This is a genomic window from Leptospira ainazelensis (genome assembly GCF_016918785.1).
Taxonomy (GTDB): Bacteria; Spirochaetota; Leptospiria; order Leptospirales; family Leptospiraceae; genus Leptospira; species Leptospira ainazelensis.
Genome location: NZ_JAFFPT010000062.1, coordinates 57,672 through 115,342, shown reverse-complemented (window position 1 = coordinate 115,342; position 57,671 = coordinate 57,672). Strand labels below are relative to the sequence as shown.

Here is a 57,671-nt window from a genome sequence, read left to right as displayed (position 1 = left end):
AAAAGCAAAGGAGCGGAAAATAATGCCGAAGCCAGAAGTTTGAACTTAAGTTTTTTAAATTCTTTTTCGTGAGCCTTTTCGGCTTCCCCGTGGACAACGATGTCCTCGTGAACGATCGCTCTGTATCCGAGAGAATCCACTTTGTCCAATAAGACTTCCTCCGAAACCGGAGTGGAAAATTCGACCTTTGCGGTTTCCATAGCGAAGTTGACTCTCGCATCCTTAACGCCGGGAACTTTTTTTAAACCTTTCTCGATACGAAGCGCACAATTGGCGCAGGTCATTCCGATCAGATCCAGGGTAATTCCGGAATCGGAAGAATCCGTTGATACGGGCGCGGTCATTTGACGGCACCCGGGGTATAACCTTCTTCTAGGATCGCGGCCCTAACCTTGGTTAATTCCTCTTCGGTACCTTCACCTTGATAAACGACTTCCTTATTTACAAAGCTCGCTTTAGATGAAAGACCTAAGTCCTTTAACGCGGATTCGATCGTATGTTGACAGTGATTGCAGGTCATTCCCTCTACGATTAATTTGATTTCTTTCATAATTTTCTCCGGATTTATTTAAGAATGCGGTCTACTGTGGTCATAAATTCGTTTAAGATCGCGGGATCGTTATCCTTGATTCTTTCCACGACACAGGTTTCAATATGACTTTTAAGAAGAATTTTAGAAACTCCATCTAACGCAGATTTAGCGGAAGAAAGCTGGTTTAGAACGTCGTCGCAGTATTCGTCTCTTTCGATCATTCCTTGGATTCCTCGGATTTGCCCCTCTATTTTTTTGAGTCTCAAAGTTAAACCTTCTTTAACCTTTGGATCCGAATGTAGTTTGTGTTTCGGTTTCATATACCATACCCCCCTATACTATAGACGATTTTTAGAAAAAATCGGTAAAAAAATCGCATTCAATGAATTTTTTTCTAAGGTTCCCTTTTGTATTCGCGATCAGATGCGCGTGAGTGAACTGGACCGTCTCAGAATCTTAAAACGTAGGAACTCCACACCAGTGTTTGATAAAAAAGAACAATTAGAAATGCGGCAACAAACCAATGAGACGTAATCTGTGGGAACTCACACCTATTCTGGATGATAAAAGAACAATTAGGAATAACCCAAAAAATCAATGAGACGTAATTTGTGGGAACTCACACGAATAGATTAGAATTTTGTAAAACCGGATTTTTTCGTCTTTCGAGCTTTTGTAACTGATTCTTAGTACTGAACTTTTAAAAATTTAAGCCTTCGGCTTTGAAAGTTAAGTGAACAGCCGAACTGAAGAATAAGATCAGATCCACCGGAATATCGATTCCATCTCGATCTCAAAGATCCCGCTTCTCTTCCGATTCGAGCAGGAGCACACGGAATTCTTATCATTTTTTAATCCTTTCAAATGACAAAAATACTTATTTTTTGTTTACTTATTTTATAATAAGCATATTCTCAAATTCGAGAATCTCCTGTGTTAGAACCAAGAAAAATCAAACGAGGTACAGAATCAAAAATTTCCGGACGATTTGAGACGATTTCCCGGGAAAGGGATCCCGAAGATCCGAACGAATTCCCCTCACCCAAAACGATTCTTTTGGAGGAACACGCAAAGACGATCGTATCCGAAAACGATTGTCCGGATCTCGGATTTACCAGATCGATCAATCCTTATCGAGGTTGCGAACACGGATGTATTTACTGTTATGCGCGACCCAATCACGCCTATGTGGATCTTTCTCCGGGAATCGATTTTGAAACCAAGATTTTTGCAAAAAGAAACGCACCCGAACTTCTGAGAAAGTATCTCGCGAAACAAAAAGGTGAAGTTCGAACAATTCAGCTCGCGGGAGTTACGGACATCTACCAACCGATGGAAAGAAAATTGGAAATCACGCGGGAACTCCTCAAAGTGTTTTTAGAATTTCGACAACCCGTTGCGATGATTACAAAGTCCTTTCTTGTCACTCGAGACTTGGATCTTCTTGAAAAATTGGCGTCTCAGAATTTGGCGAAAGTTTACATTAGCGTAACCACTTTGGATTCCGAACTCTGGAAAAAAATGGAGCCGAGAACAGCCAGTCCGGAAAGAAGACTCGAAACAATTTGTAAACTTACCGAAGCGGGAGTTCCTACCGGAGTGATGGCCGCGCCGATGATCCCCGGATTAAACGATAACGAACTCGAAACGATTCTTCAATCCGCGAAAGAATCCGGAGCCCGATCCGCAGGAATGGTTTTTTTGAGACTCCCGTTCGAAGTCGCTCCCCTCTTTTTGGAATGGTTGGAAAAAAATTATCCGCTCAAAAAGGAAAAGATAGAAAATCAAATTCGCCGTGCACGGGGAGGCAAACTCTACGATTCCGATTATTCAAGTCGGATGGTGGGAACCGGGCCCTACGCGGAAATGCTCTGGAAACGGTTTCGCATCGCAAGAAGTCGATTACAACTCGAAGATTCCATGCCCTTAAACAAAAAAATATTTCAAATACCTGAGATCTATCGACTTCGTTTAACAAAAGGGGAAAATCTTTTTCCAGGTCTTTGAGGTATATTACAAAAACTGAATTCTCTTAAACTTTGATTTGTTAGGAACTCCCCGCGGTTTCCGATAAACGAAAGTTAAGGAATCCGGCAAAAGAGAGTCGATTCTTCACTTCGCTTAACAAAATTAAGAATCAAAAAACATTCTTTTTCCAATCCATACCCGGTCTTTTACCCCGAATTCTTTCCAAGAAGAATCTCAGAAACAAAATCCGAGTTAACTAACATCGTTCTTCTTAAAATGAGGACGTCTCAACCAAAAAAGGAGAAAACAAGAAGAATGATTTTATTCTATCCGTTATTTAAAAAAGATTCTACTTGGACTTGACTAAACTTGCGTAAGTTTTGAACAATGCTGCGGACTCCTTCCTAATTTATATATCAGGAGAATAGTGAAGAGAATGAGAATAAAAAAAAAGAAGAGCATTGGGCTGATTTTTTGTGCCCTGTTTATGGCAGGATCCCTTTCTGCTCAGACCTACACCGTGTTTGTTCATGGAAAGTCTGATAAGAATCACAACGGCACCGGCACAACCGACGTAAACAACTACTGGGGAACAAGTGTGAACTCCGTTTCCGGAGCGAAGGTATTCGTCGGTTACGACGGAACTTCCGATCCGAGAAGTTACGGAGCGTCCAGAGCGCAGACCAACTTTACGACCGTAGCAAACACATATTGCAAGGGAGCCAATTCCTGCAAAATCGTTTGCCACAGCGCGGGTTGTTATGTGACCGAATACTGGCTTGCAAACTTAGGAGCAAGCGCTTCCAGCAAAGGTTACAATTTCACAAAAGTAACCGCACTTGCCGCGGCGTCCGGTGGTTCCGAATTGGCGTCTGCATTGAACGGTGCAACTTTCGGTTTTGCCGGAAATTCGATGGATAAGGCTCTTATCGTTTCGACAGCAAGAGGCGCTTACAACCACAACAACACTGCGGGAGTAACCGTGTATCAGGTTCCCGGATATAAGGGAATGGCGGGAGCGTCTTTAATTCTCCCGGGCGAAGACGACTATGCAGTCGCTTATCATTCTTCCTGTGCTTACAACAAGGCGGGCGGGGTGAGTCAGTGTCAGTCCTCTTTGACTCAGAGCGAAGGGATCTGGCCTTTTAACTCGAATGTAACTTACACTCAGTTTCAAGGACACACCAGAGCTCCTTCGGTTGCAGCTTCAGGATTGTATCTGAATCACAGCGAACTGAAAAACGAAGGTTGGAGATAATTCTTCCGTCTTAAAAAAGAAACTCCGCTCTTTATGGGGAGCGGAGTTCGCGAGGATTCATCCTAAAGATTCACTCTTCCGTAGGATCCTTTCCAAAAAAAATCAGCCTAATATCATTCTTCGCCGATTCACCCCGCCTTTCGCATCCAGCACTTTCGACTCGACGGGCAACACACATTCCAATTGCAAAAGAAAAATTCCAGATCGACCCGAACTAAAAAACGCTCCTCCCGTTTCGAACATAAGTCACATTCCATTTTTATAAATTATATTTTTGTTATCTTTCCATACTCTCCAGTTCCTTGATTCTTCTTTGTTTCTCGTTGCTGTCCCAGATTTTGGAAGTAAATTGTTTCACGTCATAAAACTTGGTCTTAAAAAAATCCTTATATGGGAGAATGAGTTCTCGATCCGGCTCCGTCGTTTTGGCCGCCTGAATTTTTTTCAGCCCGGCCTCCCCTTGACCAAACCATTCCGGGTCGACCGCAAGATTGACTCTGTGACCTCTGATATCCGTCACGACGTAAGGACCGTCTAAACCGGAATCTCGAATCAATTTACCGTAAAATAAAAACTCGGCCTCTCCGTAACCGGAAGGAAGTTTAGAATCAAAAGTCGCCCAAGCGATATACTCCCCTGTTTCTGCGTGTTTTAGATTGGCTTCCACGTGATAATTTCCTGCGGTATAAACGTTGATTCCTACTCGAACTACGAGTGAACCGTCGCTCGTAGTATCCGAAAACGCTCCGCTCAACTCCGCCGGTTTTCCGGGCGAAGAATAGAATGAAGTATTCAATTTTCCCGTTTTTTTATAACCGGGCCCGTAACGAAAATCGACTTCGAGAATCATATCACCCCAGTCTTTTTGAGTGGGTTTCCATTGAAACGTATAGAGCAAATCTTTCGCGACATCGTCCCCGTTCACTCCGTTATCTCCGACGTCCGGACTTAGGGTTCCGAACTTCTCTCCGTCAAATTCTCTCCACATCCGAGAACCTTTGATCTCGATCGGAATTCTTTTTCCTTCGGGGTTTTTACAATCAAAGACGATTCGCATCTGATCCTGAGAACCGATCACCGCCCAAGTAAGGGGTTGCAACTGACAACTGTAACCGTTCGGCTCTTTCGAATCCGCGTTATCCGCCATCGGGATCGCGGTCGTTTGAATAAAGGACGGTCGAGTCAAGTCCTCGTTGTATTTGGAAAGTGGTCTCGAACTAGGAGGATACTGCGACCATTCTTTATAATCTTCTAATATTCTTTCGATAGGTATGGAATCGTCTATGTCTTGAAGGGATCCGCCTCCATTGTCGCCGTCAAAGGAAGAACCGGATCCACCCGGCGGGGAATTTCTCGCCATTCTTTCAGCTCGTTCTTTCTTTTCGCTGTCGGACTGAAACCAAGGCGCCCCACCTTCCTCCGGCCAGAAAACGAACGCCGTTAGAATTAGGATTGTTGACACAATCACTCCATAGATCACATACTTGTTTCCGATTTTCATGAATTCCTATTCTTATCCCTCCCTAAACGAGCACATAACGTAAAATAAGGGATTATTTTTAGTGGATCAGCGTAAATTCCCTCAAAGAGAGAGCAATCACATTTGTATTTATTTATAATTAGTGTTTTTTTAAGATATTTTTTTTATTTTCCCCGTTATTTATAAATCGCGATACTTCACTTGACTTAATACTGGAAGAGTCAAACTTTTAGAGCGGGAGAAGAATTTCTTTTCCCCTAAAGAAATGGAGAATAGTGAAAAAAGATGAGTAATTTGAAAACAAAGCTGATGATGGGACTGGCTCTTTGTGTTTTTCTTTTAGCGGGAACCCTTTCCGCTCAGACTTACACCGTGTTCGTACATGGAAAGTCTGATAAGAATCACAACGGAACCGGAACTGTGGATGTGAATAATTACTGGGGAAGCAGCGTAAATTCTGTTTCCGGAGCAAAGGTGTTTGTTGGTTACGATGGAACTTCAGATCCTAGAAATTACGGATCTGCAAGAGCGCAGACTAACTTTACGACTGTGGCAAATACATATTGCAAAGGATCTAATTCTTGCAAAATCGTTTGCCATAGCGCGGGTTGTTACGTGACCGAATACTGGCTCGCAAACTTGGGTGGAAGCGCTTCCAGCAAAGGTTACAATTTCACAAAAGTAACCGCACTCGCTGCGGCGTCCGGCGGATCCGAACTCGCTTCGGCTCTCAATGGAATCACTTTCGGGTTTGGTGGAAACGCGATGGACAAGTCCCTGATCGTTTCTACTGCGAGAGGTGCGTATAACCACAACAACACTGCCGGAGTTACCGTATACCAAGTTCCTGGTTATAAGGGTATGTTCGGAGCTTCCGCGATTCTCCCTGGCGAAGACGATTACGCTGTCGCTTATCATTCTTCCTGTGCTTATAATAAGGCGGGCGGTGTAAGCAAGTGCCAATCTTCTTTGACTCAGAGTGAAGGAATCTGGCCTTTTAACTCGAATGTAACTTACACTCAGTTTCAAGGACACACCAGAGCTCCTTCTATCGGATCGTCAGGATTGTATCTCAACCACAGTGAGCTGAAAAACGAAGGTTGGAGATAATTCAACTTTAGTCAATGAGTGCAGCTCCGCTCCATCGAGCGGGGTTGCCTTGACCCGAAACGTTTCCGAAACCGCAAACTTTTTGAAAAATCCAATGCCGTTTAAAACTTACGCCACACAAATTCGGAAATACGTTTGTATGTTTTCGGTATTCTTAATTCCTTCCTGTTCGTTTTTGATCTGGAAGAATTCCTCCTTATCCCTGGAAAGAGGTTGGTCCTCATCTGGAAAAGAAATCGTTCAAACCGAAGTTTTATATGAAGAAAAAGATTCTTGGAATCCGCTTTCAGGGACGACTTTAAAAAGAAATTATCGTTCCGTAATACGAATTTTTGATCCCGCTCGATCTTCGAATCCTGTGGAAGAGATTCCGTTTTCGTCCTGGATTTTACCGGGAACGGTTTACTATCATTCCTCAACCGGAGCCTTGTATTGGATCGGGGGAACCGACGACCAATACGGAAGTTTTGTAAGAATTCCGAGCGCGTTCAATCTGAGTGAGAAAAAAGAAATTTCGATCTCGACACATTTAAAACCGGACCAGGTCGTTTTACAAATCATTCCTTCACCTGACGGAAATTCCGTCGTTATGATTACCGCGGCCACCGATGCAGACCTAGAATTTTTACAACCGGAACTGCTCTGGATTTCGAGAGGTTCGGACGGCTTGCTACAACCGACGAGCCGGATTCCTTTGCCTGAGTGGAAGGAAACTCCCTCGTATAGGTTGCGTTGGTCGGACAAATCGGATCGAATCTATATTCAAATTTCCGAATTCGTTTATACAATCCGAAAGGAAAAACCGATTCTTCAAAAGACTAACGAGTTTCCACTCTGCTTTTATCCGCCGACCTCTTTCGGTTCCGTCGGGATCAGCCCTTCCGATCAAAATCAAACCAAAATGGAACCGAATCCGTTTTTGTCCTTTTCCGACCTTCCCAAAATCCAAAACCCGAAAAAACCCCGCGACTGTAGCCGTCTCTAAATTTCTAAACCCTTATTCTCCGAAAAACTAAAGGGAATATTATAATTTTATAAAATATCTAAATCAATCAAAGATACCGCGCAAATTCCATCAGCATAATTCCGGACCCGACACAAACGGCGATGACTCGAGTGGAAAACAAAAACTTGCTTTTTAGCTTTCCCAATTCCGCGATCAATTCCGGACTCGGAGTTCCTTTCTGAAAAATTTGTCCGATCTCGGAGATTCTTTTGACCGTGGGAAGATTGATCCACAAACCGAAACAATAAGCCGTCACACCCAGCATTCCTCCGATTCCGAGCAAAATCCCGTATCGCGAAAAAATCCATTCCAACTGGAATCCGTTGGATAGATTCCAATACAACAAAAGACCGGTTAAGAGCGTCCCGAATGTTACGGTATTTAAAACGATCGGATAAGAATTCGTTTTGGCGATTTGTTGCATCATCTTACCGCCGTCCGGCCCCAACGCGTTCGCGGCCGGTAATACAAAAATTGCCATGACAGACGCAGCTCCCGCCCAAAAAATTCCGAAGGCGACGTGAACAAATTTTAGAATCAAAAACAGAGTGGTTGAAAAAATCAAAACAATATCCTCTTCATTCGTATTTTAGAATTTCTGAATGTTTTTTGCATAGGGAAGAATAATCCTTTCAGAATTCGTTCGAAAATAAAAACCTCTTCTTACGAACGAGGACTCTTATAGAAATCGAAATTCTAACTGGAATCCCAACAAAAAACGATTCAATCTAGAAATATTTTATTGATTATGGATCAAGAATCGTAAGGTCGATCTTTTTTTAATCTTAGAAAAAGCGTCTTCGAAATACTTTCACTCTTTGTTATAAAATAATTCCATAATTCTCATCAAGAGAATCGGTGGATTTTTAATCTAAACCGCGAGCATTACTCAGGAGATAGATATTTAGGAGAAAGGGAACCAACCGTCCTGGAAATGAAAAAGTTTTGAAATTTATCCGCAGGCAAAAAAGACTTTGAGTTTACTACAACCGAACAGCGGACCTTTTTACGGGCTTAGCATCGCAAACGACAGACCGTACCGGATTCTTCCCAAAGATGGACCGGGAAAGGTGATTCTCGATTTTGCTGCTTACAACCGGGTTCGATCACTTAGAAACGCCGAACTCTCTTTATATGGGCTCACTCTGGTATGATTCGAACTCATATTTTCTCAAGTTGGCTTCGAACGCAAAGAGCAATCAATAAGATTTCCTGAAAAATCAAAAATCTCACGTCGAAGCTTTTTTTATCTATGACTTGTTTTTTCCATTCTCCCAAATTGACTCCTCTGAAGCTGGATCCCGCAGTTTGGCGGCTCTCCACGGGATTTCGTTTGCAATTCGAAACCGCAACGCACGGCTCCATAAAAAATCGGAACTCTATATTCTTTTTTAAGCATATTCGGATTGTATAATTTTCTTACAGACATTATATAACAAACGTACGTTATTTAATAAAAACTTGCAAGAATCGATTTCGCTTAACATTTTTTTCTTGAACGAGGTTTCTTCTTTATTATCTTTCGTCCTGCGCTCTTTCCAAAGAGCATGAGGTTAAAAACAAATGAAAAAAGTGATGAGAATTTTAAGCGTATTGCTTGTTTTTTTTATAACAAGCGTTCTTTCTGCTTCCGGAGGCGGTTCTTCCAGCAAACCCCTTTCCGGATCCTATCCTATCGTGTTAGCTCACGGTCTATTCGGTTGGGGAAACGGTTCCACAGTTGTCGATTATTGGGGTGGAAACGCGGCGTATCTGAGAAATCAAGGTGCAACCGTACTCACGCCTTCCGTTACAGCATTGAATTCGAGTTCTAACCGAGCTTCTCAATTGAAGAATGCAATCCTAACGGCAATGGCCGCAAACAATTACACCGGTAAAGTGCATATCATCGGACATTCTCAAGGAGGATTGGATGCTCGTTATATGGTATCGAATCTTTCTATGAGTGGAAAGGTAGCGACCCTGACTACTTTGAATACGCCCCACCGAGGAAGTCCGGTTGCGAACATCGTTGCGACCGTAATTCCAAGTTGGGCGCTTCCTTATGTTTCTACGGTACTCAATACCGTGATCGGATTTGTTTACGGTGATTCCAGCCAAAACGCAACGGCGGCTTTGAAACTTCTTACGACCGACGGTTTGAAGGCTTTGAACGCTGCGGCTCCGAACGTATCAGGAGTAAAATATTATTCTTACGGATCTACGATCTCTGTTCCGGATTTGATTCAACACCCTGCGATGGGAATCATCTATCCAATCTGTGCGATCGGAGCTCCTTTCTACGGAATGAGCATCGCCAACGACGGCGTGGTTCCGGATTCTTCTCAAAGATGGGGAACGTGGAAAGGCGGACCTTCCATTCCTCTTTTGACAACGGGTGTCGATCACTTGGAAGCGACAAACGCGCTGTATCTCGGCCAATTTTGGTACGATACAAACGCTTACTTTTTAAAAATGGCGTCTAACGCAAAAAGTAATCAATAATTAGTTTCCTTCAATTCTTCCCGTAGTCTTTCGATTGCGGGAAGAATTTCGACTTTTCTCTTCCTAAAAAAACATTCCATTTTTCTAATCTTCGGAACTCTTTTCCAACCAGTAATAAAATACGGGAAGAATCACGAGAGTAAGCAACGTGGAGGAAATGATTCCCCCGATCACCACCGTCGCCAAAGGTTTTTGCACTTCCGAACCCAGACCGGAACCGAACGCCATCGGTAAAAATCCGAAAGACGCCACAAGCGCGGTCATGATCACCGGTCGTATTCTACTCGTAGCCCCTTCTAAGACCGCTTCCCTTACGGATCGATTCTTTTCTTCCCTGATTCTATGAATCGTATCCAACTTTACGAGTCCGTTCAAGACCGCGATTCCGGATAACGCGATACAACCCACAAACGCGGAAACGCTCAGATCCATTCCTCTCAAAAAAAGAAACCAAATTCCTCCGGTGAGAGCAAAAGGAACACAAAAGAATACGAGTAACGCCTGACGAACCGAACGAAGACCGAGATACAAAACTACGAAGATCATCAAAAAGGTAGAAGGTAGAATGATCGCCAATTTTTTCTTTGCATTTGCGAGGTTTTCGATCTGACCGCCCCAAAATACGGAGTAACCTTTGGGAATTCCCATCTTAGAAATTTTCTCCTTCGCTTCCGTATAAAAACCTTCCAGATCTCTTCCTCTAAGATTTACCGAAACCGCAACGAACCTTCGGGAGCGATTTCGTGATATAGTCATAACCTTTTCCTTTTTATCGATCGAAGCTAGTAATTTAATCGGAATCATTCCGCCGTCGATCGTTCCAACTCCTATGTTTGCGATTTCGGATTCCTGATTTCGAAAGTCTTCCGATAACCAAATTTTGATGGGAAATCTGACTTCTTCTTCGTAATATCCTCCGAGCTCGAATCCGCTCATGGAGGCCTCCACCACGCTGTTAAACGCCGGAAGGGAAATATTATAATATTTTAATTTATCAGGATCGGGAGTGATATCGATCACTTTGGATTTTCTCAGAGCCATGATCGGATCCAATTCGACTTCCGCCGCGCCCGGAATATTGTGAAGAGTTTCCTTGAGTTTACTCTGCAAATCCAAAAGCGTATTGAGATCTTTTCCGAGAATTCTTACGCTGATATCGGCGCGACTTCCTTCCAGAAGTTCGTTAAACCTAGCTTCCAGAGGTTGACTCAGAGTAAGCTCGGACTTAGGGAATCGTTCCTGAACTTGAACGTGAATTTTATCCAAAAACTTTTCCCAATTTTTTTCCTTAAGCAAGTCCGCTATGTTTTCTTTTTTTAGGATGATAAACGTATCCGCATTGAATGTTCCCATCGGATCGTTCGCGACGGAGCTGGTTCCGATTCTTGAAAAAACGCTCTGAACTTCGGGAAACGTCATTAGAAGTTTCTCCACTTCTTTCTGTTCTCTCAAACTTTCTTCGATGCTGATATCTCCTTCTCTCACGACGACCAGCATCAAATCTCCTTCCATCAATTTTGGAAGAAATACAGTCCCCATTCTAAAATAAATAAACAAGGTCAACAGAAAGAATACGATCGATCCGATCACGATCGGTTTCGGTTTGTCCAAAAGACGCGGCAGATAAAAAGAATAAAGTTCGACGATACGACTCTTCTTGATCTTTTTGTTTTTGTGATTTCCCGCCGGTGAAATAAAAAAGAAAAGAAGCGGAGGTAATAAAAACACGGCTAAGATCAGACTGAATCCCAACGCCAACAAAACGGTTTCCGCCATCGGTCGAAACATTCTTCCGGGAATTCCGTCCAGTGTAAGAATCGGAAGGTAAACAAGCATGATAACCACAACCCCGAAAAAAACCGGTTTTAGAACTTCGATAGAAGCCTGAGAGATCGTTTTGATTTTCTCTTCCTTGTTTCGATAGGTTTCTTTTTCAAATCGAGTGAGAACGTTCTCCGTGATTACGATCGAAGCGTCCACGATTAGTCCGAAGTCGATCGCTCCCAAGCTCATCAAGTTGGCCGATATGCCGAAAAACTTCATAAAGATCGCAGTCAGTAACATCGATCCGGGAATGATCATCGCTACTATGATCGAGGCCTTGATGTTGAATAGAATGAAGAATAACGTCAGAATTACGAGGACCGCACCTTCGATAAGATTTGTTAATACGGTCTTAATCGTAGAATGGATCAAAAACGACCGTTCTAAAAGCACCTTTACCTGAACGTCTTCCGGAAGATTCAAACGGGAAACGGCCCGGTTCAAATCCAAATTGACTTGATAACTATTTTCTCCCCGCAACATCATCGCGGTTCCCAAAACGATCTCCTTCCCCTCCGCGCTCGCTCCGCCTAATCTTTGTTTACCGTGCTCGTTCACTTGTGCGATATCGGAAACTCGAATGGGTTGACCCGTAACTGTCCGCCTAACGGTGACTTGCGATAATGAACCTAAACTTTTTTTGATTCCATACGCGCGAACGATGGCAACCCTGCCTTCGTTTTCGATAAACCCTCCGCCGAAACTTTCTCCGATCGTAGTCAACTCGTTTGTCAATTGATCGATTGTGATTCCCCAGTTTTTCATCTTATGCGGATTGAGATCGATATGAATTTCCTTTTCATAACCTCCGTTGGAATCAACTTCCACGATCCCCGATACAAGGGCTTTTAATTGCGGACGTACGGTGTAATCCTGAACGGTTCTTAAAAAAAGAAGACGATCCTTTTCCGGAAGAGCGGCTAACTTAGAACCCGGTTTCGCCTCCACGGTGTAAAAGAAAATTTCGCCGAGTCCCGTCGTATTGGGAACGATCGTGGGTGAAATTCCCTTGGGAAGTTTCTCTTTGGCGCTTGCGATTCTTTCCAGAACCATTCCTCGCGCCTGATAGATATCGGTCCCTTCTTTGAAGACTAAAGATATATTAGAAAGTCCGAATTTAGAGACCGATCGGACGTCGATTAGATTCGGCATTCCCATGAGCTCAGTTTCTAAAGGAAACGTTACCACTTTTTCGACCTGTTCCGGATCCAAAGATCCGGTTTTCACCGTAACGATCACCTGAACGTTCGTAATATCCGGAACCGCGTCGATGGGAACTTCTCGAAGCGTAAAAAAAGAATAAATAAATAAGAAAAATACGATTCCTACCGAAAGAATCGGATTATTTAAGCTGATATTCAAAAGTCTGGACAGCATGTTTAAAGGTTCCTATAATTTCTTTTTCGTTTGAAACGTAGAGCAGATTCAAAAGCATTTCCACGTGAGCGATCTGAGCGTCCAGGATTGCGTGATGGGTTTCGTGGAGTTGATTTTCGAGTTCCAAATAACTCATCATCAGAATTCTGCCCTTTCGAAACTCTACGTCCGCGTAATTCAGATCTCGTTCAATTTCGTCTAACTTGGATAGATTGAAAAGTTTAAGATTTATTTTTGCCTGTTCGTAGTCCAAGAAGGCCTGTCTAAACGAGGTTTTTACTAAATTTTCCTGATGAGTCAAAAGACTTTGTTTGGACTTAACGTTAGTCTCCGCTGCGGAAACTTTATTTTGGAATTGATCCCAAACCGGAAGTTTAAACTTTACGCCGACGTCGTAAAATCGGTTCGCAACCCCGGATCTGTCCTCGCCAACCTGACTGACAATCGAGTAGTCCGGATACTTTTCTAAATTGGCGATATTGAGTTCCGTTTTAGCCTTTTCAATTTCACTCCTGGCCGCCAGAATCGTTAGATTTCGAGAAACCGCTTTGTCTTGGAGTTCCTTAAAATCGAACTTAACACCTTCCGAAAAAAACGGAATTCTAACCGACGGCGCGGTTTCCAGCATAAGATAAAGATTCATCGCTTCGTATTGTTTGTTCGCATCCAATTCCAAATCGTTAAAGTGTTTTCTAAGCGCTAAAATTTTTCTCTGAATGATAAACAGATCCGTTTTCGCCTGAGGAGTGATAAAAGGTCTCGCTCGAATATAACTTTCGATGATCGAAAGCCTTCGAAGCCTTTCCTGAACGTGATCTTTTTTACTCGCTGAAACGAGATATCGATAAGCGAACTTAAGCGCGTTAAAACGAATCGAGTTACTCGCTTCGGCCAACTGAATCTCCTTGATGCGGGAATCATTATCGACTAAGATCTGACGTAATTCTTTACGGCCCGGGAAATAAATGGGTTGTTCGAATTGCATCGCGTATTCCGAACCTACTCCTCCTGCGGCGGTTCTCTGTCCATAATCCATCGTCACAAAAGGATTTTGAGTTTTACCTTGTTGTTTTCTTTGATAAAAAAGAGTTTCCAGGTCCGCATTGAGGGAAATGAGCAAGGGAGAATTTTTTTCCGCCAAACTCAGAATAGACGATATATCCAATTCCTTGGAAGAATTAGAATCGATCGAAAACGGCGCCGCGATTACGATCAAAAACGAAAGAATAAAGACAACGTTCCTTTGCCGTAAAATTCTCCCTGAATTAAAAAACCTTCGACTAAGATCGAATAAATGGAAACGATTTCGTTCTAATTTCATAAAGTATACCTCCTTGAAATGAAGATCGATTCTCCCGATTTTTCAGATCCATCCGATTGAACTGATAAAAAACCTCTTCTTCGGGAGAAAATAGAATACAAGGAAATCTTAAATGAGAATACGAACGATAGATAGGATCAGAAGAGCGATCGATTTTTTTTTAGAATCATTAGATAAGAATTTTTTAAAATAAAAAATCGAAACATAAGAAAAAAGTAAATCGGCGGATCTATAGTGAAGAGGAAAAAATTCTTTTAAAAGTTTAAAGGATTGCGAATCGTTTTCGGAAAGTGCGATAGAACCGGCGTCCCATTCGCAACCGGGAGCTTCTTCCGAATTTTGCTCCTGATGACAAGGCGCCGAGGATTGAATTTCTTTCGTAAGTTTGGAATCGAATTCACAAACCGGTCCGCAATCAAAGATTAAAACAAAAATGGAAAGTATCGTAAGAGCGATCCATGTTTTAAAAATTGCCGAACTCATAGAGTCCAGCTTACTTCACCTCGTCGCTTGTCAATGGAAAAAGTTGGCCTATGACTTAAGGCCTTTTAAGAGAGAATGCGGAACAAAATCACGTCGATGAGATCGTTTCGCATTCTCTTTCGCAAGGTTATTCTTTTATACCTTTGTTTCAAATTGATAACGAAAGATATCGTAGTCTCGAAAGTCCTTATCTATATCGATGTTGAGATCGAGAATCTTTCCTTCTTTGATATCATACACCCAACCGTGGAGTTGCAGATCGTTGGCCTGACTCCAGGCGTTTTGAACGATCGTCGTCATCGAAAGATTATAAACCTGCTCCCTTACGTTGAGTTCGACCAAACGCTGGTGTTTTTTATCCTCGTCCAAAATAGAACCGAGTTCCTTACGATTCATACGATATACTTGTTTTATATTTCGAAGCCACGCGTCGATCAGACCGTGATACTTGCCGTCGATCGCGGCCTTTACGCCGCCGCAACCGTAGTGACCGCATACGACGATGTGTTTGACCTTTAAAACTTCTACGGAGTATTGGAGGACCGACATCAAGTTCATATCCGTATCGATTACTAGGTTGGCTATGTTTCTGTGGACGAAAAGTTCTCCGGCGCTTGTACCGGTCATCTCGTTCACCGAAATCCTACTATCGGAACAGGAAATCAAAAGATACTGAGGAGCCTGACCGAGGGCCAAATTCTTAAAATAATCCGGATTCTGAGCCAGTTTCTCTTCGACCCAAATCCGATTGTTATCAAAAAGTTTTTGATAATCTTGCTGTGCGACGAGATCAAAAGGTCGATTTTTGATTTTTTCATAAGGAGTAATCACGTCGATGATTTCGAGTTTTATGTTCCGCGCACTTGCAGAAATCTTAAAGTCCTCTATAATCTCCAAAACGTCGGGATCGATATATTTGGATTTGGAACCGTCTATGATCAAATGCGAGTTATCCGCCACTTGATCGAGTTTATACAACATACTCGATTTGTTCAAAAAAGAGACGTCCTCCGAAAGATCGATACGAACTTCCACGCCGTAAGCTTTTTCCTTTTTATTAAACTCGTAAGGATTTAGGATATTTCTTCTCATAATAAAAAAGATCGCAAACGCACAACCGATCCCGATTCCGATCAGAATATCCGTGAAGACGATTCCGATAATCGTAACGACGAACGGAAGAAATTGATCCATCCCTTTTTTATATTGAGCTTTAAGAATCCCGTAATCCGTAAGTTTATAGCCGACCACCAAAAGAACAGCAGCCAAAGACGCGAGTGGAATCTTAGCGATCCATTCCGGAATCAGAACGAGGGAAAGAAGAAGAAAAGCTCCGTGAAGAAAAGCGGACAAGCGAGTTTTTGCGCCCGCTTGCAGGTTCGCCGAACTGCGAATGATAACCGAAGTGATCGGAAGACCGCCCAGAATTCCGGAAACTAAATTTCCAGTCCCTTGAGCTATGAGTTCCCGGTTTTTAGAAACGATTCTTCTTTGCGGATCGATCTTTTCGATCGCATCCAGGTTGAGAAGGGTTTCCAAACTCATCACGACGCAGATCTTAACCGCGATCCAATAGACGGTTTGATTCTTCCATTGGGAAAAACTAGGATAGTATTGATCTTGAAACAGGTCGAAAACGTTTCCGAGTTGGATCGGTTGAATAAGATGTTCCGAGCCGACCGTTAACATCGGAAAAAAAGGAACGATTGCCTGATTTAAAAAAACCGAAGCCAAAATTGCGATCAAAGATCCGTGAATTAAAAAACGTTTGTGAAGTTGGAACTTCTCCCAAAGTAGAATCGCAGACAAAGAAACGATAAAGAGAAAAACCGCTCCGGGAGTAAACCGAAGAAGAGCGTTCCAGATTTCGGTGAACGTATTCTCGCGGTCTTTTTGAAAAAAATTCAAATCTCCTTCGTAATCGATATCGTAACCCACGGCGTGCGGAATCTGTTTTAAGATCAACACGATTCCGATCGCCGCCAACATTCCTTTGATCACCGAAGACGGAAAAAAACTGCTCAGAATTCCCGCTCTCAAAAAACCCAAGAGAATCTGTAACACTCCCGCAAGACAAACCGCGAAAAGGAAATCATTAAAGTTTCCTAATGTTTGGATAGAATCCAAAACGATAACGGTAAGACCCGCGGCCGGTCCGCTTACGGATAACGGAGATTTGCTGATCCAGGAAACCACCAAACCGCCGACCATTCCGCCGATAAGTCCGGAAAGAATCGGAGCGCCCGAGGCGAACGCAATCCCGATACAAAGGGGCAAGGCGATTAAAAAAACCACCAAACTGGCTGAAATATCATGTCTCGCGTGATTCCACGAGACGTTACGAAAAGAATGCAATAAATTCATAAAAACTCCCACCGGAACAAAACCGGTTAATCCGAAATAGATTAAATCGAAGAAGGGGAGAGTTTTTCAGGCGGAGGATTTTCTATTTTAGAATAGAGTTGAGGGAGAATAAAATCGGAAGGGTCGTAATAGGAAACGATCTCAAAAGGAACGCCGAGAAAAAACGAATCATCGGAGGAATTCAAATCTTCCAACTTCAGTTCGGAAGTTTTTTCCTTTTCACCTTCGTTAGTTTCCGAACTTTCGCTCGCGGCGGAAATTGGTGAGGCATCTTTTCCGGAATCCATGATAGGAATCAGTAAAACCGAACAGAAAAGAATCAAAAAAACACTCAAGAGCGCGCCTATTTTTCTGTGTTTTATGGATATCAATTTACTCATCTAAAAACAAAAATCCGCCCTTTCGATATTTAGACCGGTCCGCGTGCGAATTCGCCTATTTTTTCAACAGTCAGAAAACGGACTACTCGAATCGGGCAAATTTTCTTTGAGAACGGATGTCCGTTTTCAGGCCCAAAGCCCTTCTTTAGAAAGAATTTTATAAAAAAACGCCGGCAACGATCGTCCAGAGTGTCTTTGCTTGAAATAAATTCAAAATCTACCTTTGGAAATTCCCCGAAATCGCGTTCCTAAATCTCCAAATTTTTCTTGGAAATTATTTTATGACAATTTTGAGTCATTTTCTTTCCAAAGAAAAGGAGTTCTTCCGGAAGAAATGCATATTTGTAGTTTTGAAAAAGAAGAATCCACATCTGGATACGACTATACCAAGCATTATCATTTTATAATTAGACAATATTAATTTTCGTTTACCAAAACCCTTTGAAATCAAACGCTCCTATAAAAGTAAAGACACATGAGAATGGAATACTTACAAAAAGAGAAACGAGAGATGGATATCATAACTTCCATCGAACAGAAAAATCACGTGATTACTAAATATCTTTTTGATAAAGAACTGACTTTTAAAATCGACCCGTTCGATCAAAAGGCCGTTATCAGAAAAATTCTCGAAGGCGGGGATAAGATCGTTGTCCAACTTCTGAATCCCGAAGATTCTTCCGGGGATAATTCTTTTATTCTTTTTATGATTCTTGCCAAATACATTCAATTGGAATGTGTACTCGTGCAAAAAATTGAAAAATCGCACGCCACCCTCAAAGTTGAAAAGTTAGCGATCGCAAAAAAGAACAGGGAACACCGACGTTTTATGGTTCAACCCGGCGAAGTCTATGTTACGAATGTCGTTTCCTCAAAAACGATCATCGAAACGAACATGTTCAACGTTCCGACTCTCGTAAAAGTAAACTTTGAGGATTACAAAAATCGTCTCAAACAGAAAAGCAAGGACATTATCCATATAGATACGTTCAAACCCGGTCTGGATCGTAAATTCGAAATCGTTAAAAAAAACCGGAAATATCTTCTGATAGAAAACACTCAAGATCCTGATTCTTATAAAAAATCTTCTCCGGGCGGACTCGACTATGAAAAAGATATCGACGACGATCTCGCGTCTTGTATCAAAAATTTTAAAGATCAAAAAATTATTTCCGAGCTGATAGTTCCGATCGTTTACACGAATCACGCGGATGAAAAAATTCCGATCGGTTATATTTGGGTTCAGAGCAAAGAACGGAATCTTACCGAACAATACGCAGAAGAACTCAGGATCCTATCGCAGGATATGGTGGAAAGAATCAAAGAATCCAACACGATCAAAACTGTGGAACGTTTTCAAATACTCGAGGTTTCTCGCGGCGGAATCAAAGTAAAAATCGATCAAGCTCATTTGATCGAAACTCTGCCAAAACAAGACGGTTTTGTTTTCGACATCTTCTTTCGTATGCAGGCGCCGTTTACGGTTCATGGATTGATTCGTTGGTTTAAAAAAGACAAAAACAATCATCTGATTTTGGGAATCGAACTTACCGGTAAATCGGACCTGCCCGGAGAAAGAAACCGTTACGAAAAGAACGTCGAGCTTCTGAGCAAAGACCGCTCCGAGAATTCGTAACGAATTCTTAATTCTTAAAAAAAGACGGGACGTTTTTCTCGCTTTTAATCCGCGTCGGCCTTGATATCTTCACTGTAAGGATCCAAATATTTGTGATCGACTCTCCAGGGTTTCATACCGTGGAACTCCACCCCGGCTCCGTGTTTCGAAGTCAGAATTATTTCCTTCCCTTTATGCAAAATCACACAACGAACGCTTCCGATATCGCTTTGTTCGATATATCTGGGACTCCCATCCGGATCTCGATAGTTATAAGAACCGATTTGCACCGGGTCCATTTCCCCTTCCACAAAAATCTCATAGTCGTCCAAACGAGTTCGAAAGGTAAGTTTAGGATACGATACGATCGTTTTACTCCTCAGAGAACGGAGAAACGAATGTTGATGAATCGGCTTACCGTCTCTTAGAAGGGTCACAAACGTCAGAGTCGGAGCCAAAGGTTGCGGACGAACCGTAACGATTTCCAAAGACCAATTTTCAGGATCCTTATCAAACTTGGGAACAAAGGTCCAGAATAATTCGGCGACTCGGTTTGTTCCCCAGATATGATTGAAATGTCCATTCCCTTTTTTGAATGTATATTTTTTATTCTTTAACTCAATCGTTCCCGAGACTTCCGTAAAAGGAGAACTTACGATACTTCTCGTTTTAGGAATCGGGGATCGGTCCAGCCAACGGGGAAGATGTCCCGCCGGTTCAAGTTTGTGTTTAAATTCAAAATCCCAACTGAGTGTCTCCCCTTTTCCGGTCAGAATCTTTCCCTTCATGTGATCGGGACCGACCGACGCACCCGGAAATTCGATCGAGTTTTCTTCGATCGAAATCTTCTGATAAGGGAAAGATTGAACCGCCGTTCGATGATTTTCAGGTTTTTGAATATCAAAAAAGGAAGCCCAGAGAACCGCGGACGGATAAAGACCAGATTTCCCCTTGGGGTTGAGAGTTGTATAACGGACCCAAAATGCCTGCTTATTTTCAGGAATAAGAACGACCGCAAACCAGATTTCGAATCGTGGTTTCACGACGCTCGCCGCGAATTTAGTAATAAAGCTTTCTTTTAAGTTCACTGCTTACCTACAAATCCGGGCGGGTCTTTTTGATTCGAAAAATTCTAAATTCTACCCTTTCTTCTTTCTTTTAGATACTCGATGACGGCCGGCATCACCGAGATGATGATAATTGCGAAAATAACGATTTTAAAGTTTCTTTTCACAAAATCCAAGTTTCCGAAAAAGTAACCGCCCAAGATAAAAATTGAGATCCACAAAATCGCACCGATCACATTATATGCAACAAATTTAACATAGGTCATGGTCCCTATTCCGGCGACAAAAGGTGCAAAAGTTCTAATAATCGGAATGAATCGTGCTATGATAATCGTTTTTCCGCCGTAAATCTCGTAAAAACGGTGAGCTTTCTCCAAATGTTCCTTTTTGATGAGGGGAATTTTCTCTTTTTCTAATATCCTTTCACCGGTAAAATTCCCCACCGAATAATTTACCGTATCGCCCAAAATTGCCGCGATGATCAGAAGAATAAGAGTGCTCGTGAGATCCAAAGAGCCCCTTGCGATAAAAGCTCCTACCGCAAAAAGAAGGGAATCCCCCGGTAGAAACGGAGTCACCACGAGACCGGTCTCCGCGAAGATGATTAAGAAAAGAATGATATAGGTTCCGCTCTGATACGTCTGAATGATCGTGTCCAGATGCGTTTCCAAGTTCAAAAAGAAGTCGAGAAAAAACTTAAGGGTTTCCAAGGTTCCTCCCTTGCTCTAAAGACGAGCCAGGTTCACTGTGTTTGAATATTTTAGGATAGAATTTCGGAGGAAGCAGACAAGTCAAACTCGTAAAAGGTTCAAAATAGAAGCCTTTCTTTTCCCGGGTTATAACGGAAAATTTTCGTTGGATAGTTGAGACGGATCGAATTGGAAGAGATTCCCTTTTTGTCCGGTTTGATCCTTGCGTCAAATTCGACTTCGTCTCCGGATTTCAAAACCATAGAAGAAAACTTTCGGGAAAGATAAAATAGTTGGGATTGAATGACCGGTTTTCCGGAAATAAGAAGACAAATGTCCTGCAGCAAGATCCTGGATTGTTCCGGATTTTTATGATTGAGAATCGAGACCACCGTCGCACGAAACCGGGTTCTTTTTCTCGGAAGAATATGGATCGGGCTCTCAGTCATCATTCTATTATACCTTTTCTTTGGAGAATTCTTTTGAATCGGACCAAAAATCTTTTCCGGATCCCTACGATCGATATCGGAAAAGCCGTTTCACGAATCCTCATCGAAGTCCAGAGAAAATTCTAAACTTCCCTTCCAATCAAAACCTGGAATCAATCTGTCCTAACTTTGATTTTCTTTTTTAAGAAGTACAGCCTTTTTCCGGTTGATCCGGATTTTCCGGATCCCTCATTTTTTTTTGAAAATACAATGGGCCAATCAATTCAGTCACTTATTTTACAAAACCTCTTCCATTTCCATTCAGCTTATCCGATAGAAAGAAAATATCGAAAATAAAACCGGATCCAACTCACTGCCTTCTGAATTTGAGAAACCGGACTTTTCAAGACCTGTGATCAAAAGAAAATTCAAATTAGGATTCAGAAATCTCCTAAAGTGAATTCTTTTTTTGTAAGAATCCATTCTTACGGAAAAAAGGAAACTTTCACCCGTTTTCCGATCTCCTCTCGGAACCGTAAAAAACGGAGGAGACGATGAAATCAAAAATTCAATACAGCCCGGCCCAGAAAACGGTGATTGATGAAAACGCTAGATTTGTTCAAGTCGTAGCCGCGGCAGGCTCCGGCAAAACGAGCACCATGGTCGGAATCGTGGAACGGATTTTAAGGGATAAATTATTTCCGGAAGAATCGATCTTGGTCTTAACTTTTACAAAAAAAGCCGCCGGAGAAATTTCGGAAAGAATTCGAAAAACAACAAAGTCGGATTCGATTCGAGTGCAGACGTTTCACGCGTTCTGTCTTTATGCTCTCGGTCGATGGCATCCCAGATTCAAAACGCAAAAACCTAAAATTCTTCCGCCCGAAGAGAAAAATATTTTTTACAGAGAATTTTTAAGGCAGGAAAAATTTCTCGTTGGAGGAATTCCTTACGAACTCTTCTGGGCCGAAAACATATCTTATATAAGGGATAATTTTCCGGAATTGTTAAAAGAATTAGAATTTTCTTATAAACTCCACAAAAAAGAAAACTCTCTTTTGGATTTCGAGGATTTGGTGACTCTTTTTCTGGACGGCCTAAAATCCGATGAAGAATGGACCCTCCCCGCAAAACAAAATCTAAAGAAAATTTTAGTCGATGAATTTCAAGACACGGATCTGGAACAACTTTCGTTTTTGCAGTGTTTATCGGAAAGCGCCTCGATTACTGTCGTAGGCGACGACTCACAAAGTATCTATTCGTTTCGAGGAGCGACTTCGGAACCTTTTTTAAAATTCAAAGAATTCTTTTCGGGAGCGGCGATTCATTTTTTAAACACAAACTATCGGTCCCTTCCGGAGATCATTCAAATATCGGACATACCGATCCGAAAAAATCAAAATCGAATCGAAAAGAAGATCCTCTCGTCAAGAAAGGGAAAAGGATTGGTGGGAAAGATTCCGATGGAAGAAACCGCTGATCTCGCCCCGTATCTCCTCCGAGCGATTCCTTCTTCGCATGGAAACGTAAAAATTCTATGCCGTTCCAATTTTAGAATCGGAGAATATGTGCGAGCGGGAATTCCCGAAGAATATCTGATGACGATTCACGCGAGCAAGGGTTTGGAATTTCATACAGTCTTTGTGGATCTTTCGGACGGCTGGAACGCAAGACCCGATTCTCCCTTGGAAACGATCGAAGAAGAAAGAAGAATTCTTTATGTGGGACTTTCCAGGGCTGAAGATCGTCTCTTTGTGTTAGGCGCCGCTAAAAATTCCCGAAGAGAAACGATTGAAAACGAATTCTTTCGGTATTTTAGAAAATTAAAAACGATCGAGGAGGAAGATTTACTTTGAAATTTCTTTCCAAAATATCTTTTTCTTAGATTTATTTTATGAGAAAAATCCTGCTTCAAAAACCTGTCCTAAAGCGGGGACGGGTTTTCATTAAAAGCTGACAACAATCTGTAAGCTCGTAATAAAAAGGCGGGAGTTCCTACCATCTTCTTACCCACAAGTTAAAAAAACGATTTCGAATCAGGGCGATCCCAATCAAAATTTTTGTAGGAGTTCCTACATTCGAGACTTTTTACTTGCAAAATATTGATTTTCTGATATAGGAAAATCTCCGGGAGTCTTCCGCCACCCGCCCCGCCACCCAAGAACAGGGCGGGGCGCGCGGCTTTCACGGAGGATTGTCGTTGTTACGACAAATTCTTTTAAAGATTCAGTCCACTTTGTGGGTAAGGTTATGGTTCCTACAGATTACGTCCCTTTAGCGGTTGACGAAGTTTCTAAATGGCTGATCGCCCTTAAATTCTCATTGGAGTTCCTACATTTTTTTGAGACTCAGCGGCTCGCTTTTTTGGAGGTCGACGGATCTTTGGACAAACAATTCGATCAAAAAACAAAGGCTGATTTTCGATAGGATAAAAACGGATCGAAAGTAAGTATTTTAGAATATTCTAAAATTTCAAACCTTTCGGAAAAAGGTCACCAATCGATCGGAAAATAGTCCTTTAAGAATTTTCCACACCAATGTTTTCCCGTAAGGATTCCGTCAAAGAACGGATCACAGACTCTCGCTGCTCCGTCCACGATGTCCAGAGGAGGTTGAAAGTCGTGAAGATCCTGTTTTCTTTGGGAAAGTTCGACTGGATCTTCGTCGGTAACCCAACCGGTATCGACAGCGTTCATATAAATTCCGTCTTTGGCAAAATCGCTCGCCGATGTATGAGTCAGCATATTGAGCGCCGCCTTGGCCATATTTGTATGAGGGTGACGATCTTCTTTTTTAAAACGATGAAACTTTCCTTCCATCGCGGAAACGTTTACGATATGTTTTTGACCGGTGTTGTCCCTTCGCATAACAGAAACCAGACGATTGCAGAGAACAAAGGGCGCTACCGCGTTTACAAGTTGGACTTCGAGCATTTCCGAAGTCTGAATCTCTCCCAACTTGAGCCTCCAACTGTTAGTCTTTCTCAGATCGACTTGTTGTAAATCGGCGTCCATTTGTCCTTCCGGAAACACCGTCTCCAATTCGAAAGAATTATCATGAGAATACGGAATCTGTGAAAGTTGAGCCGAAGATCGAATCCCCACTCCAGGGATTTTTCCGTTCCAACTTACGGGAAGTGCGGTTTCGTTAGCAAGGTTCGGACCGCCGAATGACGTTAGACGCTCTTTGCAATCCTGATGTAACTTCAAAAGATTGCGCGCGTCCGGAGGTAAGTCCTGAAAATCCGTCTGTTCCGCTTGTATCAGATGCGCGTAAAAACCCGGAGGTCTTCTTACGGTTTGTGCGGCGTTATTGATCAGAATATCGAGACGATCGATCGTTTCTTCTATATAACTCGCGAAAAGTTCCACACTCGGCGTATGTCTTAGATCCAATCCGAAAATCTGAAGACGATCGGACCAATCCTTGAAATCGGATTCCTTCGAAAAACGAATCGCCGCATCCACGGGGAAACGAGTGGTGGCGATCACTTTGGCTCCCGCTCTCAAAAGCATCAAACTGGAATGATAACCGATCTTCAACCGAGAACCCGTGATCAACGCAACTTGACCGTGAAGAGACGCGATCTGAAATCTCTTTTTGTAATTCAAATCTCCGCATTCCAAACACATGGAATCATAGAAGAAATGAAGTTTTGTATATTCTTTTTTGCAGACGTAGCAGTTCCGAGGAGAAGTGAGCTCGGGAGCGTCCTTACTTTTCCAAATATCGGTTTGATCCGCGATTTGTAAAGGGGCCTTAAATACCGTGGCAGTTCTCGCAACACGAATCCCGGTCAACGCTCTCGCTTTTTTTTCTTGGGTTACCGTCTCTTTTCTTCTCGAACGTTTGATGGTCTTGTTTCGAATTCTAATTTCGTTTCTATCGGGACGCGATATTTTTCCGGAGACTATCATCAAAGCGATTCGTTCCTCTTCGGGAATCGACGTAAGAAGTTCAGGTCTTTCGGCAAGAGTTTCCAATAGACGAATACAACGTTGTATCTCTTCCGGGTCCGGATTTGTATTCGAATTGTCTTTCGATTCGTTCATAAAGGATCGCTTGGATGAGGAAGGGAAAAGTTAGATTCTTCTTTATCCGTTTCAACTATACCGAAAAAAACAGTCGATTGATCAACTCAATTTCAAAAGAAAAAAGAACGCTTCTTTTTAAGAATTCTTCTTAAACATTTTGTCCTCGATCGCAGAAGATACGAATAGAAGTCGATAGACAAAGTAAATCGGATAGAGGAGAAGATAAAGATTGGGAATCCACCAAGAAGGATCGAAGTCGGTTCGAAAACTCCAAAAGGCAATTGCCTGTAATCCGGAAGAACTCGAGAGAACCAAGGAGATCAACGCCATTCTCTCCCATTCTGGACGTTTACGTTTTCTGAGATAAAGACTATAAAATCCTGTAATGGAAACGAACAGGTCCAACGGCAAAAAGACCAATTCCAATCCATAAAAATCGGATTGAATAGTCCTTAAAAAGATACGATTCAGGAATCCAGTGAAAACCGGTGACCATTCAATAGAGAATAAAGCCGATATCCGTGAAAAGAAAAAGTCCGGATAGTAAGTTGTTCATTACTATTTTGATTCGAATCCGTAAAAAATAGTTTCAATAATAAATTTCCAAGATTACATAAGCAGCCAAAAGGGGTATTCAAATGACAAAGAAAATGTTGATGATCGCTTTTCTGATTTGTCTGACGATAGGAGCCGGATTGCTTTACGCCGGAAACGTTCAATCCGGTTGTACGTTCAACGGGAAAAAACTTTACGGAAAAATTCAGATCGTTACGAGTTTTCCGGACGTAAAGGTGCAGGAAGTCACTTCCTTTCCGGATTTAAAAGTGCAAAAGGTGACTTCGTTTCCGGATTCTTGCGGAAAATGGGAAATCGTAAATTCTTTTCCCGATACAAAGGTTCAGTTTGTTACAAGTTTTCCGGACATAAAAATCCAATATGTGACTAGCTTTCCGGGCGCAAATTAAAAGCCTAAATCTTTTAGAATCCGATTTCGATTTACGGAGCGGGAATGTCTCTGTAAATCGAAATTCATATGACGTTTTCTTTCATGTTCTACATTCGATTTCAGACTCGCGACTCCGATACGCGTTCATCCTATCGTTATCTTCCTCGATGATACAAAACAAATCGATCGAAGTTGCACGTTCAAAAAACTCTTTTGAGACAATCCAAGCCGCGGACAATTTCACGTTCAATCGTATGTAATAATTTGAATATATCGCGGTGATAAAATAAAACGCGCCTTTTCTTCCTCCGTTTCGGAGTTTGCCTTTTATTTTTTACTCACTACAAGTGATCGTTCAAAATTCGCTTCCGGAACCCAATATCAGTCTGTTTCGATAAGAGGAAAGGGCTCTTGATTTTGAAATAAAGCCGACGTATTTGTTATTGTCAACGACCGGAAGATTCCAGGCTTCCGTTTCATCAAACTTTTTCATCGCAGATTCCATGGACTCATTGATAAGAATAACGGCTTCCGGTTTTTCCAATAGTTCCTTAATCTTAGTCTTGTTGTAAAGATCGGAATCGAATATAAGTTCCCGAATGTTGTCTAATTTAATAATTCCGGACAGTTGATCGAATTCATCCACGACCGGAAAAATATTTCTTTTCGACTTTGAGATTAATTTTACCAATTCTCCTAGACTTTCGTGCGATAGTACTTTATGAAAATCGGTTTCGATTAATTTTTGAATTTCCAAATTTTTTAATATGCTCTTATCCTTATCGTTCCGGCTTAATCGCCCGCTTAAGGTGATCATCTTTATGTCCATCGGGTAAGGTTCGATATATTTCGAAACGGTGAAACTAATCGCGGAAACGATCATAAGGGGAATCATCAATGTATATCCGCCAGTGATTTCCGCTATCAAAAAGATCGCCGTCAAAGGTGCATGGTATATACCGCTTAGCACTCCCGCCATTCCGACGATCGTAAAATTGCTGACGGGAAGATCGCCTTTTAAGATAAGATTCACGGATTTAGAAAAAAAGAATCCGAAGTAGGCGCCTACAAAAAGGGAAGGCGCAAAGTTTCCTCCGTTGCCTCCGCTTCCCAATGTCACCCCGGTTGCAACGACCTTGATCAAAAGAACGGCTCCGATAAAGAATAAGATAATCCATTCATTCGAACCGAATTTACTGAGAATACTTTCGTCGAATAATTTTTCCGGTTTTTGCAACGAAAGAATTTTTATACTCGAATATCCTTCACCGTAGAGACTGGGAAATAAAATTACCAAGAACGCCAAAATAAGACCGCCGATTAAGACCTTTGTATATAGATTGCCGGTAAATCGTAAGAATAAGGCTTCCACTTTTAAAAAAGTCCTCGAATAGTAGACGGATATATAGCCTAACGAAACTCCTAATAAAATATAATAAGGAACGTTGTTGTAATTAAAGGGTTGTTGAAGATGAAACGATAAAATAATTCCCTCTTTTAATATTACGTTTGAACACAACGCACCCACTGCCGCCGAAATGATCACCGGAGTAAAGGCAGTTATACTTAAATCCAATAAAAGAACTTCTAAAGCGAAGATTACTCCGGCGATCGGTGCGTTGAATGCGGCGGCGATTCCCGCAGCTACACCGCACGCTAAGAGCATCGTTCGATCTTTAAAATTAAACCGAAAGGATTGCGAATATCGCGAACCGATGGCCGCGCCTGCGCTCACGATGGGAGATTCAAGACCCGCGGATCCTCCAAAACCGACGGTTAACGCGCTCGTTATTAATTGGGAGACTGCTTGTATCCCTGGGATGAGACTGGATCGATTTTCTATTGCGTTCAGAATACTCGCCGTTCCTTTTTCAAATGAACCCTTAAAAATCTTTTGAACGAGAATGACAGTGAACAAGATTCCGACGAACGGAAAAAAAGGGACACAATATCCGATGAATGAATTCTGACCGAATGACGTAATCTGCGAAATAAAATGAACTAGGGTCTTTAATAAAATGGCTGCAAATCCCGCACAGAGACCTACCATAACGCTTGAGAAAAGAAAAAATTGTCGAATTTCGATTTTCGACTGAATTCGGCCCAAAGACAATGTTACATACGAAATTATTTTTTTAATCATGAATCTCTTTCTTTTGATACATCGGATCTCATCGTTCGTCAAGCTGCAACTTCATTTAACAACGCAATTCAATACAGTATCTTAAAACCTTCCTCCCGTATTGGCTCACGCAAGAAAGACAAGCTGCCGCTAAAAACTAACAACTCAATATGAATTCCGAAAAAATCGCAATTCTAATCTACTAGAATCTTAACCTCTCCTCCGGTTCTGACTTGAAGCCAATTTACGATTTTCTCTACGTTGAATTTTAGAGAACGTTTTTTTGTACCGATATATACTAACGTTACTTGATTTTCAAAATTCTCATTATCGATCAGATTCGTACTGGAAATCGCAAGACTTTCGATTTCCGGATAGATAGTTTTCATTTCCGCAAGAAGCTGCTCTGCTTTCGCCCTTTCCTTTAATTTCCTATCTTCCTCCGATAGATTTTTTGCGCCTAAATTCATAGACATATCTAGTCCGTTCTGAATCGTAAGAGTTGATTGTCCCAAATCATACTGAGCAAGACGCATTTTCAAACGATCGCGTTCTTCTTGGTTTAAAGTTTTTCCCAATATCATGACTTCGATGTTTTTTTTATCGTAAGATATCGAATTACTCAGAATGCGCGCTTCTGAAGTTTTAATTTCTTTCTCTATAAACGCAGTCGCGTTCTTCTCAAAGATCGTTTTTTTAACCAGGTTATATCCGAAATAAGCGCTCGGAAGTAAGGACAATGTTAATATGAGTATGATCGTCCTTCTTACGTGAGTTCTTCGCACGGGATCTAAGTAAGTGACTCGAGAATATTTTAGCGCTCTGCAAATGATTAGAGTTCCAAGAGCGATACAAATGGAATTTACGTAAAAAAGATATAAGGCTCCGGCGAAAAATGAAAAATTACCTGTCGCGATGCCGTAACCGGCGGTACAAAGAGGCGGCATAAGCGCCGTCGCAATCGCAACGCCGGGGATGACGTTTGTTTTTTCATTTCGGGTGATTCCGACAGCTCCCGCTAAACCGCCGAAAATCGCGATGAGCGCGTCCCACGCGGTAGGACTTGTTCGAGTCAGTAATTCGTTTCCTTCGATGTTTAACGGAGATAACGCGAAGTAGATACTCGAGACAAGTATCGAAGCGCCGGCGGCGATACCCAATCCTACGGAAGCTTTCCGAAGAAGTTCAAAATCATTGATAGAGACGGCAAGACCGATGGCCATGATCGGTCCCATCAGCGGCGAAATAAGCATTGCGCCGATAATCACTGCGGTGGAGTTTAAATTCAGTCCGACGGAAGCAATCAATATAGCGAGTAATAAGACCCAAAGATTCGCGGATCTTAATACGGCGCTACTTTTGATATCTTCTATAACTTTTTCTTGAGTCGCTTGTCCAAAGGATAGATCGAAAAGATGCTGAACACCGGACATTAAAATGGACTTTGTTTCTTTCAGTGAAGGCGGTTCTACGGATTTTTTTTAGTCACATTCGTATTTGCAGAAATACTCCTCGAGTTTCAAGTAAAAAACGTATCATAACTCATTTGAAACGAAATGAATCAATCGTAAAAAGAACTTTAACTTAAAAAGCGATTCGAATAAAAGAAACACACAGAGAAAAAAAAAATCTGGTCATGATAGAAGTTGTTTCTATAATTGAGCGAAAGTAAATCGTAGAATGAAACATAAATCGTTTCCGTTAAACCAACCCTCCGCACAACAGGAAATGAATTTCAAATCTAAATTTACTAAAAAATACGGCGTAAAATCCGAATGGCGAATCAAAAACTCATCATTGCTTCCAATCGACTTCCGATTCATATTTCCTTCGAAAATGAAAAGATCGTTTGTCATAGAAGTGTCGGAGGTTTAGCGACTGGGCTGTCTTCGTTTTTGGAATCTTTGATCTCTGCGTCGGACAAGTCGACGGAATACACTTGGGTAGGCTGGCCGGGAATTGTAGATCCGAATTGTGATAAAGCGAATCTTTCAGCCCTTTTATTAAAAGACTATTCAGCGTATCCCGTTTATCTTACTGAGCAAGAAGTTGATTCTTTCTATTTCGGTTTCTGTAATCGAACGATCTGGCCTTTGTTTCATTATTTTCCGAGTTTTACGAAATATCAGCAAGAAGACTGGACTAGTTACGGCCTAATCAATCAAAAATTCTGCGACGCGATTTTGGAAATTTACAATCCGGAAGATACGATCTGGATCCACGACTATCATCTATTACTTTTACCTAAATTATTAAGAGATAAAGTTCCGGACATTAAGATCGGCTTTTTTCTTCACATCCCCTTCCCTCATTTCGAAGTTTATAGATTACTTCCGATGTTATGGAGAAAGGAAATCATCCTTGGACTATTAGGAAGCGATTTGATCGGATTTCATACTTACGATTATACGCAATACTTTCTGCGGTCCGTATTACGAATTCTCGGTCTTGATAATAATTTTGGTTTGATACAGAATTTCGATCATTTCGTAAAAGTAGAAACCTTTCCAATGGGAATTCAATTTGATAAGTTCCGAAGTTACGCAGAAAGCGAAGAATGTGAACAAAAGAGACGGGAACTTTCGCTCGGATTTAAGAATATAAAGCTGATTTTATCGGTCGACAGATTGGACTATTCGAAGGGAATCGTCAAACGTCTGGAAGCATTCGAATTCTTTCTAAATCATCATCCGATCTGGAAAGAAAAAGTCGTACTCATTATGATCTTAGTTCCGTCCCGAGTGGAAGTACCGGAATATTTTAAGATGAGGGAAACTATAGAAGGGATGATCGGAAAAATCAACGGGTTGTTTGGAACCTTGGATTGGACTCCGATCGTGTATCAATATCGTTCCTACTCGTTTGAAGAATTGGTCGCGTTATACGGCATTTCAAACGTCGCAATGGTGACACCGCTAAGGGACGGTATGAATCTTGTAGCAAAGGAATATCTGGTCAGCAAACCCGACAACTCCGGCGTTTTAGTATTATCGGAAATGGCCGGCGCAGCAAAAGAATTGACGGAATCCATATTAATAAATCCTAATAATGCTGAAGATTTATCCGCAGCCATTCTGGAAGCATTGGAAATGCCTCTTGAAGAACAAATCACGCGCAACCTCCCCATGGTGGAAAGAATCAAACGTTACGACGTGAATCGATGGGCGAACGATTTTTTGGAAAAATTGGACGATACAAAGAACTCGATCGAGGATCTATCGGCTAAATTACTACAAGGCGAAACGAAAAGGGAATTACTGATCAAATATTCGGTTTCAAAAAAAAGACTTTTGTTTCTGGATTACGACGGAACCCTCGTTGCCTTTGCCAAAGATCCGAACTCGGCCGTTCCAAAATCGAATGTATTAGGATTACTTAAAATACTTTCCTCTGACTCGCGCAATATCGTTTACATTGTTAGCGGAAGAAGTCGCCTCTGGCTGGATAAAACCTTATCCGGTTTAAATCTAAGATTTATCGCCGAACACGGCGTTTGGAAAAAAGAAGACGAGGATTGGACTCTGTTCAGAGACCTTTCGGCGGCTTGGAAAACCGATATCTATTCCATCTTAGATCGTTATGTGGATCGATTGCCCGGTTCCTTCATCGAGGAAAAAGAATTCTCTCTTGTTTGGCATTTTCGCGGCGCAGAGTCGGAAGCCGGTGAAAATCTTTCGAGAGAATTACTGAATGATCTAGTCAATTTTACGGGAAATCTGGATATCCAAGTTTTAAAGGGAAACAAGGTGGTGGAAGTGAAATCCGCAGGCGTAAATAAAGGCATTTCGACGAAACTAATCGCATCGGAAATTATGCCCGACTTTATCTTAGCGATCGGAGACGATTGGACGGATGAAGACATGTTTAGGGAATTGTCCTCCGATTCATTTTCGATCAAAGTCGGAATCGGCCCGACATCGGCACGATTTTATCTAAAATCTGTCGATCAAACATTAGATTTATTGCATAAACTCGCCGACGCATCCAAAGGAGAATAAGATGCCGAAACATACGTATCCGTTTGGAATCGTCGGGAATTGTTCCTATTTAGCTCTTATCAATCAAAATACGAACGTTGAATGGTTATGCTGGCCGAGATTCGATTCTTCGTTTATTTTCGGTTCTCTCTTAGATGAAAAAAAAGGAGGAAAATTTAAAGTAGAGACAGCGGAACCTAATCCAAAGTTTAATCAGAGATACGAAGAAAATACGAATATAATCGCGACTAGAATAGAAGCGAAAGACGGAGTTTTTGAAGTTACCGACTTTGCACCTCGTTTTTCCGAGTATGAAAGACATTATAAACCTCTTATGTTCGTAAGAAAAATTCGGCCGATTTCGGGCTCTCCGAATATACGCATTCTCTGTAACCCGACTGGAAACTATGGAGAATATTCTCCAAAGACCAATATAGGCAGCAATCATCTTCTATTTACCGGTTTAGGCTCCGACGTTCGCTTAACAACGAATGTCTCTTTAAATTATATTATACAAGAGTCTTCGTTCGTTTTAAACGAAGAAAAATATTTGGTCCTTACATACGGCGAACCGTTTGAAGCTCCGTTAGAGAAAACGGTCGACGAGTTATACAATCGAACCCGCAAATACTGGAGAAATTGGGTTAAACACTGCGGAATCGGAGAATTTGAGCAGAGCTTCGTGATTCGATCCGCATTAACTCTGAAACTTCATCAATATCAGGATACGGGGGCGATCATCGCATCCAGTACCACAAGTCTTCCCGAACATCCCGGAGGCGAAAGAAATTGGGATTATAGATATTGCTGGATTCGAGACGCATACTACACGTTAACCGCATTAAACAATATCGCTCATTTTGAAGAGATGGAAATGTATTCTCATTTTTTAGAGAATATTGCGACAAAGAATTCCGGCAGAATTCAACCGTTGTTTTCGATCGGAGGTGAGGAGAAGATAGAGGAAAAAATCATCGGCCTAAACGGATATATGGGAAATCTACCGGTGAGAGTCGGGAACCAGGCGTACACGCATATTCAAAACGACGTATACGGACAAATACTCCTTTCATTGGTGCCTCTATATATCGATCGTAGATTTCACACTGAAGATAAATCGACCTCAAGAACTCTAATATTCCAACTTCTTAAACATTTAGAAAGAACTATGGACGAGCCGGACGCAGGTCTTTGGGAGTTTCGAAATACGAAACAAAAGCATTGTTACACTTTCTTATTTCACTGGGCTGGAAGTTCGGCTGCGATAAAAATCGGAGAAAGCCTTCATGATCGGGAGATATGCGACCTAGCAAAAAAGCTGAAACGGGAGGCCGAGATTCGCATCGAAAAATGTTACGATCCGATCCGCAAAGTATATACGCAGGCGGAAGGCGTTGCCAGTCTTGACGCGAGCCTTTTGCAGCTGATAAGTATGGGATATTTGGATCCAAGTTCTCAAAAAACGAAAGATCATCTTTCCGCTTTAGAAAGTGAATTAAAAACCAAAGATGGATTATTCTATCGATACAAACATTCCGACGATTTTGGAGAACCTAAAACAAGTTTCCTCGTGTGCGCTTTTTGGTACGTCGATGCGTTAGCCTGTATCGGACGAATAGAAGAAGCCAAAGTGTATTTTAAGAACCTCACTCGATTTACGAATCACCTCGGTCTTTTTTCTGAAGATGTGGATCCGGAAGACGGTTCACAGTGGGGAAATTTCCCTCAAACATACAGTCATGTGGGCCTAATGAATTCAGCCTTTAGAATATCTAGAAAATTAGATATTCCTCTCTGGAAAGAAAGCGGATTCTAACTTGCAAGGAAGGTTCGTTCGAATTCGTAAGACGAATGTACGATCCGGTCGTTTATTTTGAACCAAAACGGAAAGATAAAAGGTCTAAGACAAAAATAGAATTCGAAGAAGAAATTGGAATGAAAGAAATTATCAATTGGTTATCCGGCTCCGAATCCAGGAACTTAGAAACGAAAGAATTGTTGGAAGGACTCAATCAACGACTGATCGAATCGGGAGTTCCGGTTTCCAGATTTTTTACGAGCATCCCGACGATGCACCCGGAAGTGATGGTAAGATCCATCATCTGGACAAAAGAAGAAACACAGATGCTCTTAATTCCTCATGGAGCGCTGAGCGAACCGCAATACATCGATAGTCCGATCTACTTGATCCGAGAAGGAAAAAAAGAATTCATTCGTTGTAAATTGGTCGGACCCGATGCCGATCTTTCTTATCCGATCTGCGTCGATTTGAAAGAAAAGGGAGCCACAGATTACTGTATCTTTCCTGCGACTTTCAGCCTCAATATAGGAAGTGTTGTTTCTTGGACAACACACGCTCCGGAAGGATTTACCGAAGAACAGATCGAATCCTTTCGATCTATCTTAAGCGTATTATCATTACGTTTGGATTTAGAATCCAGAAAATTCGCTGTGAACGAACTCTTGGAAGTTTATCTCGGACCAAACGCGTCTAAAAGGGTTTTATCCGGAGAATTCAGAAGAGGAACTGGAGAATCCATCTACGCCGCGATTCTTTGCGCGGATCTGAGGGACTTCTCTTCCTTGAGTGAAAACAATCCTCCGAAAAGAATCGTCGAAATTTTGGATCACTACTTTGAACTTACCGCAGAACCGATTCAAGAAGAGAAAGGCGAGATTCTAAAATTTATTGGAGACGCGATCCTCGCCATCTTTCCCGCAAGCGAAGAAGACCCGCAAAGCGCTTGTATTTCGGCATTAAACGCGGCGGTCAAAATTAAAAATTCCGTAAAACGCTGGAACGAGGAGAATCCGGAAACTCCTATTTACTTAGGAATGGCGCTTAACGTGGGCGACGTCGTCTATGGAAACGTAGGAGCCAAGGATCGTTTGGATTTTACGGTGATCGGAAACGCAGTCAATCAAGCGTTTCGAGTCGAGTCCCTTTGCAAAGATTTTGGAAAGAGCATTTTGACGACTGAAAACTTTGCTGAAAAAATCGGTAAGGATCAATTTGAATTTTTGGGGGCAAGACATCTAAAAGGAATTACGGAAGAAAGAAATATATTTTCTCCGAAGGAATAAGGACCGTTGGAGTTCCTAAGCGAGCCATTGCGGAGTTTCCAATAAACTCGTTAGAATCCTTTGAATTTCCCTATCGTAATCGAAGTCCCAAATCCGGCCCAAAACCGTCACTTCGTTTCCATCGTCTAATATGCATAAAATATAATATGACGACTCTTATTTGGAAGATGGAGTCTCGGTTTTAAAGTCCTCATTACGGATTTTTTTCTCCGTATTGCGGGAATCGGCGAACGATAGACTGTCACGTGCCACGCATCGATCGTAAGAACACGCTATTGGTTACGATTTCTCTTTACGGAAACTCTGTTCTCTGATTTTTGTCTTCTTCGTCCGCAAATGGGTCCGGGTCTTTTTGAATACGAAATTACCCGGAGAAGGGGTAGCGAAAGACGCGAAGCGGCTGGAGCGAGGGGAAGCCCCCCCCCCCGCCAAACTAACGTTAGTTTTAAAAAATCATCCCGCTGCGTATTGGTCCATTAGAGATTTTGCAATTACCCTCAGAGCCATCACTTCCTCGGCGCCTTCAAAAATAGAGAACACACGAGCGTCCACGAAATAACGGGAAACCGCATATTCTTCCGCGTATCCCATTCCACCGTGAATCTGCATCGCTTCTCTCGTAACCCATTCCGCAACTTTAGAAGCGTAGAATTTAATCAGAGTCGCTTCCATTTGTCCTTTATGGTCGTCCAAAAGTTTCGCAACGTAATTCGAATATTGACGAGAGGCCTGAAGAATCACCGCCATTCTCGCGATCTTGTATTTGGTAAGATTGTATTCGAAAATCGGCTTTTGAAAAACGGCTCTTTCCTGCGCATAACGTAGAGCGGCTTCCAATGCGGCTTGCATCACACCGTGTGCGCGAGCTGCGGTCTGGATTCTTCCTCCCGCAAAACCTTCCATCTGGAAGTAGAAGCCTTTTCCTCTTCCCTCTTCTCCGCCTAACAGATTCTCTGCGGGAACAAAGTAGTTGTCAAAAGAAACTTCGAAGGAATGCATACCGCGATAACCGATCGTTCCGATCGCCTTTCCTTCGATCTTTCCGCCTTCCGGTTGTGTATAGGTAAATTCGTGACCTGGGAAGCTCGGTTTTTCAGCGAGAAGAATCGAAAGTCCTTTGTGTTTCAAAGAAGGATCCGCTTCGGTTCTACAAAGAATTAGAAGAAGATTTGCATAACCCGCAAACGTGCACCAAGTTTTTACGCCGTTGATCACCCAACCGCCGTTAGACGGCTTTGCGGTAACGGAAACACCGGCAACGTCGGAACCGTAGTTCGGCTCGGTCACCATGATCCCGGCCATCCTTTCACCCGTTGCTAAAAGCGGGAGCCACTTATCTTTTTGAGCCTGTGTCCCCCCTTTGAGAAGAGCCTTAGACATGATCTCCGGACGAGTGATCAAGGAACCTGCGATTCCTAAACCGCCTCTGGAAAGTTCTTCGGTGACCACAAGCATGGAAAGGTTGTCCGGTTTTTCGTTCGGCTGAATTCCACCGTAAGACTCGGGAATACAAAGACCGAAACATCCCATATCCTTGAGTCCTCCGATGATATCTTCGGGAATGATATCGTCGTGTCTGTGAACGTGTTCCGCGTGAGGCATCACCACGTCTTCGGCAAACTTCTTAAACGTTTCGCGAAACATCTCGTGATCGTCGTCAAGACCATAAGCTCCAAAGTGACCTTTGGAAACGATCTTATCCGCGATCTCATTGTAGTTCTCGATCGCCATCGCGTCTTCGAGAAATTTATTGATTTCATCGTTGTAAATTCTGGAAACCAAATCGGAGGATTTAATTCCGTATTCGGAAGGCCGGGAACTGATTTCGGAACGAACGTGGTTCACGGTCTCGGCTGCAAAAACGACCGCCATCTCTTGTTCGAGATCTCCCGTTCCCAGGGAAGAATCCCAAGCGTAATCTACGAACTTCTCTGCGATCTTTTGTTCGGCTGTCAGCCATGCGATTTGATACTGGACGAGCTGGTTTGCGTCCATCTTCTCAACGGAAACTTTTCCGTTTACGCTGCAACGTGCAGCAAGGGCTTTCGTAACGTCCTCAATCACTCCTGCGGAGATGGAAAGAGCTTTTTTCGCGGTCGCTTGATCAACGGCGGTCTTGGTTGCGCTCATGGGTTTTTAATCCTGATGTAAAAAATTCGAATCTGATCACTAGAAAATCACAACTTCTCCCCCTGTCATTTGCTTTTTGAGGAACAATCTCAACACTTTGAAAATCAAAGACGAAAATTCATTATGTCGGAAAGACTGCGAACAATTGTTATTTTGCTTTCCATCTTCGGAAATGACAAAAATATCGGAATGCTTCGGATGAGAGGTATTACTTGGATATCGAGAATATAAAAAAACGTTTAGATCAACTCGAAGAAGAAGTGGTTTCCCTCAAAAAAGAAATCGCGACGTATTCCGCCAAGCCGGCCGAAGTCGAGACGGCTCGGGAATTTCCGCAAAAAGAACCTCCACAGACAAAGATAGAAAAGCCGGTCGAAAAGACGAGAAGCCCAAAATGGGAACTTTTTTTGGGAGGAAATCTTTTAGGTAAAGCGGGATTGTTTTCTATCCTTCTTGCAACGATCTGGTTTATCAAATATGCGTTCGACAATCGTTGGGTCAACGAGTCCGGAAGAATCCTGATCGGTATGTCGATCGGATTCGGAATTTCCTTTACGGGACTTCGGCTCAACGTCAAAGGATATCGGATCCTACCAGAATCGGTTTTGGGAACCGGATTTTCCATAGTCTATTTGAGTTTGTTCGCTTCGTATTATTACTACGATCTCTTTTCCCTTTCGGAAACCTTTCTTTATCTTACTTTTCTCAGCGTATTTTCCTCCGGACTTGCCTATTGGATCCGAAAAGAAATACTTTATATTTTCGGATTGATCGGATCCGTATTGTCGCCGGTTTTAATCTCGCAAGGAGAGAATTCTTATCGGTTCCTCTTCGGATATTTACTTTTTTTGAATATTCTACATTTCTTAATTTTAAAAAGACTACCTTGGTTGATTTCCTCCTTAACCCTCCTAACCGCGAACTTCGTTCTTTATACGTTTTGGTCGGCGGAAAATATTCACCAAAGCGGTTTTATCGTTCCTTTTTTGTTCATCAATTTTTCCTTCTTTCTCTTTTTATACGGAATCTTTTTCTTTTTTCCTAAGTCTCTCGATCATACCGAAGATTCAGGAAGCGTTTTTCCAAAACTGAATTTCATCCTGTTCCCGCTTTTTCAGGTATTCAACGCCCTTTTCTTCGGTTACAGCGGATACAATCAATTGCGGGAATTTTATCCGAATTTAACGGCGCATTTTTTTCTCTTTGGAGCTCTCCTCTTTGCGGTAATGATCGACCGTTACGGAAAAAAAACGAACCGCTTATCGCAACAAACAGAAGACACCTTTGAAACTATCAACTTTTGTCTTCTTCTGGGATTTACATTTGCCTCTTTGACGGACTTTTCCGAAGGAAGCTGGCTGACGTTCTCGTGGATAACACTCGCGGGCGCCGTTTCGATCCTAGGGAGTAATTTTAAGAAGATATCCTTTCAGCTTATCTCGATCGCAATTTGGGCAGTAGCATTGTTCAGGCTCTACTTTCTAAATCAGATGGAAGACGTAGACAGAATTTTTCTTTTGAACGAAAGATTCGCACTCTACGTCCTCGCGTCCTTATTTCTTTTTGCAACGTATCAAATTCGAAAACACAAAACCGATTTCCGGTTTGAAAGAGGATTTATTTATATGGGAATTATCACTTTGATCTGGGGAACGATGGTCGACGTCCATTTTACGGTTCGCGACGAACACTATAGAATTTTAGGATATTCTTATGTTCTTGCATTTTACGCCTCCCTATTTCTTTTTATCGGATTTAGATATTCCTTCAAATCCTTCCGGATCGTCGGAATAGCGGTGGCTTCCGTCCTGCTCGCTAAGTTATATTTTTATGATATTTGGACGATGAGCGTCATCGTAAGAATCATCGCGGGTTTTACCCTGGGGGTCGGCTTTTTCTTAGTGAGTCTTTTTTATCAGAAGTTTAAGGATAAACTTTCAATCTCTAAAACATTCTCCGGTTTGGCGATTTTAATTTTTATGATCGGAGCGACCTCGACCTTTACGTCTTTATCCGCGGAAACGATCAACACAAAAGGTTATAAATATTACAAAGAAATCCAAATTCCTAAGATAGAAAAACAAAAAGATGAAGACGGAAATTTTTACGGAAAGATAAAGTTGGACGAAGACATCGTCAGACATTCCGGAATCAACGATAGAAGAATCGTCCGGAACGGACGAGCGATTCCATTTATCACCCGCAATTCAATCGAAGCGTCAAACGAAGGAGGAGAATCTTCCGCAAAACTTCTCTTCAAGGTAAAAAACGAAGAAGGGAACGTTTATGTCTTAAAACTTCCGAAAACACCGCCTAAAACACGTTATACGGCAATCCTTGCTCAGGGCCCTTCCGAATACGAAGTGAGGGGAACGATTTATTTAGGAAAAAATCCGGAAGATCGGGAGATTCAATCCAGTTTTAATATCTACAGCTACCTAGGCGGAGAAACATCCAATGAAATTCAATTCGAGTCCGACGAAGAGACGACGTATGTTCGAATAGAAACGGATTCGAACTCGGATTTTACTTTTTCGAAAGCGGTTTACAAACCGATTCTGGAGAGAGTGGAATTTAAAAAAGATTTGGAAAGATCGGATTTAGAATTCGGTTTCAACCCTGATACAAGATCCTCCGTATTCTATTATAAAAATCCGATGAAAGTTCCTATTCACAGAGTCGTCCTTCATCTAAAGGAGGAGAAATTCGATCGAAACGTTAAGGTCTTTTTCAAAGACAATTCGAAAGAATTCAGTCTTTTAAAGGAGAATGGAATTTTAAAAAAACCGAATACTCCTCCCGATACGAATTTTATCTTTACGGATCCGGTAGCATCGGAACTCAAATTTGAAATTTTCGACGGAGACGATCCTTCCCTAACGGTGGAACGAATGGAAGTTTATATTCTCCAGGAGGAAATCGTTTTCCCTTTGGACTTGGACGAAGAAGGAAACTTTGACTCCCAAGATCTTAGGATTTATTACGGAAACCCTTATGCACAAGGCCCCGAATTCGACTTTGCAAAAACATTCACTGAAACTTCTTTTCAAAGCGAAGTTTCGATCAAAGAAGAAAGAGAGAATGAAAATTTCGGATATTCGATCGGAGAACCTCCGGTTTCAACCTGGATTATCCGGACTCTTTTCTTTTTGGGAATCGCGGTTTTGATCTTTTTAACAAATAGAGTTTTTCGAGTAAAAACGATTCAGCCGTAAATCATCAGGTCGAATGCGGACTTTTAGTCCGCGTTCAAAAAGGATTTCGACCGAAACGTTAATCGCAAGGCGACTAACGTATATTGTCTTGCATTCTCACTTCTTCTTAAACTCCGCGCAAAAATGATCCAAGGCTCTGATCGCCTTTTCATGACCGAGATTATGAGCTTGAAAGAGATCGTAACATCCGTTCTTTTTGAATTCAGGATTTTCCACCGAGACTAAAATGATTCCTCTGTTGTAAAAAGCCCTCGCATTTTTGGGATCGAGTTTTAACACTTTATCGAAGTCTTGATAGGCATCCCCTAATTTACTCGTTTTGATATAGACGATCCCGCGTTCCACCAAGGCTTCCACCCAATTCGGATCGACTTCGATACAACGATTCAAATCCTCTATTGCCTCTTCGTAGGTTTGTAGTTCGTTTCCGATCTTTCCCCTCATGAGATAAGAACGATTAAACTCCGGGTTGAGACGAATCGATTCGTTGATGTCTACCAGCGCCTTTTTATAATCGTTTATGTAATAATACGTATAACCGCGATTAAAGATCGCTTGTGCATTCTTCGCATCCAATTGAATCGCTGCGCTAAAATCGGCGATCGCTTCTTCGTATTTGTAAAGATTCACTTTGATCCAGCCTCTGAGATCGTAGGCATTGGCGTCGTTGGGGTTCAACTCCAAGGATTTGTTACAAAACTCAAGGGCCTTTTCAAACTGTCTTTGATTGTAGAGCTCGGCGCATTGATCTTTCTTCTTGCCCGCTTCTTTGTTTGCGGGTGTTTGCGCGAAAACCGTTTCCGAAAGAATAAAAAGGAAAACGAATGCTGCGAGAATTCGAAATCTTATCATAAGGAACTTCCTTTCACAAGTGAATCCGTTTTCGATCGAGTGCGAACGAACTTAGGATTTTCAGTCCGTTAGAATTTTGGACCTTAATATTCACCTTGAGAATTCTTTGTCAAAAAGGAATTCTCAAGATAAAAAAGAATTATCGAATCACATAGTCTTGAACTTTGTAAAGAACCGTCAGTCTGGCAAGAATCAAAACCAAGTTGATAAAGAATAGAATCAAAAACGGTCGATCGACGATCTTCTCGTCTTCGGCTTTGATAAAAAGATAGAATGGAATCGCAAAGGTAAAAAGACGAATCGTGTTGATATACTCGGACCAGAAGTGATAGTGATTCGCGATCGCGATCATCAAAATCACCAAAGAAAATCCGACTTTATAAAATGTTCCCTTCTTCCAAGATCCCGTAAAAGGAATCAAAAACATCGTCAGAAACTGAAGCACAAGAGGAAATTTGGAAAAGGACCGAACGACCTGTTTGATTCCTCCTCCGCTCGTAAAACTTCCGGCCAACTCCAAAAGATATTTAAAAATTCCCTCAAAAGGAATCATAAAAACCGCAAGTCTTGTCGGAGTCCAATTCGGCAAAGTGTATTTCAAATAAACTTGCCAGAGAACCGGAACGAGCAGAGTCGAACCAACGATTAACATTTTCTTAATGTCTTTTTTAGATAATGCAGCAAGTCCCAAGGAGAAAAGATAGAATAACGCGGGTTCTTTAGTCACCAAAGCGAGACCGGAAAGAACGTAAAAAGGAATATAACTTTCTTTTTGATAAAAGTAGATCGCAAGAACGATCAAAGAAACCATAATCGTGTCGCTCACGAGTACCGAATAACTCGCTAAAGTAAACGGAGAGATCAGATACAAAATCGCCCAATGAGATTTTTCCTTGAGAAGAACGCGTAACGCTAGATAAGAAAGATAAAGCAAGGAAAGGCTGAGGATATACATTCCCGCTATGTTTCCCCACTTTCCGAAAATTCCCCAGACGGAAAGAAGAAGAGGATAACCGATTCTCGGAGCTCTGTAGGTCTCATCAAAACCGGCCGGCCATTGCAAACTCAGATTGGAAATCGACCTGGAATAATAGTAAAAGATTTGTCCGTCGTAACCGGCTCCGAGGTCTCCTTCCTTTCCTTTGAAAGCGACAACTCCGTTTGGAGATTCCGGCTCATTCTTCTTGATAAATTCTTCTCCGAAGTTGACCATCGAAGAAGGATTCCATTCGTAACGGGACCAGAGCGCGAGCGTCACAAGTCCGTAGAGAAACGTAAGAATGAGAAGTCCCTTTAAGGGAGAATCCAGTTTTTGGAGCCAGGTTTCCAGTTTCATATTCTAACCAGCCAGTCCTAATTTTCTTCTGAGAAGTTTTAATGCGAACCCGATCGCCTGTTTCAAAACCCTTCGATTGAAGGAAGAATTAGAGAAGACGTAGTGAATTCCGATCTCGGAAATCGTTCCGCGATTTTTCGCTACGATCGAAAGGGCTTCCATGTGAAAGTCGAAAGCGATCGATTCTAACTTAGATTCCGCGATCCAGGTAAAAGCTCTTTTGGAATACTTTCTATAACCGGAAGTACAATCCTTCAAACGATATCCTAAAAGATCGAAGAACCCGGGAGAAATACAATAGTTCATCACCTTTGCTGCGATAAAGGATATTAGTTTTCTGTAAAGTGGAACCCCATCCGAAGTCACGCGGCTTCCGATCACAAGATCCGCGTCCGCTTGAATGAATTCCGGAAGTTTATCCGGATCGTGAGAAAGACCCGCGTCCATCGTGACCACGGAATCGTATTTTTTTTCAACGGCGAACTTCATTCCATCCTGAATTCCACCCGGAATATGGGTATTTTTCTCGTGACGAATGGTGAACAACTTTTTAGGATTCTTCTTGATTAATTCTTTTAGAATCTGCGGAGTTTTATCTTTCGAAGCGTCGTCTACGACGAGAACATCCGAATAAACAAGAGCGCGCTCCACGACTTCTCGGATGGTTTCTTCCTCGTTGTACGCCGGAATTACGACGAGGTTTTTCATTTTTTAACTTCGAATACGGACTTATCTTCTTCGATCCAGCGAATCAACCTTTCCACACCTTCTTTCGGTTTGAACTTCGGGTTAAATCCGAATTTTTTCGCGTTTGTGATATCGCAGATAAAATAACGCATATCTCCCGGTCTTTCCACGTCGAATTGAATCTCTTGTTTTTTACCCAAGATATCTCCGATCATATGAATACATTCCAATAAGGAAATTTTATGATCCGGCCCGCCTCCGATGTTAAAAACTCCAGGAGTAGGATTTTCAAACCATCTGAGATAACTCTCGGCTCCATCGGCCGCATAAAGAATGTCGCGCGCCTGTTTTCCGGTTCCGAAAATTCTCAGAGGCCAACCGAAAACGGAACGAATCGCGAAATTTGCGACCCAACCGTGATCTTCTCCGCCAAACTGGCGTTCGCCGTAGATTCCGGTAAAACGAAAGGAAGCGGCTTTAATTTTATACATATCGACATACGTTCTCACGTAGTGTTCCGCGCTCATCTTAGAAGCGTGAAGAGGAGATATTTCCCCCACCATCACGGGTTGGTCTTCACCGATCGCCACGGGAGTTCTTTCGTAAGAAGTCGCGCCTTCCTTGAGCGAATCGTTGATCGAGTTTCCATAGACGTGGATGGAACTCGTGTTCACGACGGGAATATTTCTTTTACGAGCGACTTCGAGAACGTTAAAAGTTCCTACAACGTTAGTCGTCATATCCAACTCCGGATCTTCCCAGGAAATCGTCATGGCCGGCTGAGCCGCGGTATGAACGACAAAATCGCATCCGGTGGTTCGATCCAGAAGGTGTTCGAGATTTCGAATATCCCCTTTTACCATCGTGACTCCGAGCGCTTGTAAATAATTCCAATTGTATTCTCTCGTGGCTTCGGTGCCGTAACCGGTTCTTTTCAATTCGTATTTGGTCATACTATCGTAGCTGATCACGTCCCAACCCTGTTTACGAAACAGTTCACAAACGTGAGAACCTAAAAATCCGCATCCACCGGTTACTAAAACTTTCTTTGCCATAAATTTCCCTTTTCCATATTCTATAATTACAAAATTCTAAATTAATTGCTAAACCATTTTTTCTTTAACATGAGTCGAACGATGGAGAAGAACTCCTGCGCCATTTTCTTTTTTACCGATTCGATCGGACGATAATAGGAAATCGGAATTTCGATACAACGCATATACGATCTCACTGTTTCCATCATGAGTTCCGGGATAATTCTTTGATCCTTCATTTCCAGACGTTCTTCGATTTTAGAATAAGAATCCTTCCAGATCGCAAAATAAGAACACATCGCGTCCGTAAAACGGGGTTCCATTCCCCACCAAAACACTTCGATGAGTTTTCCAAGAATCAGATTTACGACCCGAACTCCGGGTAAAAGATTGGAGCCTTGTTCGATCATCTGACGAGTCGTTCGTGTGCCGATGACCATATCGGAATCTTTTAGATATTCCAAAAGTTTCGGATAATCCTTGGAGCGGTAAGAGCCGTCCGGAGTTACGACGATCGTGATATCTCCGGATGCGGAATGAATTCCTTTCTGAATCTGTTTTCCAAAAACGTCCGAAGCGCCTTCCGCGTCGCAGTGAAGAATTTTAGCTTTTTCTTTTTTAGAGATTTCTAATGTTTTATCCGTAGATCCAGCGTCTACGACGAGAATCTCATCCACCTTTTCTCTAAAATCCACGATGACGTCCGCGATGGAACGTTCGTTGTTTTTGGTAGGGATGATCAACGTCGTTTTAAAACGTGCGAATTCTTCGTTTCGGATTTCATAGACCGCGTGATGATAGTCCTGCATGGAATTGATGTTGAAATATTCCACGTCCAACTCGGTCGCATAAACCTTTCCGCTGTCCTTCGCCATAAAGTCGATGACGTCGGTGATTTCAATGACTCCACTTTTGGGAGAAGGTGGAGTTTTTTTAAAGTATTCAAAGAATGCGGGAGTAAAAAGATAACTTCCCAAACCGAGGAGATCGTTCGGTGGATCGGAAGGTTTTTCGACGAGTTCGAGAATCCGATCACCTTTGAGCTCCACTGAATAATTCTTACGGATGCGGGAAAGAAGAGAAGTCTGCTGAACCCCGATGGATGCGATGAGCTTAGGATGTTTTTGAAGCGTATTTAAGAATTTCTTGTGATCGGGATGAAAGTAAAATTCGTCTCCCAAGATCGTGATAAAAGGAGAACGGATCTGAGATTCTAAACTTGCGATATCGCTCGCGAGTCCCTTCGTAGTCCAAGGTGAAGGAATGATTTCGACGTTGCGGTGATTTTTCTGAATCTTTTCGATTTCGGAAACTACCATTTCTTTGAGATGTCCGACGAGGACATAAATTTTTTTGACCTTGAAAGTGGTCTGCATGAGTTCCACGTTTCTTTCTAGGATCGTCTTTCCCTGAAATTCGAATAAGGGCTTGGGAATGTAGGATGTCCTAGGATAGGCCCTTGTCCCCTTACCCGCCGCGGCGATCACTCCAACTTCAATCTTTTCCACTGGAGATAGGCTATTTTTACGGGCTTGCGGTGTCAAAAAGGATTTGGAGGAAGGATTCGGGAGAGAAGATCAAGAAACTAACAAACGTATTTTAAAAATGAATCCGTTCTTTCTTTTAAAAGAGTGTAAGAACAACGACGGTTTTTTCTGTGAAAGCCGCGATCCCACCCTGCGGCGCGATCCTTAGAGAGCGGCGCATTGAGTTCAATGCGGACCTATCGAGAGCGCTTTTCGCTGAGTTTTTTGGGTGGAGGAGGCGGGTTTGCGGGAAATTTTAGAAAATTTTCCTTAGCATAGAAAATTCTACACTGGCAAGGAAAATTATAGAACTATTTTGTAGGAACTCCTATAAAGCCTGATTACGGACAAGGGAAGCGCGGATTCGAAGAAGATTGTTTTTGATTTTTCTTTTTTGATCTTCCGTCAAAAAGATTTCCTTTCTCTCCGCCCTCTGAATGACAAGATCTGCCTTTGTAACAAACTCAATCGCGGCATCATCGACAGATTCGCGATTTTTCTGTTTTTCTCGGAATACGTTGAGAGCTCTCTGAACTTCCATCAGTTCTTGAGTGACCGTTCTGATTTCTAAATCGGGAGTTGCCATTTTGAATTCCTTACTTTTTAATTCGGTCAGAGAATTCGTTTTCTGTACAGAAGATTTTTTTTGAATCTAAGCTGAAATCTCCAAAACGGAGGAGATCCTACTTTCCTTCTTCCGACAAATCATTGCTTCCAAAAAAAGCTTGAAAACAAACTTCAAATTCGTTTGAAAAACGATGCAGAGGAAAACTCTCCTTTTTCAAATCGAAAAAGGAGTTCCTACTTTGAAACAAGGTCTGCTTTATTCTCAAAAAACCGTTCTCCAAAACTACATTACAAACCTTGAAGAACGGATTCTTAGCTTTTCAATCGTAAAGAACGTCGATGTATTTTTTCTTAGCTTCCAAATGTTCTTTCAAAGTTTTGGCGAAGTAATGATAACCGTCTCCTTTCAAAAGAAAGAAAAGATATTCGGATTCTTTTGGATAAAACGCCGCTTCAAGGGCGGGAAATCCCGGGTTCGAGATCGGGCCCGGCGGAAAACCTTTGTTCAAATAAGTATTATAAGGAGAAACGATCTTTAGATCCTTTTCAAAGATCCTGCTGTGAGGTTTGTCAAAAAGATATTGAATCGTAGCGCAGGATTCGAGAGGCATATCTCGTTTCAGACGATTGTTAAAAACCCCCGCCATCAAAGGTCTCTCCTCGTTTCTCTTCGCTTCTCTTTCGACTACCGAAGCTAATATTACGAATTTATGAAGTTCCGCAGGGGAAAGATTTTTTGCTTTTTCAATCTTCTGGATACGAACGAAGAATCTTTTGATCATCATTCTTACGATCTTATCGACCGGAAAGTTGATAGGAATGCTGTATGTTTCCGGAAATAAATATCCTTCCGCAGAGGTAGCCGGGATTTTAAATTCTCTTAAAAGTTCCGGCTCGCTCGCCGCGAGTAAAAAATCCTGCCGTTTTGAGATCAGTTTTTTGGAAGTAAGAAGATCGCCGATCTGACGATTGTTATATCCTTCCGGAATCGTAAAGTTTACGAGTTTTACTTTTCCTTCGGTAATCACCTGGAGAATCTTTCGAGAATCCATTCCATCGTTGATCTCGTAAAGACCCTGCTTGATCTTTCCAGCGCTTCTCGTAAAACGAACGAGATAGAGAAAGTATTTCGAGGACTTGATCATCCCGTGAGTGGAAAGTGTTTCCACGATCTTCCCGGGAGTATCTCCGGATTCGATCAAAAGATCCAACTTGGTTTGGCCGGAACCGACGGCTCCTCCCTTGAGTTCATCCACGACAAAAAAAGTCGTAACCGCGACCAAAAGAAGAGCTCCTACAAAAAGTCCCGAGAGAATCAGAAGTTTTTTAAAATTCATAAGTTCTTATATTTCCTTCGACCGGTTTTTAAGAGAGTTCAACGTCAGAATGCAATTTTAGCCCTTTTCTGGAAGAAAATTTCTCGGAACAGGAAGAGGATTCCATTTTCCTCCCGGCATTCTTTCCCGAAAAAAACAGCTATAGTATCCTTCGTGACAGGCGGCAACCTTCTGCTCGACTTGATAGACCAAAAAAGAACGATCCGAGGGGAAAAGAATCTGGAGAATTTTCTGAGTATGTCCAGAGGTATCCCCTTTTTTCCAGAGTTGATTTCGAGAGCGGCTAAAATAGTGCGCGAATCCGGTTTCCAAAGTCAATCTTTGGCTTTCTTCGTTCCCAAAAGCCTGCATGAGAATTTCTCCGTTCGGATCCGTCGCAACCACGGGAATCATCTCTCCATCCGGAAGATGTAGGATCTCCCTCGTTTTTTCAAATTCCAGAGGATCAAAACTGGAATGAAGAAAAAGGACCGTATCCTCGTCACAGTCCACTTCCTCCCGAGTTCCTGAAGGAAGGGTCTTTCTATAATGATCCAATTCTTCTTCTTTAAAACGAGTTAAAGAAGAAATCGCTCTTTTAGGGGCTTGCACTCGAAGGACTGTAATTTTGCGGGAACTCATATATTATTTGGGAGAATCTATTCTGAACCAGAATTTTGAGAATTCCGTTTCAGTCCAGTCTTACGGAAGTTTTTAGATTCTTCTTCCAAAAAGAACCGGAAGCCTATTCTTGCTTTTTGGAAAGTAGGAACTCCCTCTTTTCTTGGACTTCGAGAGAATCAACTTCTACATCTTTGATTGCAATTTATAGAAAGAAAAAATACTACGGAGAATCCATGTTAGAAGCCTCTCTCATTCTTCTTGCCTTATCTTCGATGAGTTCTCTCGGTTTAGAACTCACCTTGGAGCAACTGAATTCCACAAAAAAGATGTTCAAGACGGGGCTTGTGGTTTGTTTTCTCAATCTTTTTCTTCTTCCGCTTCTGGCGTTTTTTCTCTGCGATCTCTTCTCGCTTCCAGCGTCGATCAGCTTGGGAATTTTTCTCGCTGCCTGCTCGGGAGGAGGAGCTTCCGCCGGACTTTTTATCTTAAAAGCGAAGGGTTCTCCCGGAACCGGAGCGGCGATGTTGAGTCTTTTGAATTTTACCAGCCTCTTTACGGCCCCTCTTCTTATCACATTTTATTCCGGAAATTCCTTATTCGAATTCGAAAAAGCGATCTCGGCTCTTCCCAAATTATTGGCGATCGGATTTCTCTTTTTCGGACTTCCTTTAGGAATCGGATTTTGGATTCGAATCACAAAAGAAAAAATTGCATTTCAAGTTTCTCCTTATCTCGTCCGAATCAGCAACCTCGCACTTGCGTTTTCGATTCTTTATCTCGCATTCAAATACTGGGAACAAATTTTAGAATTCGGTCCTTTCGTCTGGACTACGATTCTTCTCGTCTCGGCGTTTTCTTTTACGAGCGGAATATTTTTGTTTAGAGAAAGACCCGAAAATAGGAGGAGTATCGGAGTCGTGAGCGGAATCCGAAATTTATCTCTCGCACTTCTTCTGGCGAACGAACAGACGGGAGACCCGAGAGTTTTGATTACGATTTTACTTTACGGATTTATAATGTATTTAGTCGCGTTTCCGGCTTCTTTTTTTTGGAGACGCTGGAAGAATGTTCCGATCTGATTAGGAAGGAGCTATCATTCAAATGGTTTTTATTCTTGAATATAAAAGTTTTAGCGATAAGGAAGCAAATTCCTTACCGAGACCGACAATCCAGGATCGCGGAAATCTTAATTTTGATGAAGGGATTCCAGTTCCGGATCCTCCTGAATCGATTGATTTTAGAATGAATTTTAGAAATCGGGTGGAACTCGGCGACCTGGTTCTTACGGGTTTACCCGGTTTGGTAATTTCCGGAAAATTCAAAAATTCCCTGGATTCGGCGGGGATTAAAAACATTGAATATATTCCCGCGAGAATATTTGATTCCCACCTTAAAAAGAATTTCGAAGACTACTTTGTGGCAAACATAATCGGACTCGTAGACTGCATCGATTTCCAACGAAGCAAGCTTACGATGCGCGCCGCATTTCCCGATAAAATTCGAAACATCGAAGAACTCTATATCGACGAATCGAAATTAAACGATCTTCCGATCTTTAGGTTGAAAAGAAGAATAACGCTCGTATTGATATCGGAGTCTCTGAAGCAAATTTTAGAATCTTCGAAACTACAAGGCATAGAAATCATTCCTGCAAACGGGTATTCCACCTAAAAGTCGGAAATAACAAATTAAATAAACTGAATGTATCATCTTGCCTTAGAGAGAGAATCTTCCGATTCCCTCTCTTTTCATTTTTAAGCCGCTTCTTTTTCCCTTCTTCCCGGTAAACCGTCAAAACGAACCGTATGAACGACGACCTTCATTTTGCTTCGATTGCCCCCGTCCTGCGCCTTCCAACGATCCTGCCTGAGTTCTCCGATCACGGTCGCTTTTTTCCCCTTCTTGAGATATTCGTGGCAGTTCTCGGCCTGCTTCTCCCAGGCCTCCACGTCGATATAAGAAACTTCGCTCGGATGATCCGGAGTCGATCTGTAATCGTGGTTCACGGCCAGAGTAAACGTTGCGACGCTCTTTCCACTGTTGAGAGTTTTGAGTTCCGGATCGGCGGTGAGATTTCCGTCCAAGATGATATGCGATAGGTTTTTCATTGTTTTTCTCCTCTGATCGAGGGAGCAGTTTTTCTCCCTCGTTTCTTACGGTTCCAGACCCGATCGAAGCGGAGCGAATTTTGGATTTTTTTTAGAAAGAATTCTTTTTTTTTCGATATTCTTCTCTTTCGATTTTTTTCTCCCAGAGAAATATTAGAATTTTGGAATGATTCTTACTCCAAAGTTTCACCTCGAAAACGCGTAAAACCGGATTTCGAATCGTTTGAATTCAGAGCTTCTCCCAAAATCTCAAAATGTAGGAACTCCAATCAGAATCGGACTACAAGAAGCCGATTCGAAAGCTCCTAAATCGCTTATGAGAAAAAATCTGTGGGAACTCCTGCGTTTTTAGAACAAACTTTCTGCGTCTTTTAGCCGTTCCCTTTGAGATTTTGCAACAAGGTCTAAAACGCGGCGGTAAAACTCTGATTTTTTTAAAACCGGAAAAACTTTCTCGGATTCTATTTTTTGGAAATTGCAACGGAAGAATTTTTGCGGTCTTCTTCTTTTAGGGTGTTCAATTCGATCAAAAGTCTTTCCAAATCGCCGGAACCTTTGGCGCGATAAACTCCGCGAAGAAAATTATTTCGATCGATCAGATAAACGTTTTCAGTATGAACAAAATCGTTCAGATCGTCTTTCCCTTGAATCACTTTTATATCCGCGCCGAACTGATTCCTCGCAAGATTAAAAATCGTCTTCTTAGAACCGGTCAGAAAAGTCCATCGGCTCTGGGAAATCTTATACTGAGAACGGAATTTTTTCAAAACTTCCACGGTATCGATTTCCGGATTCACCGAAATGGAAACGATCTGAACGTCCTTTTGATCCTCAATCTTGGGAAAAAAATTCAACATATTCCGAGTGATCATCGGACAAATTCCTCTACACTTCGCGTAAAAGAAGACGACTAACGTGTATTTTTGTCCGAGATTTTTGAGATTAAATTCACGATTCTCGTGCGAGACTAAAGAAAACTCCGGAACTTTTTTGAGATCGGAAGGTAGAACCCCGTTCTTTTCCGGCCAAAAAGGATCCATCGCTTCGCCTTTAAAATAGGGGAGAATTCCGTCTTTTGGAGAAGAAGAATAAGTCAGTTCCGGGTAGAATGTTTCCTTCTTTTCATCACAACCTAGCAAAAAGAAAAAAATCAGGATGGTATATAATATTTTCATCATATTATTTTTTTTAATCCGCTTTTTTGATCGGTTCGCAGATCTTACTTCCCGGTAATCCGAAAGAACTTCCGTCGATCGCCATCACCGTATTCATATAAATCTGACCGTTCCGATTCCATTTTTTAGAAACGAGGATTCTTCCATCTTTGTCGTATTTTTCGTAGAGAAAGGGTTTGTTGTTATCGTGCCATTCCCACCGATCGTTTACGTATTTTCCGTTTTTGAATTCGGAGTAAAAACGATTGTTCCCGTTCGGAAACCAAGCCCTGTGAATTCCGACCTTTTGTCCCTTTTCGAATCTTCTTTTTTCCAACACCTGACCGTTTTGATTCCGGGAAATAAACTCTCCGTCTTCCATTCCATTTTTGTAATGTTCGATCTGTGTTTCCCCCAAGGCCGGAATTTCTCTTCGAATAATTCCTTCAAAAGGTTTGTTCTTATAAAAAACCCGATCCTGGATCCGCACAAGACCCGGATCGGAGAAATCAACCGTCGGACTTTCTTGACAGCCTGAAAAAACTACCGTCAAAAGAATCCAAAGGACAAGGAATGAGTTAGTTCGAAACACTTCCTACGGTTCCGTAAAAGAAAGATCCCATCAGAGTATCAATACCCGCGGTTGCGTCCGGCGCAAAATGGTAGTGATAGGTAGGTGTCGAAAAATGAATCGTAACCGCAGTGTGACCGTGTAAAGAATCCAAGGTCGGAGTAAAATCGTCTCCGGTCGCGGAGGTTCCGGCGTCGCATTTTTTTCCGTAGAGCGCGTATCCGTCCAAGATAACCCCGATCAGATTTGCGTCGTTGTTACTCAACTTCGAGACGCTTGCATGGTGATGATATACTCCCGTGTTTTGAGGATGTCCGCCGAAGTTATCAAACGTAAGCGCTTCTACGGCTAAAGTATCCGGAGGATTGGCGGCGTTGTTAAAAATCGCGAGTCCGTTTACGGTAATTCCTATCGAAGCATAACCGCTCTGAGTTCCGACAGTTCCCGTACCCTTGGCCGGAGTCGACGGAATCGTATAGGTTAATTTTTGACTGGAAACTGAATTGTTTCCCGCCGGTGTGTTGCCGCCCGGAAGAGCTTCGAACAAAGGAGAAGTGGAACCGTAGTAGTAACTCTTAGTGTTCGGGACGTTCTGAGATTTGAAGACATAACTGTTTCCGGAAACATAAGCCGTAGAACATTTAAAATTGTCCTTGATCCAGGATGGAAGAGCCGAGTCCATACAAGTGGTTACACCCGTCACACAACCGGAAGAGGAATCGATCGTTGCGGTAGTTTTGGAAACCGTAACACCCGTAGTAGCAAGCGCTCCGTTACAAAACCCGGAGGACGCGATAACTCCCAAAGTTGCGATCGTCAAATCGTCGTTCGATTCTTCCTTTTTACAAAGTAAAAAGGAAAGGCTGAGTATAAGAATAAGAATCGTTTTTTGAATCATATTTTCTCCTTTTTTATCCAGCGCCTTGGCGCTTTGTTTTATTGGCACTTGAGTATAACGCAGTGGACGAAAATCGTCGACCGAACCAATCGGCTAAGACCCTTTTTTTTGTCTTTTTTCAGCGATAAACAGGGAAGGAGTCGTCCCGAGGATTCTCTTGAACGCCTGGTTGAACGTGGATTTGGAATTAAACCCGGCGTCAAAAGCCAAATTGAGTACTCCCGCCCTTTCTTCCGGAATCGAATCCAAAAGCCGGATAAACTCCCGAACCCGATATTCGTTTACAAAATTGTAGAAATTTGTTTCCAAAACCTCGTTTAACGCCTGTGTGATGTGTGCCCTCGGGACTTTCAATTCTTCAGCCAATTGATCTAAGGAGAATTCACTGTCAAGATACGGCTTTTTTCGATCCATAAATTCTTTTATGGAGAGCGCATATTCGTTTAATTTTCCAAATTCCAAACCGGATCGTTCATACTTTCTTTTTTTAACGGTAGGAATCGAATCGTTTTGTCCGAGAAGCCAAGCCGAATGGATCATACTCTGGCGGACTCCGAATAACGAAAATAAAACCGTAAAGATCAAAACATCGTACCCTCGAATCGGAGGCAAATTTCTCTGAGCTGAAGAATCGGAAAGTTCATTCCAAAAAAAGAATACAGTTTGATAGATCAAAATCAAAAATACGAGGGCGATCATAAATTTCAGCCATCCGAATTGTAGAGATTCGATCTCCGGATGGATCGGTTCTTTTTCAGTTTCGTAAATTCTACGATAGCTAAAGATAGAATAAAAAAACAAAGAAACAAAAACCGACCTTTTCAAAACCCAACCCGCCGGACCGAAAAAAAGATCCGACAACCAACGAGATTCTTCTTGGATTCTAAATAGAAAGAATAAAAAGACAAAAACGAGATACGGCAGAAAATGAAACCAATCTTTTCTTCCGACTCCGATCCCGACTATATCTTTCAAATAGAGAAAGAACAAAGGCCCCAAAAGGAGTTGTGGAATATGAAAAAAATCGAAATAAGATTTTTCAAAATCTCTTCTCAATAAATGAGCGAAGTGAAGACAACTGAGGGCTAACAGGAAAAAGACGAACCATCGGTCAAAGGAAAATCGATGTCTTTTGAACCAAAGGACAAAGATCGCAAAAACGGCGATCGTCAATGAAATCGCAGGAATGGGAAACCCGGGCGGAGGATGCGGCGGACCAGGAGGCATAGAATCAAAAATTTCCTTTTTGTAAAGATTGAGGTGTGAATTACGGAAAGAATAAAATTTCGATGATGTAAATCAAGTCCTAAGAAAATTATTTTTCTTTTCCGAAGTCCTTAAAAAGAGCAGAGTGGCTTCCTGTAATGATCCATAAGAATCGGAAAAAAACCGAGATCGTATTCGAGGCCAAAAAAATCGGTAAGATCTACAAGATGGGAGAAATCGAAGTTCCCGCGCTTCACGACGTAGACCTGGAACTGGTCTCCGGTGAGTTTGTGGTTCTTTTAGGACCTTCCGGTTCCGGCAAATCCACCCTTCTAAATATTTTGGGCGGACTCGACACTCCTACCTCGGGAGAAGTAAGATTCCAAGATCACGATCTTTTCTCCAACGACGACGAAAGTCTCACCCTTTATAGAAGGGACCACGTAGGATTCGTATTCCAATTTTATAATTTAATTCCGAGTCTTACTGCGCTTGAAAACGTTTCCTTAGTGACCGAGTTGAGTTCTCATCCGATGACCTCCGAGGAAGCCCTCGAACTCGTGGGACTGCTCGAAAGAAAGGATCACTTCCCCGCGCAGATGTCGGGCGGAGAACAACAAAGAGTCGCGATTGCAAGAGCGATCGCCAAACGACCCGACGTTCTTCTCTGCGACGAACCGACCGGAGCCTTGGATTTTAAAACCGGAAGAGTTGTCTTGGACGCGATCTCGAAGGTCAATCTGGAATTGGGAACTACAACCGTGGTAATCACACATAACGCTACGATCGCTCAGATGGCGGATCGAATCGTAGAGATGAGAGACGGAACCATCGTTTCCAACAAAAAAAATTCCCGTAAAAAAACTACAGGGGAATTGAACTGGTGAAAACTCTCGATCGTAAAGTTTTTCGAGAAATGAAATCGCTCAAAGCTCAGGGGATCACGATCGCATTGGTCGTCGCCGCCGGAGTGGGAGTTTTTATTGCATCGAGAAGCGCATACGATTCACTTTTTTCGGCCCGCGAAAAATTCTATTCTTCCTCCTACTTTGCACAGGGATTTGTTTCCTTAAAAAGGGCCCCCGAATCCGTTCTTCAAAATCTTGTCGAAGTTCCCGGAATCGGAACGATTCGTTCGAGAATCGTCCAAGAAGCCGTATTAGATATTCCGAATGAAACCCTTCCCACGTCCGGAAGATTCGTCTCCCTATCGGAAGGAATCAACCTTCCTCATCTTCGTTTGGGACGGCTCCCCAGAGGGGACAACGAAGTTTTGTTAAGCGAAGCCTTTGCGATCGCAAACAAACTTTCCCCCGGAAATCGGATCGTGGGAATTTTACAAGGAGAGAAAAAAATTCTTACCGTAACCGGAATCGCGTTATCTCCGGAATACGTTTATATATTCCGGGGAACCAATCCGCTTCCGGATGACAAACATTTCGGAATTCTCTGGATGGATCGAAAGGGAATGGAGGACGCCTTTGGAATGGTCGGCGCGTTCAACGACGCGGTCTTTACGTTTTCACCCGGAGCCCAAAAAACATCGGTTCTCAAAAGAATGGATCAAATTTTGGAACCCTACGGAGGATACGGAGCTTATGATCGGGACAAACTTCCTTCCCATTCCTTTCTAAGAGACGAATTCAAACAGCTCCGAACGATGGCCTACTCTTTACCGATGATCTTTCTCGGAGTCGCCGCATTTTTACTTCATATCGTTTCGACAAGAATTATCTCGAAAGAAAGGGAACAAATTGCGACCCTCAAAGCATTAGGATATTCGAATCTAGAAATCGCACTCCATTATCTGAAAATCATTTCCGTAATCAGCGGTTTTGGATCCGTCTTGGGAGTTCTAATCGGAATCTGGCTCGGGGACGCGATGAAAAATCTGTATTCCGAATATTATCGATTTCCACACCTCGTTTTTATATTCAATCCTTCCCTGGGATTTCTGGGAGTTTTTATCGGAATTCTTTCGGGCGCGTTAGGAACCACCTACTCGATCCTAAGAGTTCTCAAACTGGATCCGGCTCAGGCGATGCGCCCGCCCGTTCCGATGAGCTTTCAAAAAAACTGGATCGAGTCTTATACGAAATCGCTTTCGACACAAACTCGAATGATACTTAGAAATCTAACGAGAAGACCAGCGAGAACATTGATCGCGATTCTGGGAATTTCGACTTCCGTAATGATTATGGTTTTAGGAATGTTTTCCAGGGACGCAGTAAACGCGATGATCGAAATTCAATTCGATCTTCTTCAAAGAGAATCGGTGACGGTTTCCTTTTTAGGACCGGTTTCCAAAACCGCAGTCGACAATCTCCGAAAAGACCCCGCCGTCCTTTCGGCGGAAGGTTACAGGATGATTCCGATCCGAATCCGAACCGGTCATCTTTCCAAAGAAATGGCCCTTCAAGGAATTCCAAACGACGCGGAACTGAGGAGGCTCGTGGGGAAAAAAAGGAATGTTCTCACTCCTCCGAGTTCGGGAATTTTTTTGAATTCCGGAGTTGCGGAAAAGTTAAAAATCAAAATCGGTTCTCAAATTCAGATGGAAATATTGGAAGGAAATCGTAAGAAGATCGCGGTGAGAGTCGATGGGCTCGTCGAAGAACTTCTCGGTCAAGGCGCCTATATGGATCTAAGCTCCGTAAATCAACTGTTAGGCGAAGGTGAAAGTGTAAATCTCATCGCGCTCAGAACCGACGCAAAAGAAGAAGCCGGGCTTTTATCGAGATTGAAGGACGTACCGAAAATTTCGGGAATATCCACACGAGCCGGAAGTCTCAAAGTGTTTACGGACACGATGTCTCGGAGCACGCTCGCAACCACCGTAATTCTTTTTATTTTCGCTTCGGTCATTTCGATTGGAGTCGTTTATAACACGGCGATGAT

47 protein-coding genes and 1 pseudogene (2 of these 48 cut by a window edge) are annotated in these 57,671 nt (G+C 42.3%); 17 read left to right on the top strand and 31 right to left on the bottom strand.

The window, feature by feature from the left end:
* The 3 genes in view from JWG44_RS14920 to JWG44_RS14910 are tightly spaced (at most 14 nt apart) and all read right to left on the bottom strand, a layout consistent with a single transcriptional unit that may run on beyond the window.
* Positions 1–344, bottom strand: partial view of a heavy metal translocating P-type ATPase gene (locus JWG44_RS14920; RefSeq protein WP_205275796.1) — the 5' portion only. 1,891 nt of this gene lie to the left of the window's left edge; the window shows 344 of its 2,235 coding nt (coding positions 1–344); it begins with the start codon at positions 342–344; its stop codon lies off the left edge, out of view.
* A complete protein-coding gene (locus JWG44_RS14915) occupies positions 341–550 on the bottom strand; it encodes a heavy-metal-associated domain-containing protein (RefSeq protein ID WP_205275795.1) in 210 nt (69 codons plus the stop codon). The genes JWG44_RS14920 and JWG44_RS14915 overlap by 4 nt, the downstream gene beginning before the upstream one ends.
* Before the next feature lie 14 nt (positions 551–564).
* Positions 565–852, bottom strand: a complete 288-nt coding sequence (locus JWG44_RS14910) for a metal-sensitive transcriptional regulator (protein ID WP_205275794.1) — start codon at positions 850–852, stop codon at positions 565–567.
* Between the two features lie 613 nt (positions 853–1,465).
* Here JWG44_RS14910 and JWG44_RS14905 point away from each other — a divergent pair.
* Positions 1,466–2,539 (top strand): PA0069 family radical SAM protein, encoded by a 1,074-nt coding sequence (locus tag JWG44_RS14905; protein ID WP_205275793.1) that lies wholly within the window; start codon positions 1,466–1,468, stop codon positions 2,537–2,539.
* A gap of 397 nt (positions 2,540–2,936) precedes the next feature.
* Positions 2,937–3,758, top strand: coding sequence for a hypothetical protein (locus JWG44_RS14900; RefSeq protein ID WP_205275792.1), 822 nt, complete (start codon positions 2,937–2,939; stop codon positions 3,756–3,758).
* 277 nt (positions 3,759–4,035) lie between these two features.
* Here the strand turns inward: JWG44_RS14900 and JWG44_RS14895 are convergent, their stop codons facing one another.
* Positions 4,036–5,259 carry a hypothetical protein gene (locus tag JWG44_RS14895; protein WP_205275791.1) on the bottom strand — a complete coding sequence of 408 codons (1,224 nt, stop codon included), beginning with the start codon at positions 5,257–5,259 and terminating at the stop codon, positions 4,036–4,038.
* A 264-nt stretch (positions 5,260–5,523) separates the two neighbouring features.
* On the opposite strand from JWG44_RS14895, the gene JWG44_RS14890 reads away from it, so the two are divergent.
* Complete coding sequence (locus JWG44_RS14890) at positions 5,524–6,348, top strand: hypothetical protein (protein ID WP_205275790.1); 825 nt, start codon at positions 5,524–5,526, stop codon at positions 6,346–6,348.
* 94 nt (positions 6,349–6,442) lie between these two features.
* A complete protein-coding gene (locus tag JWG44_RS14885; protein ID WP_205275789.1) occupies positions 6,443–7,333 on the top strand; it encodes a hypothetical protein in 891 nt (296 codons plus the stop codon).
* Between the two features lie 67 nt (positions 7,334–7,400).
* Here JWG44_RS14885 and JWG44_RS14880 read toward each other — a convergent pair whose 3' ends face one another.
* Positions 7,401–7,919, bottom strand: coding sequence for a hypothetical protein (locus JWG44_RS14880; RefSeq protein ID WP_205275788.1), 519 nt, complete (start codon positions 7,917–7,919; stop codon positions 7,401–7,403).
* A 436-nt stretch (positions 7,920–8,355) separates the two neighbouring features.
* On the opposite strand from JWG44_RS14880, the pseudogene JWG44_RS14875 reads away from it, so the two are divergent.
* Positions 8,356–8,560: pseudogene (locus JWG44_RS14875) on the top strand (lipase); the annotation flags it as partial.
* A gap of 357 nt (positions 8,561–8,917) precedes the next feature.
* On the top strand, positions 8,918–9,838 hold the full coding sequence (locus JWG44_RS14870) for a lipase family alpha/beta hydrolase (protein ID WP_205275787.1): 921 nt from the start codon (positions 8,918–8,920) through the stop codon (positions 9,836–9,838).
* 84 nt (positions 9,839–9,922) lie between these two features.
* Here JWG44_RS14870 and JWG44_RS14865 read toward each other — a convergent pair whose 3' ends face one another.
* The 5 genes from JWG44_RS14865 to JWG44_RS14845 all read right to left on the bottom strand — a co-directional run bounded on the left by JWG44_RS14865 (position 9,923) and on the right by JWG44_RS14845 (position 17,587).
* Positions 9,923–13,039, bottom strand: a complete 3,117-nt coding sequence (locus JWG44_RS14865) for an efflux RND transporter permease subunit (RefSeq protein WP_205275786.1) — start codon at positions 13,037–13,039, stop codon at positions 9,923–9,925.
* Positions 13,005–14,360 (bottom strand): TolC family protein, encoded by a 1,356-nt coding sequence (locus JWG44_RS14860; protein WP_205275785.1) that lies wholly within the window; start codon positions 14,358–14,360, stop codon positions 13,005–13,007. Before JWG44_RS14860 ends, JWG44_RS14865 begins: the two co-directional genes overlap by 35 nt.
* Positions 14,361–14,468: 108 nt before the next feature.
* Positions 14,469–14,843 (bottom strand): hypothetical protein, encoded by a 375-nt coding sequence (locus JWG44_RS14855; RefSeq protein WP_205275784.1) that lies wholly within the window; start codon positions 14,841–14,843, stop codon positions 14,469–14,471.
* A gap of 135 nt (positions 14,844–14,978) precedes the next feature.
* Complete coding sequence (locus JWG44_RS14850) at positions 14,979–17,207, bottom strand: carbonic anhydrase (RefSeq protein ID WP_205275783.1); 2,229 nt, start codon at positions 17,205–17,207, stop codon at positions 14,979–14,981.
* Positions 17,208–17,248: 41 nt separating this feature from the next.
* The gene (locus JWG44_RS14845) at positions 17,249–17,587 is read right to left on the bottom strand and encodes a hypothetical protein (protein WP_205275782.1); all 339 of its coding nucleotides are present in this window, start codon (positions 17,585–17,587) and stop codon (positions 17,249–17,251) included.
* 481 nt (positions 17,588–18,068) lie between these two features.
* Here JWG44_RS14845 and JWG44_RS14840 point away from each other — a divergent pair, with 481 nt between their 5' ends.
* A complete protein-coding gene (locus JWG44_RS14840) occupies positions 18,069–19,223 on the top strand; it encodes a DUF1577 domain-containing protein (protein WP_205275822.1) in 1,155 nt (384 codons plus the stop codon).
* Between the two features lie 44 nt (positions 19,224–19,267).
* On the opposite strand, the gene JWG44_RS14835 is transcribed toward JWG44_RS14840, so the two are convergent.
* The 3 genes from JWG44_RS14835 to JWG44_RS14825 form a co-directional block, all read right to left on the bottom strand.
* Positions 19,268–20,290 carry a hypothetical protein gene (locus tag JWG44_RS14835; RefSeq protein ID WP_205275781.1) on the bottom strand — a complete coding sequence of 341 codons (1,023 nt, stop codon included), beginning with the start codon at positions 20,288–20,290 and terminating at the stop codon, positions 19,268–19,270.
* Between the two features lie 44 nt (positions 20,291–20,334).
* A complete protein-coding gene (locus tag JWG44_RS14830; RefSeq protein ID WP_205275780.1) occupies positions 20,335–20,979 on the bottom strand; it encodes a DedA family protein in 645 nt (214 codons plus the stop codon).
* 98 nt (positions 20,980–21,077) lie between these two features.
* Positions 21,078–21,410: a hypothetical protein gene (locus JWG44_RS14825; protein ID WP_205275779.1), complete on the bottom strand. Its 333-nt coding sequence runs from the start codon at positions 21,408–21,410 to the stop codon at positions 21,078–21,080.
* Between the two features lie 530 nt (positions 21,411–21,940).
* Between JWG44_RS14825 and JWG44_RS14820 the strand changes: the two genes are divergently transcribed.
* Positions 21,941–23,242, top strand: coding sequence for a UvrD-helicase domain-containing protein (locus JWG44_RS14820; protein WP_205275778.1), 1,302 nt, complete (start codon positions 21,941–21,943; stop codon positions 23,240–23,242).
* 636 nt (positions 23,243–23,878) lie between these two features.
* Here the strand turns inward: JWG44_RS14820 and JWG44_RS14815 are convergent.
* Positions 23,879–25,438: an SDR family NAD(P)-dependent oxidoreductase gene (locus JWG44_RS14815; RefSeq protein WP_205275777.1), complete on the bottom strand. Its 1,560-nt coding sequence runs from the start codon at positions 25,436–25,438 to the stop codon at positions 23,879–23,881.
* A gap of 117 nt (positions 25,439–25,555) precedes the next feature.
* Complete coding sequence (locus tag JWG44_RS22335) at positions 25,556–25,825, bottom strand: DUF5360 family protein (protein WP_232371663.1); 270 nt, start codon at positions 25,823–25,825, stop codon at positions 25,556–25,558.
* A gap of 233 nt (positions 25,826–26,058) precedes the next feature.
* Between JWG44_RS22335 and JWG44_RS14805 the strand changes: the two genes are divergently transcribed.
* Complete coding sequence (locus JWG44_RS14805; protein ID WP_408611987.1) at positions 26,059–26,385, top strand: hypothetical protein; 327 nt, start codon at positions 26,059–26,061, stop codon at positions 26,383–26,385.
* Between the two features lie 336 nt (positions 26,386–26,721).
* On the opposite strand, the gene JWG44_RS14800 is transcribed toward JWG44_RS14805, so the two are convergent.
* Both JWG44_RS14800 and JWG44_RS14795 read right to left on the bottom strand, forming a co-directional pair.
* A complete protein-coding gene (locus JWG44_RS14800; protein WP_205275776.1) occupies positions 26,722–28,284 on the bottom strand; it encodes a chloride channel protein in 1,563 nt (520 codons plus the stop codon).
* A 398-nt stretch (positions 28,285–28,682) separates the two neighbouring features.
* The gene (locus JWG44_RS14795; protein WP_205275775.1) at positions 28,683–29,921 is read right to left on the bottom strand and encodes a DUF389 domain-containing protein; all 1,239 of its coding nucleotides are present in this window, start codon (positions 29,919–29,921) and stop codon (positions 28,683–28,685) included.
* A 342-nt stretch (positions 29,922–30,263) separates the two neighbouring features.
* Here JWG44_RS14795 and JWG44_RS14790 point away from each other — a divergent pair, with 342 nt between their 5' ends.
* From JWG44_RS14790 to JWG44_RS14780, 3 genes are all read left to right on the top strand, one after another.
* Positions 30,264–32,486 carry a bifunctional alpha,alpha-trehalose-phosphate synthase (UDP-forming)/trehalose-phosphatase gene (locus JWG44_RS14790; RefSeq protein ID WP_232371662.1) on the top strand — a complete coding sequence of 741 codons (2,223 nt, stop codon included), beginning with the start codon at positions 30,264–30,266 and terminating at the stop codon, positions 32,484–32,486.
* A gap of 1 nt (position 32,487) precedes the next feature.
* A complete protein-coding gene (locus JWG44_RS14785; protein ID WP_205275774.1) occupies positions 32,488–34,281 on the top strand; it encodes a glycoside hydrolase family 15 protein in 1,794 nt (597 codons plus the stop codon).
* 119 nt (positions 34,282–34,400) lie between these two features.
* A complete protein-coding gene (locus JWG44_RS14780; protein ID WP_205275773.1) occupies positions 34,401–35,549 on the top strand; it encodes an adenylate/guanylate cyclase domain-containing protein in 1,149 nt (382 codons plus the stop codon).
* Positions 35,550–36,002: 453 nt separating this feature from the next.
* Here JWG44_RS14780 and JWG44_RS14775 read toward each other — a convergent pair whose 3' ends face one another.
* Entirely contained in the window at positions 36,003–37,679 is a 1,677-nt protein-coding gene (locus JWG44_RS14775) for an acyl-CoA dehydrogenase family protein (protein WP_205275772.1), read from the bottom strand.
* A gap of 212 nt (positions 37,680–37,891) precedes the next feature.
* Here JWG44_RS14775 and JWG44_RS14770 point away from each other — a divergent pair, with 212 nt between their 5' ends.
* Complete coding sequence (locus JWG44_RS14770) at positions 37,892–40,894, top strand: DUF2339 domain-containing protein (RefSeq protein ID WP_205275771.1); 3,003 nt, start codon at positions 37,892–37,894, stop codon at positions 40,892–40,894.
* Positions 40,895–40,990: 96 nt separating this feature from the next.
* On the opposite strand, the gene JWG44_RS14765 is transcribed toward JWG44_RS14770, so the two are convergent.
* The 8 genes from JWG44_RS14765 to JWG44_RS14730 all read right to left on the bottom strand — a co-directional run bounded on the left by JWG44_RS14765 (position 40,991) and on the right by JWG44_RS14730 (position 48,854).
* The gene (locus tag JWG44_RS14765) at positions 40,991–41,746 is read right to left on the bottom strand and encodes a tetratricopeptide repeat protein (RefSeq protein ID WP_205275770.1); all 756 of its coding nucleotides are present in this window, start codon (positions 41,744–41,746) and stop codon (positions 40,991–40,993) included.
* Positions 41,747–41,885: 139 nt separating this feature from the next.
* On the bottom strand, positions 41,886–43,082 hold the full coding sequence (locus JWG44_RS14760) for an AZOBR_p60025 family cell surface glycopolymer formation protein (RefSeq protein ID WP_205275769.1): 1,197 nt from the start codon (positions 43,080–43,082) through the stop codon (positions 41,886–41,888).
* A gap of 3 nt (positions 43,083–43,085) precedes the next feature.
* Complete coding sequence (locus JWG44_RS14755; protein WP_205275768.1) at positions 43,086–43,790, bottom strand: glycosyltransferase; 705 nt, start codon at positions 43,788–43,790, stop codon at positions 43,086–43,088.
* Positions 43,787–44,824 carry an NAD-dependent epimerase/dehydratase family protein gene (locus JWG44_RS14750; RefSeq protein WP_205275767.1) on the bottom strand — a complete coding sequence of 346 codons (1,038 nt, stop codon included), beginning with the start codon at positions 44,822–44,824 and terminating at the stop codon, positions 43,787–43,789. The genes JWG44_RS14755 and JWG44_RS14750 overlap by 4 nt, the downstream gene beginning before the upstream one ends.
* A 41-nt stretch (positions 44,825–44,865) precedes the next feature.
* The gene (locus JWG44_RS14745; protein WP_205275819.1) at positions 44,866–46,290 is read right to left on the bottom strand and encodes a sugar phosphate nucleotidyltransferase; all 1,425 of its coding nucleotides are present in this window, start codon (positions 46,288–46,290) and stop codon (positions 44,866–44,868) included.
* 367 nt (positions 46,291–46,657) lie between these two features.
* Positions 46,658–46,915: a hypothetical protein gene (locus JWG44_RS14740; protein ID WP_205275766.1), complete on the bottom strand. Its 258-nt coding sequence runs from the start codon at positions 46,913–46,915 to the stop codon at positions 46,658–46,660.
* A 301-nt stretch (positions 46,916–47,216) separates the two neighbouring features.
* The gene (gene mltG / locus JWG44_RS14735) at positions 47,217–48,233 is read right to left on the bottom strand and encodes an endolytic transglycosylase MltG (RefSeq protein WP_205275765.1); all 1,017 of its coding nucleotides are present in this window, start codon (positions 48,231–48,233) and stop codon (positions 47,217–47,219) included.
* A gap of 57 nt (positions 48,234–48,290) precedes the next feature.
* On the bottom strand, positions 48,291–48,854 hold the full coding sequence (locus tag JWG44_RS14730) for a phosphoribosyl-AMP cyclohydrolase (RefSeq protein ID WP_205275764.1): 564 nt from the start codon (positions 48,852–48,854) through the stop codon (positions 48,291–48,293).
* A gap of 35 nt (positions 48,855–48,889) precedes the next feature.
* Between JWG44_RS14730 and JWG44_RS14725 the strand changes: the two genes are divergently transcribed.
* Entirely contained in the window at positions 48,890–49,915 is a 1,026-nt protein-coding gene (locus JWG44_RS14725; RefSeq protein WP_232371660.1) for a bile acid:sodium symporter family protein, read from the top strand.
* A 22-nt stretch (positions 49,916–49,937) separates the two neighbouring features.
* Positions 49,938–50,507 (top strand): imm11 family protein, encoded by a 570-nt coding sequence (locus tag JWG44_RS22330; RefSeq protein ID WP_232371659.1) that lies wholly within the window; start codon positions 49,938–49,940, stop codon positions 50,505–50,507.
* Positions 50,508–50,590: 83 nt separating this feature from the next.
* On the opposite strand, the gene JWG44_RS14715 is transcribed toward JWG44_RS22330, so the two are convergent.
* From JWG44_RS14715 to JWG44_RS14695, 5 genes are all read right to left on the bottom strand, one after another.
* A complete protein-coding gene (locus tag JWG44_RS14715; protein WP_205275763.1) occupies positions 50,591–50,944 on the bottom strand; it encodes a single-stranded DNA-binding protein in 354 nt (117 codons plus the stop codon).
* A gap of 461 nt (positions 50,945–51,405) precedes the next feature.
* Positions 51,406–52,119 (bottom strand): SCO family protein, encoded by a 714-nt coding sequence (locus JWG44_RS14710; protein ID WP_205275816.1) that lies wholly within the window; start codon positions 52,117–52,119, stop codon positions 51,406–51,408.
* Positions 52,120–52,132: 13 nt separating this feature from the next.
* Entirely contained in the window at positions 52,133–52,690 is a 558-nt protein-coding gene (locus tag JWG44_RS14705; RefSeq protein WP_205275762.1) for a toxin-antitoxin system YwqK family antitoxin, read from the bottom strand.
* Positions 52,677–53,567: a YHYH protein gene (locus JWG44_RS14700; RefSeq protein WP_205275761.1), complete on the bottom strand. Its 891-nt coding sequence runs from the start codon at positions 53,565–53,567 to the stop codon at positions 52,677–52,679. Before JWG44_RS14700 ends, JWG44_RS14705 begins: the two co-directional genes overlap by 14 nt.
* 93 nt (positions 53,568–53,660) lie before the next feature.
* Entirely contained in the window at positions 53,661–54,794 is a 1,134-nt protein-coding gene (locus tag JWG44_RS14695) for a helix-turn-helix domain-containing protein (RefSeq protein WP_205275760.1), read from the bottom strand.
* 137 nt (positions 54,795–54,931) lie between these two features.
* Here JWG44_RS14695 and JWG44_RS14690 point away from each other — a divergent pair, with 137 nt between their 5' ends.
* Positions 54,932–55,660, top strand: coding sequence for an ABC transporter ATP-binding protein (locus JWG44_RS14690; RefSeq protein ID WP_205275759.1), 729 nt, complete (start codon positions 54,932–54,934; stop codon positions 55,658–55,660).
* A 29-nt stretch (positions 55,661–55,689) separates the two neighbouring features.
* On the top strand, positions 55,690–57,671 hold the 5' portion of the coding sequence (locus JWG44_RS14685; RefSeq protein ID WP_232371658.1) for an ABC transporter permease. 325 nt of this gene lie beyond the right edge of the window; only the first 1,982 of its 2,307 coding nucleotides appear in the window; its start codon is at positions 55,690–55,692; its stop codon lies beyond the right edge, outside the window.

Bases quoted from the DNA above. Each gene is read 5' to 3' on its own strand.
- JWG44_RS14760 (WP_205275769.1), bottom strand. From the start codon at position 43,082: ATGAAACTGGAAACCTGGCTCCAAAAACTGGATTCTCCCTTAAAGGGA.
- JWG44_RS14730 (WP_205275764.1), bottom strand. From the start codon at position 48,854: ATGAGTTCCCGCAAAATTACAGTCCTTCGAGTGCAAGCCCCTAAAAGA.
- JWG44_RS14890 (WP_205275790.1), top strand. From the start codon at position 5,524: ATGAGTAATTTGAAAACAAAGCTGATGATGGGACTGGCTCTTTGTGTT.
- JWG44_RS14850 (WP_205275783.1), bottom strand. From the start codon at position 17,207: ATGAATTTATTGCATTCTTTTCGTAACGTCTCGTGGAATCACGCGAGA.
- JWG44_RS14900 (WP_205275792.1), top strand. From the start codon at position 2,937: ATGAGAATAAAAAAAAAGAAGAGCATTGGGCTGATTTTTTGTGCCCTG.
- JWG44_RS14840 (WP_205275822.1), top strand. From the start codon at position 18,069: ATGGAATACTTACAAAAAGAGAAACGAGAGATGGATATCATAACTTCC.
- JWG44_RS14700 (WP_205275761.1), bottom strand. From the start codon at position 53,567: ATGATTCAAAAAACGATTCTTATTCTTATACTCAGCCTTTCCTTTTTA.
- JWG44_RS14895 (WP_205275791.1), bottom strand. From the start codon at position 5,259: ATGAAAATCGGAAACAAGTATGTGATCTATGGAGTGATTGTGTCAACA.
- JWG44_RS14865 (WP_205275786.1), bottom strand. From the start codon at position 13,039: ATGCTGTCCAGACTTTTGAATATCAGCTTAAATAATCCGATTCTTTCG.
- JWG44_RS22330 (WP_232371659.1), top strand. From the start codon at position 49,938: ATGGTTTTTATTCTTGAATATAAAAGTTTTAGCGATAAGGAAGCAAAT.
- JWG44_RS14695 (WP_205275760.1), bottom strand. From the start codon at position 54,794: ATGCCTCCTGGTCCGCCGCATCCTCCGCCCGGGTTTCCCATTCCTGCG.
- JWG44_RS14740 (WP_205275766.1), bottom strand. From the start codon at position 46,915: ATGGCAACTCCCGATTTAGAAATCAGAACGGTCACTCAAGAACTGATG.
- JWG44_RS14805 (WP_408611987.1), top strand. From the start codon at position 26,059: ATGACAAAGAAAATGTTGATGATCGCTTTTCTGATTTGTCTGACGATA.
- JWG44_RS14785 (WP_205275774.1), top strand. From the start codon at position 32,488: ATGCCGAAACATACGTATCCGTTTGGAATCGTCGGGAATTGTTCCTAT.
- JWG44_RS14825 (WP_205275779.1), bottom strand. From the start codon at position 21,410: ATGATGACTGAGAGCCCGATCCATATTCTTCCGAGAAAAAGAACCCGG.
- JWG44_RS14755 (WP_205275768.1), bottom strand. From the start codon at position 43,790: ATGAAAAACCTCGTCGTAATTCCGGCGTACAACGAGGAAGAAACCATC.
- JWG44_RS14715 (WP_205275763.1), bottom strand. From the start codon at position 50,944: ATGAAAAACCTATCGCATATCATCTTGGACGGAAATCTCACCGCCGAT.
- JWG44_RS14870 (WP_205275787.1), top strand. From the start codon at position 8,918: ATGAAAAAAGTGATGAGAATTTTAAGCGTATTGCTTGTTTTTTTTATA.
- JWG44_RS14780 (WP_205275773.1), top strand. From the start codon at position 34,401: ATGAAAGAAATTATCAATTGGTTATCCGGCTCCGAATCCAGGAACTTA.
- JWG44_RS14885 (WP_205275789.1), top strand. From the start codon at position 6,443: ATGCCGTTTAAAACTTACGCCACACAAATTCGGAAATACGTTTGTATG.
- JWG44_RS14765 (WP_205275770.1), bottom strand. From the start codon at position 41,746: ATGATAAGATTTCGAATTCTCGCAGCATTCGTTTTCCTTTTTATTCTT.
- JWG44_RS14915 (WP_205275795.1), bottom strand. From the start codon at position 550: ATGAAAGAAATCAAATTAATCGTAGAGGGAATGACCTGCAATCACTGT.
- mltG (WP_205275765.1), bottom strand. From the start codon at position 48,233: ATGAATTTTAAAAAACTTCTGATTCTCTCGGGACTTTTTGTAGGAGCT.
- JWG44_RS14860 (WP_205275785.1), bottom strand. From the start codon at position 14,360: ATGAAATTAGAACGAAATCGTTTCCATTTATTCGATCTTAGTCGAAGG.
- JWG44_RS14795 (WP_205275775.1), bottom strand. From the start codon at position 29,921: ATGTCCGGTGTTCAGCATCTTTTCGATCTATCCTTTGGACAAGCGACT.
- JWG44_RS14775 (WP_205275772.1), bottom strand. From the start codon at position 37,679: ATGAGCGCAACCAAGACCGCCGTTGATCAAGCGACCGCGAAAAAAGCT.
- JWG44_RS14845 (WP_205275782.1), bottom strand. From the start codon at position 17,587: ATGAGTAAATTGATATCCATAAAACACAGAAAAATAGGCGCGCTCTTG.
- JWG44_RS14710 (WP_205275816.1), bottom strand. From the start codon at position 52,119: ATGAAAATATTATATACCATCCTGATTTTTTTCTTTTTGCTAGGTTGT.
- JWG44_RS14910 (WP_205275794.1), bottom strand. From the start codon at position 852: ATGAAACCGAAACACAAACTACATTCGGATCCAAAGGTTAAAGAAGGT.
- JWG44_RS14750 (WP_205275767.1), bottom strand. From the start codon at position 44,824: ATGGCAAAGAAAGTTTTAGTAACCGGTGGATGCGGATTTTTAGGTTCT.
- JWG44_RS14820 (WP_205275778.1), top strand. From the start codon at position 21,941: ATGAAATCAAAAATTCAATACAGCCCGGCCCAGAAAACGGTGATTGAT.
- JWG44_RS14815 (WP_205275777.1), bottom strand. From the start codon at position 25,438: ATGAACGAATCGAAAGACAATTCGAATACAAATCCGGACCCGGAAGAG.
- JWG44_RS14855 (WP_205275784.1), bottom strand. From the start codon at position 14,843: ATGAGTTCGGCAATTTTTAAAACATGGATCGCTCTTACGATACTTTCC.
- JWG44_RS14690 (WP_205275759.1), top strand. From the start codon at position 54,932: ATGATCCATAAGAATCGGAAAAAAACCGAGATCGTATTCGAGGCCAAA.
- JWG44_RS14790 (WP_232371662.1), top strand. From the start codon at position 30,264: ATGGCGAATCAAAAACTCATCATTGCTTCCAATCGACTTCCGATTCAT.